This window comes from Cellulomonas sp. SG140, assembly GCF_025770785.1.
Taxonomy (GTDB): domain Bacteria; phylum Actinomycetota; class Actinomycetes; order Actinomycetales; family Cellulomonadaceae; genus Cellulomonas.
Genome location: NZ_JANZLA010000001.1, coordinates 457,405 through 513,773 on the forward strand (window position 1 = coordinate 457,405; position 56,369 = coordinate 513,773).

Sequence of the window (56,369 nt, forward strand, 5' to 3'; positions counted from 1 at the left end):
CTTCTCGCTGCCGCGCATGCTCGGTGCCGACCGTCCGCCCACGCAGGTGGACGACATGCTGCTGCCGCCCGAGGCGAACGGCGTGAAGGTGGTGTCGATCGGCCAGTTCGTCGCCCCCGGACAGCCGGTCGTGTGGCGCGGTCCGATGCTGCACCGAGCCCTGCAGCAGTTCCTCGCGGACGTGTTCTGGGGCGACCTCGACGTGCTGCTGCTCGACCTGCCGCCCGGGACGGGCGACATCGCCATCTCGGTGGCCCAGCTGCTCCCCGCCTCGGAGCTCGTGGTGGTCACCACCCCGCAGGTCGCCGCGGCCGAGGTCGCCGAGCGCGCCGGTGCCGTCGCTGTGCAGACGCGGCAGCGGGTGATCGGCGTCGTGGAGAACATGTCCTGGCTCGAGCAGCCGGACGGCACCCGGTTCGAGCTGTTCGGTGCCGGCGGGGGCGCTCGGGTCGCCGAGAGCCTGTCGCGGATCACCGGGACGGACGTGCCGCTGCTGGGTCAGGTGCCGCTCGACGTGTCGCTGCGCGAGGCGGGCGACGGCGGGACGCCCGTCGTGGCCGCCGACCCGGACGCACCGGCCGCGCGGGTGCTCGCCGACATCGCCAAGCGGCTCGCGGTCCGCCCGCGGGGGCTGGCCGGGCGCTCGCTCGGGCTCTCCCCCGTCGGCCGCTGACGGAGCCGATCCGAGCGCGGTACCACCCCATCGCGTCGGACCGGACGCGGTCCCGGACGGGGGCCCTCAAGCGTCGAACTCGACCACCAGCGGGGCGTGGTCGCTGAACCGCTCGGCGTACGACGGCGCGCGGTCCACCGTCGCCCCGATGGCCAGGGGAGCCAGCGGCCCCGACGCGAGCTGGTAGTCGATCCGCCACCCCGCGTCGTTGTCGAACGCCTTGCCCCGCCACGACCACCACGTGTACGGCCCGGGACCGTCGCCGCCCAGCTCGCGCCCCACGTCGTGCCAGCCGAGCTCGTCGAACCAGTGGTCCAGGTACGCCCGCTCCCGCGGCAGGAAGCCGGCGTTCGCCAGGTTGCCCTTCCAGTTCTTGATGTCCATCTCGCGGTGGGCGATGTTCAGGTCACCCCCCACCACGGCGAGCCCACCCGCCTGTGCCAGCTCCCGCAGCCGTGCACCGACGTGCTCGCAGAACGCGTACTTCTCGTCGAGCGACGGCGTTCCCACCGTCGCCGAGTGCAGGTACACCGACACGACCGTCAGCGTCCGACCGTCCGGCAGCGTGACGTCCGCCTCGACCCAGCGTCCGGCGTCGCCCGTCGCTCCGGTCCCCAGGCCGACGCGGACGGCCGTCATGGGCAACCGCGACGCGATCGCCACGCCGGCCCGCCCCTTCGCCGCCCCCGCCTCGTGCGCGAGGTCCCACTCGGCCGGGTCGAGGTGGTCGGCGAGGATCTCGTCCGACCCGCGGACCTCCTGCAGCAGCAGCACGTCCGGCTGACGCTTGTCCAGCCACTGGCCCATGCCGCGGCGGAAGGCGGCACGGATGCCGTTGACGTTGACGGTGGCGACGCTCAGCACCGGGACATGGTGCCCGACGCCACCGACATCCCGGCCGACCAGGTCAGCGACCGGCGTAGGCCGCCTCGAGCTGTGCCACCTCGAGCTTCGACATCGTGAGCATCACGGCCATCGCGCGTGCGACGCCGGCCGGGTCCGGCCCGCTCATCACGCGCGTCAGCCCGGCCGGCACCACCTGCCACGACAGGCCGAACCGGTCGACCAGCCACCCGCACCGACCCGGCTGCCCGCCGTCGGCGGTCAGCGCGTCCCAGTACCGGTCGACCTCCTCCTGGGTGTCCACCTGCAGCAGCACGGAGAAGGCCGCGTCCAGCCGGAGGGCGGGGCCGCCGTTCAGGAACGTGAACGGCACGCCGACCAGCTCGAGCTCGACGATGAACGGCGCACCGTCCGCCACCCCTGGCGTGCCGGCCGGCGCCTGCACCACCGAGGTGACCCTCGTGTCCGGCAGCAGTGCGGCGTAGTGCTGCGCCGCTGGCAGCGCCTGGTCGTCGAACCACAGGTGCGCGCGAACCGTCGTCATGACCGACCCCGTCCCCGGCGCCCCCTGCGGGCACCGTCAGCCGTACCGACCGCCCGCACCACGCGATCTCATCGCCGGGCGGACCGGCCCCGCGCCCCGGGGTGGCACGCGGCACCGGTCCGGCGCCGGCGACCCGCTCAGGCGAGGATGCGCTCCGCGGCCTCGACCACGTTGGTGAGCAGCATGGCCCGCGTCATCGGGCCGACGCCGCCCGGGTTGGGTGACACCCATGCCGCCACCTCGCGCACCGCCAGGTCGACGTCGCCCACCACGCGCGACCGGCCCGTCGCCGGGTCGGTCACCCGCGAGACCCCGACGTCCACGACGACGGCGCCAGGTCGCACCATGTCCGCCGTCACGATGCCCGGCACCCCGGCCGCAGCGATCACCACGTCGGCGTTGCGTGTGTGCGCCGCCAGGTCGGCCGTCCCGGTGTGGGTCAGCGTCACCGTGGCGTTGAGCTCTCGGCGCGTGAGCAGGAGCCCGATCGACCGTCCGACGGTCACGCCCCGTCCGACGACCACCACGTCCGCCCCGCGCAGGTCCACCCCGTGCCGGGTGAGCAGCTCGACGATGCCGCGCGGCGTGCACGGCAGCGGCGACGTCACCGGCTCGTTCACCCGCAGCACCAACCGGCCGAGGTTGGTCGGGTGCAGACCGTCGGCGTCCTTCGCCGGGTCGATCAGCTCCAGCACGCGGTGCGTGTCGATGCCCTTGGGCAGCGGCAGCTGCACGATGAAGCCCGTGCACTCCGGGTCCTCGTTCAGCCGGGTCACGGCAGCCTCGATCTGCTCCTGCGTGGCGTCCGCCGGCAGGTCCTCGCGGATCGACGCGATGCCGACCTGCGCGCAGTCGCGGTGCTTGCCCTCGACGTAGAGCCGCGAGCCGGGGTCGTCCCCCACCAGCAGCGTGCCGAGCCCGGGGCGCAGCCCCCGGGCCGCCAGCGCGGCGACCCGGGAGGTGAGCTCGTCCTTGATGGCAGCCGCCGTCGCGGTGCCGTCCAGCAGCCGTGCCGGCATCAGTACTGCTTCAGGCCGGCGTAGAGCGGGAACGCCTCGGTCAGCCTGGCGACCCGGGCGCGCAGCGCGTCGATGTCCGCGCCGGCGCCGTCCACCAGCGCGGTGGCGATCACGTCGGCGACCTCGGTGAACTCCGCCGCGCCGAAGCCCCGGGTGGCCAGGGCCGGCGTTCCGATCCGCAGGCCCGAGGTGACGCGCGGGGGGCGCGGGTCGAACGGCACGGCGTTGCGGTTCACCGTGATGCCCGCGTCGTGCAGCAGGTCCTCGGCCTGCTGGCCGTCCAGCGGGGAGTTGCGCAGGTCGACGAGCACCAGGTGCACGTCCGTGCCACCGGTGAGCACCGAGACCCCGGCGTCCCGCACGTCCGCCGCCGACAGGCGCTCGGCGATGATCTTGGCGCCCTCCAGGGTGCGGCGCTGCCGGTCGGCGAACTCCGGGGTGCCGGCGATCTTGAACGCCACGGCCTTGGCAGCCACCACGTGCATCAGCGGACCACCCTGCTGACCAGGGAAGACAGCCGAGTCGATCTTCTTGGCGTACTCCTCGCGCGACAGGATGAAGCCCGAGCGCGGACCGCCGATCGTCTTGTGCACGGTCGACGAGACGACGTCCGAGTACGGCACGGGCGAGGGGTGCAGGCCGGCGGCGACGAGGCCGGCGAAGTGCGCCATGTCGACCCAGAGCTTGGCGCCGACCTCGTCGGCGATCTCCCGGAAGGCCGCGAAGTCGAGGTGCCGCGGGTACGCCGACCAGCCGCCGATGATGACGGCCGGACGGTGCTTGAGCGCCGCCTCGCGCACCGCCTCGGGGGTGATCAGGAACGACTCGGGGTCCACCCCGTACGCCGCGACGTCGTACAGCCGGCCGGAGAAGTTGATCTTCATGCCGTGGGTCAGGTGACCGCCGTGCGCCAGCTGGAGGCCGAGGATCCGGTCGCCCGGGGTGGCCAGCGCGTGCAGCACGGCCGCGTTGGCGGTCGCACCCGAGTGCGGCTGCACGTTGGCGTGCTCGGCGCCGAACAGCGCTTTGGCGCGGTCGATCGCGATGGTCTCGGCGATGTCGACCTGCTCGCAGCCGCCGTAGTACCGCTTGCCCGGGTAGCCCTCGGCGTACTTGTTGGTCAGCACCGACCCCTGGGCCTGCAGCACCGCGCGGGGGACGAAGTTCTCGCTGGCGATCATCTCCAGCGTGCCCTGCTGCCGTGCGAGCTCACCGTCGAGGACGGCGGCGATGTCGGGGTCGAGCTCGGCGATGGACTGATCCATCAGATCGGTCATGGTGGCGCTCCGTTCGCAGTCAGCGGTTCCGGCGGCCGGCGACGGGCACCCGGCACCGTGGTGAGGGGTGACCGGGGGCCCAGGCGTCCGACCCGCTGGTCCTGCAGCTGCGTCGCTCCCCGGTGGTGACCCACCCGTTGCGCCAGTCGCGACGGGCCAAGACTACCAACGGGCCCGTCGCCTGCCGCCAGCCCGTCTCAGGACGACGGGCCCGTCTCACGACCACCGCACGCGGCGACGATCGGACCGGGGCCCGTCAGTCGTGCGCGGGCGGCTCCTCGAGCGCCGCCAGCCACACCCGCAGGATCTGCTCCAGCTGCCCGGCTTGCTCCTCGCCGATCATCGCCACCAGCCGGTGCTCGTTCGCGATGTGCTCCGTGTAGGCGGCGTCGATCACCTCGCGGCCCCGTGCGGTCAGCGCGACCACCCGACCGCGGCCGTCGTGCGCGTCGCGACGACGTTCGACGAGCCCGGCCCGCTCGAGGCGGTCGATCCGCTTCGTCATGCCGCCCGTGGTCACCAGGGTGTGCTCGGCGAGGTCGCCGGCGCTGCGCTCGAACGGCGCACCACCGCGCCGCAACGTGGCGAGCACGTCGAAGTCGCCCTCGCCCAGGCCGTGCCTCCGGTAGACCTCCACGAGCCGGTCGGTGAGGTGGTTGGCCACCCGGTGCAGGCGCGTGACGACTCCCTGGGGGCTCACGTCGAGGTCCGGCCGCTCCCGCTCCCACGCCGCCCGCAGCAGGTCGATGCGGTCCGGGCCCTGTACCCCGTCGTCCGTCATGCTCGCAGCGTATATCTTCCCAGTCAGGTACCATCCCTTCCATGGAAGGTAACTGGCGCGCCTCTGCCACCACCGCGATCGCCCCCGTCGCGTGGGGTGCCACCTACTTCGTCACGCGGCACGCCCTGCCGGCCCAGCTACCGCTGTGGGGCTCCGCGCTGCGTGCCCTCCCCGCCGGCCTCGTGCTGCTCCTCGTCGCCCGACGGCTGCCGCGCGGCCGCTGGTGGTGGCGCTCCGCCGTGCTGGGCCTGCTCAACACCAGCGTGTTCTTCGTGCTCGTGTACGTCGCCTCGCAGCGCCTGGAGACCAGCACCGCGTCGACCGTCATGGCGACGTCGCCCTTCGTCCTGATGCTGGTGGCCCGGCCGCTGCTCGGCCAGCACCCGACCCGCGCCGCGCTCGTCGGCGCCGCGCTCGGCGTGCTCGGCGTCGTCGCGATGCTGACGACGGGCGCTGCGCGCCCGGACCCGCTGGGCATCGCGGCCTCGGTCAGCGCGATGGTGATGTCGTCGGTCGGCTACGGGCTCGCGACACGCTGGCGCGACGACGTCGACGTGATCAGCTCGACGGCCTGGCAGCTGGTGGGCGGCGGTCTGCTGCTGACACCGGCAGCCCTGCTGGTGGAGGGTCCGCCGCCGCACCTCGGACCGGAAGCGCTCCTCGCCTTCGCCTACGTGACGCTGGTCGCCACTGCGGTCGCCTACCTGGCCTGGTTCTCCGGGCTGCGCCGACTGCCGGCCTCCGCCGTCGGCCTGCTCGGGCTGCTGAACCCGGTCACCGGGGTGACGCTCGGCCTGCTGCTCGGCGGCGAGCGGCTCGGCCCGCTCCAGGTGGTCGGCACGACCACCGTGCTGGTCGCCGTGCTGGTCGGTCAGCCGTCGACGGCCGCCGTCGTCGCACGCCTCCGGGACCAGCTGGTCCGGGGCGCTGCGCCCGTCCGGAGCTCAGCCGACGAGCCCGCGCGGCTCACCGAACCGTGCGGCGTCAGTCCTCGGTAGCGGCACCGTCGTCGACGGGCTCCAGCTCCTCGCCGGGGTCCCGGCCCAGGAACCGACGCAGGTAGGCGTAGGTGAGGTCCCCGGCCGTCCGGTCGTGCTGGTACTCGTAGCCCCGCCGCGTGTACATCGCGATGTTCTGCACCGAGTCCCGGGCGGTGAAGATCCACACCTCGCTGATGCCGTCCGGCAGGAAGGCCGCCACGGCGTCGAGCAGGTGGGTGCCCACACCCTTCCCCTGCTGGTCGGGCGCCACCGCGAACCGGCCGAGGGTCGCCTTCGACCCTTCGACCAGCACCCGGATCGAGCCCACCAGCCGGTGCTTCTGCCACATGCCGACGGTGATCACGCCGGGCGCGGACAGGTCCGTCCGCAGCTCCTTGAGCGTCTGCGTCAGCGGCGGGATGAAGGGGTCGTTGGCGAGCTGCGCCTCGGTCACGAACGCGGCCCGGCGCAGCGTCAGCAGCTCGCCGGCGTCCTCCGCGGTGACCAGGCGGATCTCGGTGTCGTCGGCCGTCATGCGGCCATCGTCCCAGGCCTCGCGCCGACCGCACTACTCTCGGGCCTCGTGTCCCCCACCACAGACACCGACGCCACCAACTGGGTGCTGACCCTGTCCTGCCCCGACCGCCCCGGCATCGTCGCCGCGGTCGCCGGGCTGCTGGCCGAGCACGGGGGGAACATCACCGAGTCGCAGCAGTTCGGGGACGCCGACTCGGGCCTGTTCTTCATGCGCGTGCAGGTCACGGCGGCGGCCTCGCGGGAGGCGCTGGAGACGGCGCTCACCGCGCTGACGCAGCGGTTCGATCTCACCTGGGAGCTCGACGTCGCCGGCCGACCGGTCCGGACCCTGGTGATGGTCTCCACCGCGGCGCACTGCCTGAACGACCTCGCGTTCCGCCAGCGGTCGGAGGGCCTGCCGATCGACATCGTGGCCGTCGTGTCCAACCACGAGGTGCTGCGCCCGCTGGCCGACTTCTACGACATCGCCTTCCACCACCTGCCGGTCAGCCCCGACACCAAGGCGCAGGCCGAGGCACGGTTGCTCGAGCTGGTCGACCAGCTCGACGTCGAGCTCGTGGTGCTCGCCCGCTACATGCAGGTGCTGTCCGACGACCTGTGCCGGCGCCTGCCCGGCCGGGTGATCAACATCCACCACTCGTTCCTGCCGTCGTTCAAGGGCGCCCGCCCGTACGCCCAGGCGCACGCCCGCGGGGTCAAGCTGATCGGCGCGACGGCGCACTACGTCACGGCGGCGCTCGACGAGGGCCCGATCATCGAGCAGGACGTCGAGCGGGTGGACCACAACCGCACCGTCACCGACATGGTGCGCCTCGGGCAGGACGTCGAGCGCCGCGCGCTGGCCCGTGCCGTCCGCTGGCACGCCGAGCACCGGGTGCTGCTGGACGGCGGCCGCACCATCGTCTTCCGCTGAGTCCTCCGCTCGCGCGAGCTGCTCAACCGGCTCGAGCTGCTTGCGCCGGCCTGACGCCCGGACACGCCGCGAGGGCCCCGCACCTTCCGGTGCGGGGCCCTCGTGCGTGCTGTGCTGACGGAACTACTTGGTCAGCGGGGCCAGCGTCGGGTCGTTCGCGTAGACCTGGGCCGCGTTGGCCTTGGTCACGATGACCGGGGTCAGCAGGTAGGCCGGGACGACCTTGACACCGTTGTTGTACGACTTGGTGTCGTTCACCTGCGGGTCCTTGCCGGCCTGCAGGTCCTTGATCGTCTGGACCGTCTGCTTCACCAGCTCGCGGGTGTCCTTGTAGATGGTGGAGTACTGCTCACCAGCCATGATGGACTTCACGGACTCGACCTCGGAGTCCTGACCGGTGACGACCGGCAGGTCCTTGCCGGCCTGCTTGACCGAGGTCATCGCAGCGCGGCCGAGGGTGTCGTTCGGGGACAGGATGCCGTCGAGCTTCTTGTCCGTGTAGGTGCCCGCGAGGATCGTGTCCATGCGCTTCTGGGCGTTCTCAGCCTTCCAGCCCTGGGTCGAGACCTGCTCGATCGTGGTCTGGCCGGAGGGCACGACGAGCGTGCCGTCCTTGATCTTCGGCTCGAGCACGGACATCGCACCGTTGAAGAACGGAGCGGAGTTCGCGTCGTCGGGAGAACCGGCGATGAGCTCGATGTTGTAGGGACCGTTGCCCTTGCGCGCCTTGAGGCCGTCCAGCAGGGCCTGGCCCTGCAGCTGGCCGACCTTGTAGTTGTCGAACGCGATGTACAGGTCCACGGCGTCCGTGTTCTTCAGCAGACGGTCGTACGCGATGACCGTCGCGCCGGAGGACTTGGCGTCCTTCAGCTGGCTGCCGAGCTGCGAACCGTCGATGGCACCGACGACGATGACCTTGGCCTTCTGCTCCACCATGGAGGAGATCTGGTTCTGCTGCTCGGTCACACCGCCGTTGGCGAACTGGACGAGCGGCTTGAAGCCGGCGGCCTTGAGGTCGTCGTTGAACAGGCTCTCGGCGAGGACCCAGTTCTCCGAGGTCTTCTGCGGCAGGGCGACACCGATGGTGGCGTCGGCAGCGAAGCCCTTGGCGGCGGCGCTGGAGCCGGCCGAGGAGGCCGCGGTGGAACGCGAGTTGGACGAGCAACCGGTGAGCACCAAGGCCCCGGCGGCGCCGACCGCGATGGCCGCGACTGCGAACTTCTTCATGGGATATCGCTTTCTTGTCGGGCACCCGTCATTGGGTGCGGGTGTAACAGCGGAAATCTGCGGGAGGACTAGCCGCGGGCTGCCGTCTCGCCGGCGCTGACCGGCACGGAGGGCTGCTCGCTGGTTCCGGGCGTGATGATGTCGTTGCGACGGTTCCGGAAGAGCGTGCCGATGATCGACGGGCGGCCCTGGATCTTGTTGTAGACGTCGAACGCCACGGCGGCGAGAAGCACCAGGCCCTTGATGATCTGGGTGCGGTCGGAGCCGACGCCCATCAGCTGCAGGCCGTTGTTCAGGACGGCCATGACAAGACCACCGATCATCGACCCGATCACGGTGCCGACACCGCCGGAGACCGCCGCACCACCGATGAACACGGCGGCGATCGCGTCGAGCTCCCAGCCGGTGCCGTCGAACGGGCCGGAGGCCGTCGAGCGACCGATGAACACGATGCCGGCCAGGGCGGACAGCAGGGACATGTTCATCATGACGACGAAGTTGGTCCGCTTGATGTTGACGCCGGACAGGGCCGCCGCCGCACGGTTGCCACCGACGGCGTACACGTGCCGACCGGTGATCGTCCGGGCCGAGACGAAGTGGTAGATGATCACGAGCACCACGAGGATCACGCCGGAGATCGGGAACGACGTGCCCGGGCGGCCGGAGCCGAACAGCCAGGTGACGTAGGCCAGCAGGCCGACGATCAGCACGGTGCGGATCACGGAGACGATGACGGGCAGCTGGGCACCGCCGAGCTTGGCGGCCTTGGCGCGGCGGCGGAACTCGACCCACACGGTGAAGACCATCGCGAGGATGCCGAGCAGCAGCGTCGAGTTGTTCAGGCCGGTGTTCGGGCCCCACTCCGGCAGGTAGCCGGCGCCGAGGTACTGGATCTGGTTGGGCACCGGGATGGTGTTCGACTTGCCGATGTACTGGTTGGCACCGCGGAACAGCATCATGCCGGCCAGCGTGGTGATGAAGCCGGGGATCCCGACGTAGGCGACCCACGCACCCTGCCAGGCACCGATCAGCGCTCCGACGGCCAGACCGAGCAGCACGCCGAGCCACCACGGGATGCCCCAGTCGCGGATCGCCAGCGCCACCACGATGCCGACCACGGCGGCGACCGAGCCGACCGACAGGTCGATGTGCCCGGCGATGATCACCAGCACCATGCCGATCGCCAGGATCAGCACGTAGGCGTTGCCGTTGATGATGTTCTGCGCGTTGGTCGGCGTCAGAACCTTGCTGTGGGTCGTGATCTGGAAGATCGCGATCAGCGCCACGAGGGCGAACACCATGCCGAACTGGCGGGCGCCACCGCTGAACAACTGCTTCAGAGACTTCATCGTCGAGATTCCTTCGTGCCCGAGAGGCTTCAGTGGGTGGCGGCCGAGGCCGCGCCGGTCATGAGGCGCATGAGGGACTCCTGCGTGGCGTCCGCCCTGTCGACGACGCCCGTGATGGCGCCCTCGAAGATCGTGTAGATGCGGTCGCACAGACCGAGCAGCTCAGGCAGCTCGGAGGAGATGACGACCACTCCCTTGCCGGCGTCGGCGAGGCGGTTGATCAGGCCGTAGATCTCGAACTTCGCGCCGACGTCGATGCCACGGGTCGGCTCGTCGAGGATCAGCAGGTCCGGCTCCGGGAACATCCACTTGCCGAGCAGCACCTTCTGCTGGTTGCCGCCGGAGAGCTTGACGACGCCCTCGTTGACCGAGTTGGCCTTGACGTTCAGCGCCTTGCGGTACCGGTCCGCCGCGAGGTACGCCGCGTCGGGGTCGATCACCGAGTGCTTGGAGATCCGTCGCAGGTCCGCCGCGACGACCGTGTCCTGGATGGTGTCGAGCAGGTTGAGCCCGAGCGCCTTGCGGTCCTCGGGGACGTAGGCGACCTTGTGGTCGATGGCCTGCTGGACCGTGTGGATCGACACGGGCCGGCCGTCGATGATGATCTGGCCGCCCAGGTACCGCCCGTAGGAACGACCGAAGAGCGAGCGGGCCAGCTCGGTGCGACCGGCACCCATGATGCCGGCGAACCCGACGATCTCGCCGCGACGGACGTGGAAGCTCGAGCCCTTGCACACGAGGCGGCCCGGCACCTGCGGGTGCTCGACGGTCCAGTCGCGCACCTCGAAGAACGTGGAGCCGATGTTCGGCGTGTGCTCGGGGAACCGGGCCTCGAGGGACCGGCCGACCATCCCCCGGATGATCCGGTCCTCGTCCACGCCGCCGGCGCCGACGTCCAGCGTCTCGACCGACTTGCCGTCGCGGATGATGGTGATCGAGTCGGCGATGGCGGCGATCTCGTTGAGCTTGTGGGAGATCATGATGCTGGTCAGGCCACGGGAGCGCAGGCCGCGCAGCAGGTCGAGCAGGTGCGCCGAGTCGTCCTCGTTCAGGGCGGACGTGGGCTCGTCCAGGATGAGCAGCTTCACGTTCTTGGAGAGCGCCTTGGCGATCTCGACGAGCTGCTGCTTGCCGACGCCGATGTTCTTGATCACCTCGTCGGGCGACTCGTCGAGGCCGACGCGCGCCAGCAGGTCGACCGCACGACGACGGGCCTCGGCCCAGTCGATCCCGAACGAACCCGTGACCTCGTTGCCGAGGAAGATGTTCTCCGTGATGGAGAGCTCGGGGATCAGCGCGAGCTCCTGGTGGATGATCACGATCCCCGCGTGCTCGCTGGACTTGATGTCCTTGAACCGCACCTCTTCGCCGAGGTAGTTGATCTCGCCCTCGTAGGTGCCGTACGGGTAGACACCCGACAGCACCTTCATCAGCGTCGACTTGCCCGCACCGTTCTCCCCGCAGATCGCGTGGATCTCACCGGCACGAACCTGCATGCTCACCCGGTCCAGCGCCCGGACTCCCGGGAACACCTTGGTGATCGACCGCATCTCCAGGATGACTGGGCCGTCCGTCATTTCACGCTCCTCGTGCCACACTGCACACCGCGACCCCGCGGGTCCGGACAGACACTAGGCAGGGCACCCCATCGCGTCAACTCATGAACGCAAGGCCGTGTCCTTACCCTCACCGCATCGTGACCTTGCCGTGACATTGGCGTCCGTTGCCATCCACGGGGTCTGAGTGTGCCCGGGTGCTCGCGTCCGGATCCGCCCGAGTTCAGGCACTGCGAGGCGTGCCGCAGTCCTTGTCATCACTTCTTGAACCCTAGATCGGTGCCCGTGAAGTTCACCCGGCCGCACCGCATGCGGCACGATCACGCCATGCGTCTGGAGATCCGCGTGCGGCCGGGCTCGTCACGGACGGGCGTCGGCGGGGAGCACGGCGGTCGGCTGGTCGTCAGCGTCCACGAGCGGGCGGTCGACGGGAAGGCGACCGACGCGGCGCTCGACGCCGTCGCCGAGGCGCTCGCAGTCCCCGCCCGTCGGGTCCGGCTGGTGCGCGGTGCCACCAGCCGCGACAAGCTCGTCGAGGTGGAGACGCGCGACGACGTCGAGGAGGCCGCGCTCGTCGCACGGCTCGAGCAGCTGCGCTCCTCCGGCTGACGACCGCAGACGACCGGTCGGCGCGCCTCAGATCACGGAGCGGAGGTGCGAGACCGGCCGGTTCGACGAGGCGCCGGTGATCGCCGCGATGATCGCCTCGTAGCTGGTGGTCGCCGTGTCGAACGAGCCGTTGTTGCGGCCGTGGCGGAGCACCTCGATCCGGTCCGAGACGGAACGGACGTCGTTCATGTTGTGGCTGATGAGCACCACGCCGAGCCCGAGGTCGCGCAGCCGCTCGATGTGGGTCAGCACCTCGGCGGTCTGCGCCACGGACAGCGCGGCGGTCGGCTCGTCGAGCACGACGAGCCGGGGCTGACCGACCAGCGTCCGCGCGATGGCGACGGCCTGGCGCTGGCCGCCCGACAGCGTGCGCAGCGGCGAGTGCACCGACGGGATGCCGGCGGTGATCTGCTGCAGGATGCGCCGAGCCGTCTGCTCCATGCGCTCCTCGGCCAGCCAGCCCCCGGACGCGCGCACCTCCTGGCCCAGGAAGATGTTGGCCGTCACGTCGAGGTTCTCGCACAGCGCGAGGTCCTGGAAGACGGTGGCGATCCCGAGCTCGCGGGCCGCCTTGGCCGAGGTGATGCTGGCCGGCTCGCCGTCGAGCTCGACCAGACCGGCGTCGGGACGCAGCACGCCGGCGATGACCTTCGCCAGGGTGGACTTGCCGGCGCCGTTGTCGCCGACGAGCGCGACGACCTCGTGCGCGCGCACCTCGAAGTCGACCCCGATCAGGGCCTCGACGGCACCGAACCGCTTGGTCACTCCCTGCATCGACAGCAGGGGTGGGCGGATGTCGGGCGTCGTCGCCGTCATGCTCTCCTGCTCCTCGTCGGTCATGGGTCCCGTCAGTGAATCGGTGCGGACGTCCACAGTCAACCAACCCCCCAGCGTCCGACCGGCTCGTCCTCGACCGCCCTCACCAACAGATCGGTCGACGACAGCACGAGCAGGAGGGCACCCATCACCTCGGCGTTGGCGCCGAGGTCCGCGGGGACCACCTCGAGGGGTGCGATCTGGTTCAGCAGCACACGGCGGCGGATCGCCTCGCGCATCGGTCCGAGCAGGATCTCCCCCGTCTCGGCCAGCTCGCCGCCGACCACGACGCACTGCGGGTTGACGGCCATGCCGAGGCCCGCGACGACCACACCGATGGTCGCACCGGCGTCGGCGACGATCTGGCGGCAGCCGGGGTCACCGGCGAGCGCCTGGGCGATCACGTCGCGGAGCGCCAGCGTGCCGTGGCTCGCGCGCAGCGGGGCGAGCAGCGCCTGCGCACCGACCACCGTGTTGAGGCACCCGCGGCTGCCGCACAGGCAGATGTCGCCGCCCGCGTCGACCTGCACGTGGCCGATCTCCCCCGCCGTCCCGGCGAACCCGCGGTGGACCTGACCGCCGATGACGATGCCGCCGCCGACGCCGTACGAGGCACGCACGTACACCGAGTCCTGGTAGCCGCGGGAGGCGCCGATGCGGCTCTCGGCCAGCGCGCCGAGGTTGGCGTCGTTGTCCACGAACACCGGTCGGTTCAGCCGCTTGGACATCACGTAGCCCACGGACACGTCGTCCCAGCCGCGCATGATGCCGGGCACCGAGATGGTGCCGGTGGCGACGTCGACCGGCGCGGGGAGGGCGATGCCGATGCCGAGCACCTCGTCCAGGGCGGACCCGACGCGCTCGAGCAGGTCGACGATCAGCAGAGCGGCGCGGTCCAGGCTCGTGTCCGCACGGTGCTCGGGCGGCAGCGGCAGCGTCTGGTCGGCCAGCACCTCGTGCGAGGCGTCGGCCAGCGAGATGCGCAGGTGCCGCAGGCCGATGTGCACGCCGACCGCCACCCCGGTGCGGTGCGCGAGCGTGACCAGCTGGGCGCGGCGACCGCTGCGGACCGTGGTGCGGACCTCGACGACCCCGGCGCCGAGCAGCTCCTTGACGATGTTGGACACCGTCGCGGCGGACAGGCCGGTGGTGCCGGCGAGCTCGACCTGGGTCAGACCGCCGAAACGACGGACGGCGTCGACGATCAGCGCGCGGTTCGCCCCTCGCAGGGCGGACTGCGACCCCGACATCGTCCTCGCCCTCCCGCCGCGCCACGCCGCGCCGGAGGCGGCGCCGCTTCATCGGCGCACCGGGCCTGCCCGGGCGGTTTCTGGGTGAATCAAACCACCGATCGTCAAGACCTCGCCCCGGCAGGCGCGGCGGCCGACCGGGGCGAGGTGGTGACGAGGACGGTGCGGATCAGACCAGGCCGAGGGCGCGGACCTGGGCCCGCTCCTCCTCCAGCTCGGCGACCGAGGCGGCGAGCCGCTCCCGCGAGAAGGCGTCGAGCTGCAGGTCGGGCACGATGGTGAAGCGCCCGTCGGCCGCCGTGACGGGGAACGAGGAGACCAGCCCCTCGGGGACGCCGTAGGAGCCGTCGGACACCACGCCGGCCGACGTCCAGTCCCCCGCCGGGGTGCCGTGCACCCAGGTGTGGACGTGGTCGATGGCGGCGTTGGCGGCCGACGCCGCCGACGAGGCGCCGCGCGCCTCGATGATCGCCGCACCGCGCTTGGCCACCGTCGGGATGAACGTCTCGCGGACCCACGTCTCGTCACCGACCACGTCGGCAGCCGGGCGACCGCCGATGGTCGCCTGCGTGATGTCCGGGTACTGGGTGGCGGAGTGGTTGCCCCAGATGGTGAGACGCGCGATGTCCGACACCGTGGCACCGGTGCGGGCCGCGAGCTGCGCGACCGCACGGTTGTGGTCCAGACGCGTCATCGCGGTGAAGCGGTCGGCCGGGACGTCGGGCGCGTGCTGCTGGGCGATGTAGGCGTTGGTGTTCGCGGGGTTGCCGACGACCAGGACCCGCACGTCGTCCGCGGCACCGGCGTTGATGGCCGCGCCCTGGGGGCCGAAGATCCCGCCGTTGGCGGTGAGCAGGTCGCCGCGCTCCATGCCGGCGGTGCGCGGGCGGGCCCCGACGAGCAGCGCCACCTGGACGCCGTCGAACGCCGCCGTCGCGTCGTCATGGATGTCCGTGCCCGCCAGAAGCGGGAACGCGCAGTCCTCCAGCTCGAGCGCGACGCCCTCGGCCGCCTTGACCGCCTGCGGGATCTCGAGCAGGTGCAGCCGGACGGGGGTGTCGGGGCCGAGCAGCTGGCCGGAGGCGATCCGGAACAGCAGCGCGTAGCCGATCTGGCCGGCCGCGCCGGTCACCGTCACGTGCACGGGGGTGGGTGCGGACACGTTCGTTCTCCTTCGAATCGATCGCGCGGCGGCCGGCCGCCGGGTGGTGCTGCTGTCGAGGTCAGGGCCTCAGGCGAGGCGCGCCGCGAGGTTCTCGTCGAGCTGGGCGAGGAACTCCTCCGTGGTGAGCCACGGCTGCTTCGGGCCCACGAGCGAGGCGAGGTCCTTGGTCATCGCGCCGGACTCGACCGTCTTGATGACGACGTCCTCGAGGGTCTCCGCGAAACGCGTCACCTCGGGCGTGCCGTCCAGCGTGCCGCGGTGCTTGAGGCCGCCGGTCCACGCGTAGATCGAGGCGATCGGGTTGGTGGACGTCGGCTTGCCGGCCTGGTGCTGGCGGTAGTGCCGCGTGACCGTGCCGTGAGCGGCCTCCGCCTCGACCGTCTTGCCGTCGGGGGTCATCAGCACGCTGGTCATCAGGCCGAGCGAGCCGAAGCCCTGCGCGACGGTGTCCGACTGCACGTCGCCGTCGTAGTTCTTGCAGGCCCAGACGTAGCCGCCCTCCCACTTGAGGGCGGAGGCGACCATGTCGTCGATCAGGCGGTGCTCGTAGGTGAGCCCCGCCGCGTCGAACTGCGCCTTGTACTCGGTCTCGAACACCTCGGCGAACAGGTCCTTGAACTGACCGTCGTACGCCTTGAGGATCGTGTTCTTGGTCGACAGGTACACCGGGTAGCCGCGCTGCAGCCCGTAGGCGAACGAGGCGCGCGCGAAGTCCTTGATCGACTCGGTGAAGTTGTACATGCCCATCGCCACGCCGCCGGCCTCGGGGTAGACCACGACGTCCTGGCTGATCGGCGCGGAACCGTCCGCCGGCGTGAAGGTCAGAGTCAGCGTGCCCGCGCCCGGGACGACGAAGTCGGTGGCGCGGTACTGGTCGCCGAAGGCGTGACGGCCGATGACGATCGGCTTGGTCCAGCCGGGGACCAGGCGCGGGATGTTGCTGATGATGATCGGCTCGCGGAAGACGACGCCGCCGAGGATGTTGCGGATGGTCCCGTTCGGGCTCTTCCACATCTTCTTCAGGCCGAACTCGGCGACGCGGGCCTCGTCGGGCGTGATCGTCGCGCACTTGACGCCGACGCCGTGCTCGGCGATCGCGTGCGCCGCGTCGATGGTCACCTGGTCGTCCGTGGCGTCCCGGTGCTGGATCGACAGGTCGTAGTAGAGGAGGTCGACGTCCAGGTACGGGTGGATCAGGCGGTCCTTGATGAACTGCCAGATGATCCGGGTCATCTCGTCGCCGTCGAGCTCGACGACCGGACCGACGACGCTGATCTTCGCCATGATGCGGGCTCTCCTGTGGGCCGGGGCCGGCACCGCTGGGTGCCGCGCGCCAGATTACTCGACATCGAGAGACTTTGCGGCGTGCGTCCGGCCGGACCGGCCTGACGCACCACAGGACCGGCTGGCATGCTGGGGGCCGATCCCCCGATCTCCACCCGTACTCAGACAGGACGGCCATGTCCCAGCAGAAGCCCGACCCCGCCGACATCACGGCGGCGACCGCGTCCGACGTGCCCGTCGAGACCGAGGCCGTCCCGGCCGGCACCCGCCCCGAGGCGGTGTCGGAGCCCGAGGAGCTGGCCGACGTCACCGCCGAGGGCGAGCTGGTGCTCGACGAGGACGTCGAGACCTACGTCGAGGGGCCGTCGCTGGCGGCCAAGCTGGGCGTCGAGGCCCTCGGCACGTTCGTGCTCGTGTTCGCCGGTGTGGGCGTCGCCCTGTACTCCGCGTTCAGCGGCGTCGGCGGCACCCTGGCGGTCGCGCTGGCCTTCGGCATCGCCGTGCTGGCGGGCATCATCGCGTTCGGCCGGGTCTCCGGCGGGCACTTCAACCCCGCGGTGACCCTGGGCGCGGCGGTGGCCGGCCGCGCCCGCTGGGCCGACGTGCTGCCCTACTGGCTGGCCCAGGTGGTCGGCGGCGCGCTCGGTGCGGCCGTGCTGTTCCTGACGGTGCCGAGCGGTCTGCCGCAGATCCTCGGTCACCAGTCCGGTGGCGTCCGCGCGCTGTTCAGCACCGTGTCCACCGGCTACGGCACCCACTCGCCGCTGGCGCACGTGCTGGCGCAGAACCAGATCACGTCCGACGTCACGTTCGGCGTCGGTGCCGCCCTGCTGGCCGAGGCTGTCGGCACGGCGATCTTCGTCGCGGTGATCCTCGGCGCAACCGACCGTCGCGCCAACCTGCAGCACGTCCCGTTCGCGGTCGGCCTCACGCTGTCCGCCGTGATCCTGGTGCTGCTGCCGATCACCAACGCGTCGGTGAACCCGGCCCGGTCGCTCGCGACGGCGATCTTCTCCGAGAGCTGGGCGCTCAAGCAGGTCTGGCTGTTCTGGGTGGCACCGCTGCTCGGCGCCGCCGTGTCCGGCCTGCTGTACCGGGCCTTCGCACGCGAGCCGGTCGAGGACGACCTGTTCGGCGAGGAGGAGGCCGAGGTCGTCGTCGTGCCCTGAGGCAACGCCCGCACCGCGCGACGCCCGTCGCCTGCCTCCCCGCGAGGTCAGGCGGCGGGCGTCCTGCTGAGCAGGGTGCGCAGCGGGACGTCGGGGTCAGCAGCTGCCGCGGCGTCGACCCGCGGCAGCTCGGCGCCGCCGAACGCGCGCCGGGCCGGACCGACCTCCCGGTGCCGGTCGACGACCAGGACCGCCGTGACACGGTCACCGGCGAGCCAGAGGACGCTCCAGCCGGCGGACGCCGTGGGGTCGCCGCGGACGACGACCTCGTCGGCGGCGCCGGGCTGGCCGAGCAGCACCAGGTCGTGGCCCAGCTGGGTGGAGAACACCTCCGGCGCGGGGTCGCCCAGCGCGGGGTCGGTCAGCGCCGGGTCGTCCGGCGAGGGCTCGTCCGCACGGTGGCCGCCGCTGCCCACGCCTGCCCCGTCCAGTGCGACCAGATGGCGCGCCAGTGCCTCGGGCCCCCGCAGCGCCGCCTCCCAGTGGCCGCCCGGGACCCAGCCGTGCCGGGCCGACCGACGCACCGCCACGTCGCCGACGGCCCAGAGGCCGGGGACCGGCCGATGATCCGCCAGCACCCGGTACCGCTCGTCGACCCGCACGGCCCCGGACGCGTCCCGCGGCAGCGTGTCCCCCAGCCAGCCGGTCGCCGGCCGGGCACCCACCGCGGCCAGCACCGTGGCCGCAGGCAGCCGTCGGCCGTCGGCCAGCCGGACGCCGCCGTCCTCCACGGCGGCGACGGACGCGCCGGTCAGCAGCTCGACGCCGGCCGCCGCGTACCAGGGTGCGGTCAGCGCACCGACCCGGGTGCCCAGGGCGGCGCTCAGCGGGGCGTCCGCGGCCTCCACGACGGTCACCGGGCTGCCGCTCGCGGCGACCACGCCGGCCACCTCGGCACCGATCCAGCCGGCGCCGATCACCACCAGCGGCCCGCCGTCCGCGAGCGCGGCACGCAGCTGGTCGGCGTCGCCCGCCGTGTGCAGCGTGCGGGCGGAGCCCCAGGCGGGAGGCCGGACGGCATGCGCACCGGTCGCGAGCACGACGTGGTCGGCGTGCACCGGGCCGGTGTCCGTGTCGACGCCGGGTCGTCCCGGCTCGTCGAGCAGCAGGGCGCGCGCGGGTCGGTCCAGCTCGACGCGGTCGGCGAGAGCCGCGACGTCCACCCCGAGCTCGTCGGTCAGCCAGGCGGGTGCGGTGCGGTCGAGGAGGTGCTTGGAAAGCGGCGGGCGGTCGTACGGCGGCACGCCCTCGGCACCGAGCACGTGGATGCTCCCGTCGAACCCGGCGGTGCGCAGCTCGGCCACGGTGCGCGTGGCGGCGAGCCCGGCACCGACCACCAGGACCTCACGGGCGGCCGGGTTGCTGCGCACCGGGCCACGGTAGTCTGCCAAGAGGGAGGCACGGATGGGCGCTGAGCATGCGGTCGGTCGTGCGCCGACAGGCGCACCGACCTCCGGTGGCGCACCCCGCACACCCTCCGCCACCGCGTCCACGTGGCCACGGATCGATGCGGGCGGCCCCTCGACGAGCAACCTCGGCGCGGTGGCACCGATGGCCACGCCCTCCCCGTCGCCCGCATCGGGAGCCGTCCCGCTGGTGGTGCGCCGCCGGCCGCGCCTGCCGCGTTCGGTCCTGCTGGTGGTGGTCGGTGTCGCGCTCGTGGTGGTCGCTGCCCTGGTGCTCGGCACCCGTGCGGCGGCGGGTCTGCTCGCGCTGCAGCTGCTCGTGTGCGCCGTCGTGCGGGCCGTCCGGCCGGCCCCCGGACCGAACGCGTTGGCGGTGCGCTCACGCGCTCTCGACGTGCTCACGCTGACGACGTTCGCCCTGGTCCTCGGCGTGCTCGCGGCGATCGTCCCCGGCGCGCGCTGACCGCTGCCGCGGCAACAACCGGCACGGGACCGGCTCGTCCGGGACCGCCGTCTGCGCGGTCCCGGACGGCGCCCGCTCAGTGGGCGAAGTGCCGCGTCCCGGTCAGGTAGAGGGTGACGCCGGCCGCCTTCGCCGCCTCGATCACCTCCGGGTCCCGCACGGAGCCGCCCGGCTGCACGACGGCGCGCACCCCGGCGTCCAGCAGCACCTGGAGGCCGTCGGCGAACGGGAAGAAGGCGTCCGACGCGGCGACCGAACCGCGCGCCCGCGCCTGACCGTCCGCGTCGGCGCGCTCGACGGCCAGCCGGCACGAGTCGACGCGGTTGACCTGCCCCATCCCGACCCCGACCGAGGCGCCGTCCGCAGCGAGCAGGATCGCGTTCGACTTCACCGCCCGGACGGCGCGCCAGGCGAAGGCGAGATCGGCCAGCGTGGCGTCGTCGGCGGCCTCGCCCGCAGCGAGCGTCCACGTGGTCGGGTCGTCGCCGGCGGCGTCGATCCGGTCCGCCTGCTGCACGAGGAGGCCACCGCTGATCGACCGCTGCTCGAGGCGGGCGGCGGGCGGGGCGTCCACGACCAGGAGGCGGACGTTCTTCTTCTGGGACAGCAGCTCGAGGGCGTCGTCGTCGAAGGCCGGCGCCAGGACCACCTCGGTGAACACCGGCGCGATCTGCCGGGCCGCCGCGAGGGTGATGGGCACGTTGGCCGCGATCACGCCACCGAACGCCGACACCGGGTCGCAGGCGTGGGCCTTGGCGTGGGCGTCCGCCACGTCCGTGCCGACGGCGATGCCGCAGGGGTTGGCGTGCTTGATGATCGCGACTGTCGGCTGGTCGCCGTGGTCGTGAGCCGCACGCCAGGCCGCGTCGGCGTCGACGTAGTTGTTGTAGCTCATCGCCTTGCCGTGCAGCTGGGTCGCCTGGGCCAGCCCCCGCGCACCGTCGCCTGCGGTGTACAGCGCCGCGGCCTGGTGCGGGTTCTCGCCGTACCGGAGCACCGCCGAGCGCGTCCACGTGCCACCGACCCACGCGGGGAAGCCGGTGTGCTCGCCCTCGACCTCGTCGGTGCTGGTGGCGACGTTGCCCATCCAGGAGGCGACGGCCACGTCGTAGGTCGCCGTGTGCACGAACGCCTCCGCCGCCAGCCGGGTGCGCTGGGCGAGCGTGAAACCGCCCGCCGCGACGGCCTCGACCACCGCCGGGTAGCCGGACGGGTCGACGACGACGGCGACGCTCGGGTGGTTCTTCGCGGCGGCCCGGACCATCGAGGGGCCGCCGATGTCGATCTGCTCGACGCACTCGTCGACCGAGGCGCCGGAGGCCACCGTCGCGGTGAACGGGTACAGGTTGACGACCACCAGCTCGAACGGCGCCACGCCGAGGTCCTCGAGCTGGGCCAGGTGCTCCGGCCGGCGGGTGTCGGCGAGGATCCCGGCGTGCACCCGGGGGTGCAGGGTCTTCACACGGCCGTCGAGGCACTCGGGGAAGCCGGTCAGCTCCTCGACGCGGGTCACCGGGACGCCCGCGCCGGCGATCGTCGCGGCCGTCGAGCCGGTGGACACCAGCTCGACGCCGGCCGCGTGCAGCGCGGTGGCGAGCTCGACGAGACCCGTCTTGTCGTAGACGGAGACGAGCGCGCGGCGGACCGGACGGCGACCGTCGCCGGTCGGGGTTGCGGCGGACTGGCTGGGCTGCTGGGACATCGAGCACTCTCCCGGGTCAGGGCGCCGCGGTCACGGCGCGGGGCGGACCCGGGCACCCAGGCGGACGGTGCACGGACGACGGTGGTGCGGCCGCTCCCCGGTGGTGATCCACCTCGGTTCGCCAGTCACGGCCGAGGCCATGCTATCCGGCGACCGGGGCACCGCCGAGCCGGACGTGACGGCCGTCGACGCTGAGCCCCTCCCGGACCACCCGTCCGACGACGTCGACCAGCAGCTCCCGCTCGACGGTCTTGATGCGCTCGTGCAGCGTCGCCTCGTCGTCCCCGTCGAGCACCGGTACCGCCGACTGCGCGACGATCGGGCCGGAGTCGACGCCCTCGTCGACCACGATCACCGAGCAGCCGCTGACCTTGACGCCGTGCGCGAGGGCGTCCCGGACGGCGTGCGCACCGGGGAAGGCCGGAAGCAGCGCGGGGTGCGTGTTGAGCGTGCGGCCACCGTGCTCGGCGAGGAACGCCCGGCCGACCAGACGCATGAACCCGGCGAGGACCACCAGGTCCGGGGTGAACACCCGGACCGCGTCGGCGAGCGCCCGGTCCCACGCCGCGCGGTCGGGGAAGTCCGCCGGGGCTACGACGGCGGTGGCCACGCCGGCCTGCCGCGCGCGCTCGAGCGCCCTGACGCCGTGCCGGTCGGACACGACGGCCACGATGCGCGCGCCGTACGCCGGGTCGGCGTGGGCGGCCAGCAGGGCGTCGAGCGTCGAGCCCGTGCCGGAGACCAGCACGACGACCCGCCCCGCGGTGCTCGTGGACGGTGCGGGCGGGGTCGGGCCGGGAGCGGTGGGGCCGGGAGCGGCGGTCACGGGGGAACCCTAACCGGGCGCCGGCGGACGCCCGACGCCCCCGTCCGCGCCCGCGGGGGACAATGAGGTGTGAGCAACCCGTACGCCCCGCCGGACGACCGGCCCCGCGGCGACGAGGCGCCGGCGGACCGTGGCGCGCCCGACGGGCAGCACGGGGTGACCGGCCCCGGGCACGGTCCCTCCAGCGGGCCCTTCCACGGTCCCGACGGGCAGGCACCGGCGCCGTGGCCGGGGGTCCGTCCCGCCGACCGCGCCGGTGTCCCGCAGGGCCCCGGTCAGCAGGAGGTGCCACCGCCGGTCAGCCCTGCGCAGCTGTCGCGGATCGCCGCGGGCATGCGCTTCGGCGCCGCCCTGGTGCTCGCGGCGCTCCTGGTCCAGCTGCTGCCGCTGCCCTGGGGGCTGCTCGCGCTGCCGTTCGCGCTGCTCGGCACGGGCGTGGTGGGACGGACCATGCTGCTGATGTCCAGGGCACGGGTGCGGGGACCCGCCTCGGTGCTGACCACCCTGCTGCTGGTGGTGGGCGTCGGGAGCGTCGCGGTCTCGCTGATGCTGGCCGCCTACTGGACCGCCGGTGCCGACTCGTACCGGTGCGAGCAGTCCGCGCTCACCGTGCAGGCCCGGTACTCGTGCGCGGCGCTCCTGCCGCAGCAGGGCTCGGTGCACCTCCCCTGACGGCCGACGGCCGAGCGCGAGCGCTTAGACCCCGCCGAGCTCGGCGTCGTCCGGCACCCACGGGTCGGCCGACCGTCTGCGCACCAGGTGCCGCACGGCGGCGCGGACCACAGGGGCGCTCAGCGTCGTCGTGACAGCGGCACCGGCCCACACCCAGAGCCCGACCCGCAGGCCGACCAGCCAGCCCTCCGCTCCGACGATGGCCATCCGCCCCGGGCCCGCCGGCCCGCTCGCGGCGGTCACGACGAGCGCGACCAGCAGCGCGACCACGCCCGCGAGGAGCCCTGCGGCCGCGGCCGGATGCCACCACCGCGTCGCGACCCACCGGCGGTGCAGCACCAGTCCGGCCAGCACGCCGACCAGGACCAGCACCAGCGGCAGCACCGCGGCCGCGATGCCGTGCACCGTCTCGGCGGGCAGCATGCCGAGCAGCGGTACGGCCGGGAGCGATCCGGGCACGACGGCGTCGGGCGCGAACCGGGACCCCGCGCCGACGGAGAAGCCGACCCCGGAGACCCACGTCAGCGCCCAGACCACCAGGTTCGGCAGGTACCCGAGCTGGACCACGGCGAGCACGACGCCACCGATCACGTCGAGGTTCAGCCCGCCGACGACCGACGCCACCTGAGCCCGGCCGTCCAGCAGCCAGCCGCACGTCACCAGGCTGGACACCACCGCGAGCAGCGCCACCGTGAGGAGCCCCGTGCCGAGCGCCGCGCGCAGCACGGGTGGCAGTCGACGCGTCAGCGGCTGAGCGAGCCGCGCCCACGTCGGCGCGTCGGCCTTGCGCATCACGCCCGTGCCGAGCCCGAGCAGCGCGACCACCGCACCACCGAGCAGCGCCCGGGGCACGCCGCCGCGCGCCGCGGGGGTCAGCGCCGCCATCCCGGCCACCACCAGCACGTACGTCGCCATCCCGGACAGCGTCGAGGACCAGCTCGCCGCTCCGGACCGCCGGGCCGAGGCGTGGCAGGTGTAGATCGCCAGCGCCGTGACACCCAGGGGGACGAGGCCGACGGTCACGGCGCCGACGCTGACCGTCACGCCGTGCCCCAGCAGCCACACGGCGGTGCCGACCCCGACGGCTCGCACCCACGGCACACCGTCGTTCGCCGGGTCGGCGGAGGTCGCCACGAACGCGGCGACCGACGGGACGACGATGACCAGCCACGACAGCAGGGCGCCCTGCAGGGCGGCGAGCACGCCGGCGACCCACCGCGGGGCACCGTCGAGGGCGCTGCCGAGATCGACGGCCAGCGCCAGGTCACCGGCACGGCCGCGGGTAGTCCGCGGGGCGCGGCGGCGGGTGGCGGGGTCGGTGCGCAGGCTCACGCGCCCATGGTCGGCCGACCGCCGCGTGCCGTCCGGCAGGCACGTCCGGCGAGTCGCTCACGGGGCGACCCGGTCCCGTCGCGCCGGCCGCAGCCCGCGCGACGGGTCCGAGGACTCAGGACAGCAGCGCGCGCACGAGCGCGGCGGTCTCCGACGGCGTCTTGCCGACCTTGACCCCGGCGGCCTCGAGGGCCTCCTTCTTGGCCTGCGCGGTACCCGACGAGCCGGAGACGATCGCACCGGCGTGGCCCATCGTGCGGCCCTCCGGGGCGGTGAACCCGGCGACGTATCCGACCACCGGCTTGGTCACGTGGTCGCGGATGTACGCGGCGGCCCGCTCCTCGGCGTCGCCGCCGATCTCGCCGATCATCACGATCGCCTCGGTGTCCGGGTCCTCCTCGAACGCCGCGAGCGCGTCAATGTGCGTGGTGCCGATGATCGGGTCGCCGCCGATGCCGATCGCGGTGGAGAAGCCCAGGTCACGCAGCTCGTACATCATCTGGTACGTCAGCGTGCCGGACTTGGAGACCAGCCCGATGCGGCCCGGTCCGGTGATGTCCGCCGGGATGATGCCGACGTTCGACTGCCCGGGGCTGATCAGGCCCGGGCAGTTGGGGCCGATGATCCGCACGCCGTTGTCCTGGGCGTAGGCGAAGAACGCGGCCGTGTCGGCCACCGGGACGCCCTCGGTGATGACGACGACGAGCGGCACGTGCGCGTCGACCGCCTCGATCACGGCGTCCTTGGTGAACGCGGGCGGCACGAAGACGACGGACACGTCCGCACCCGTCTGCGCGACGGCCTCCGCGACCGTGCCGAACACGGGGACGTCCCCGGTCGGGAACGTCACGCTGGTGCCGGCCTTGCGCGGGTTCACGCCGCCGACGACCTTGGTGCCGGACGCCAGCATCCGGGTGGTGTGCTTGGTCCCCTCGGACCCGGTCATGCCCTGCACGATCACCCGCGACGCAGCGGTGAGGAAGATGGCCATGGCTGTTCGTCTCTCTCGTCGTCGGGTGGCTCAGGCGGCCGTCGAGGCCAGGCGGGCCGCGTCGTCCGCGCCGCCGTCCATCGTGTCGGCCAGGGTCACCAGCGGGTGCGCCGCCTCGGTGAGGATCCGGCGGCCCTCCGCGACGTTGTTGCCGTCGAGGCGGACCACCAGCGGCTTGGACGCCTCGTCGCCGAGGATGCCGAGCGCCGCGACGATGCCGCGAGCGACCTCGTCGCACGCGGTGATGCCGCCGAACACGTTGACGAACACGGCCTTGACCTGCGGGTCGGACAGGATGATGTCCAGCCCGTCGGCCATCACCTGCGCCGAGGCGCCGCCCCCGATGTCGAGGAAGTTGGCGGGCTTGACGCCGCCGTGGCCCTCACCGGCGTAGGCGACCACGTCGAGCGTGCTCATCACCAGGCCGGCGCCGTTGCCGATGATGCCGACCTGCCCGTCGAGCTTGACGTAGTTCAGGCCCTTCTCCTTGGCCCGTGCCTCGAGCGGGTCGGCCGCGGCCTTGTCCTCCAGCTCGGCGTGCTCCGGGTGGCGGAAGTCGGCGTTGGCGTCGAGCGACACCTTGCCGTCGAGCGCGATCACCGCGCCGTCCTCGGTCAGCACCAGCGGGTTGACCTCGACCAGCGTCGCGTCCTCGTCGCGGTAGACCGCCCACAGGCGCTCCAGCACGTCCACGACCTGACCGGCGACCTGCTGGTCGAAGTCGGCGGCCCGGACGATCTCCTCCGCCTTGGTGCGGTCGATGCCCGTGCGCGGGTCGACGGCCACCCGGGCGAGGGCCTGCGGGCGCTCGACGGCGAGCTGCTCGATCTCCATGCCGCCCTCGACCGACGCCATCGCCAGGTAGCGGCGGTGCGCCCGGTCGAGCAGCAGCGACACGTAGTACTCGCTGGCGATGCGGGCGCCCGCGGCCACCATCACGCGGCGCACGGTGTGCCCCTTGATGTCCATGCCGAGGATCTGGCCGGCCACCTGCTCGGCCTCGTCGGCCGACCGGGCGAGCTTGACGCCGCCGGCCTTGCCGCGGCCACCCACCTTCACCTGGGCCTTCACGACCACGACGCCGCCGCTCTCGCCGAGCAGCCGCTCGGCAGCGGCCCGCGCGTCCGCGGGGGTCGTCGCGACGATGCCCGGCAGGACCGGTACCCCGTGCTTCTCGAACAGGTCCCGTGCCTGGTACTCGAACAGGTCCACGCCGGCGCGTCCTCTCGCTCGTCCCGCACGTCGGTGTAGGCGACGTGCGCACCGGTGGCGACTCTAGCCGGGGACCGGCGATTTCTCGACATCGAGAGATTCGGTCGAGCGGCCGGCGGAGCGGCGGTGGCGGCCGAGCGGGATCCGACCCGCGTGGCGTCAAGTCGTCTTGACAGCCTTGCGTGCGTCAATCTACCTTGACAGCCATGACCGACACGTTGCTCGACAGGGCGACCTCCGACGACCCGGCGAGCGGCCTGGCCGCCGTCGGGGCGCTGCGCGAGCTCGCCGACCGCCTCGAGGCGCTGCAGGTGGAGCGCGCACGGCGGCTCGGCTGGTCGTGGCAGCAGGTCGCCGCCGCCCTGGGCGTGTCCCGGCAGGCCGTCCACCAGAAGTACGGGAAGAGGTTGGGCTGATGTTCGAGAGGTTCACGCAGGACGCCCGCACCGCCGTGGTGCTGGCGCAGGAGCTCGCGCGCGAGCTGCACGCCGACCGGATCGGCAGCGAGCACGTGCTGGCCGGCGCGGTGCGGACCGAGGGGTCGGCCGCGTCCCGGGCGCTGGCCTCGCTGGGCATCCGGCCGGCCGAGGTCGAGGCCGCGGTACGACGCCGCAGCAGCACCGGGCTCGACGCCGAGGCGCTCGCCGCGCTCGGCATCGACCTCGAGGCCGTCCGTGCCCGGGCCGAGCGACTGTTCGGCGTCGGTGCGCTCGACCGGCCGGCGCCGGGCCGGGGTGGCCGACGGGGCACGCACGTCCCGTTCGACACCACGGCCAAGAAGCTGCTCGAGACCACCCTGCGCGAGGCCGTCGCGGCCGGGCACCGGCGCATCGACACCGGCCACCTGCTGCTCGCGGCCGTGCGTCTCGACGACGCGCCGGCGCACCAGGTGCTGCTCGGCCTCGGGCTGGCACCCGAGGAGGTCCGACGGGCGGTCCGGCGGGCGTGGGCCGAGCCCGACGACGGCCCGGCCGGCGTCCTGGTCGGCTGAGGCCCCGGCGTCAGAGGCTCAGCCGGACCACGTTCCAGGACACAGGCGGGACGGTCAAGCTGAGCCTTCCGTCCTCGACGGTGGCGGTCGCGTTGGGGCGGGGCGCCACGCTGCTGTCGTCGTCCACCGTCGCCTGCCAGGTGTGGTCCGGGTTCGAGAGCGTGCTCGCGGAGGTGAGCCGCAGCCCCGGGACCGAGCGCAGGTCCACCTCGAGGCGCGCCGCCTGGGTGGTCGACCGGTTGACGGCGAACAGCGCCACGGCGCCGGTCTCGGGATCGTGGGTCGCGACCGCATCGACCAGGGGCGCGTCACCGAACCTGGCCGTCTCGTACGTCGGCACGTCGATCGCCACCTGCAGCACGTCGCCGACGGCGGCCGAGGACGCCTGCGCGAAGGGGTGGAAGATCGTCTGCTTCCACGACCGGCCGCCCGGCTCGGTCATGATCGGCGCGATCACGTTCACCAGCTGGGCCAGGCTCGCCGCGGCGACGCGGTCGGTGTGCCGCAGCAGGCTGATCAGCAGGCTGCCGACCACCACGGCGTCCGCCACGTTGTAGCGGTCCTCCAGCAGGACGGGCGCCACCGGCCAGTCGTCGCCCGTGGGCGGCTGCGACTCGGCCCTGTGCTGGTACCAGACGTTCCACTCGTCGAACGAGATGGCGATGCGCTTGGACAGCTTCTTGTGCGCCCGGACGGCGTCGGCGGTCGCCGCGACCGACGTGATGAAGTGGTCCATGTCGAGGGCCGACGCGAGGAACGAGCCGAGGTCGCCGTCCTGCTCGCAGTAGTAGGCGTGCGCCGAGATCATGTCGACCTGCTCGTAGGCCTCGGTGAGCACGGTCTGCTCCCACTCGCCGAACGTCGGCATGGAGACGCCTGACGACCCGCTGGCCACCAGCTCGAGGTCGGGGTCGATCATCCGCATCGCGCGTGCGGTCTCCGCCGCCAGCCGGCCGTACTCGTGCGCGGTCTTGTGCCCGATCTGCCAGGGACCGTCCATCTCGTTGCCCAGGCACCACATCCGCACCTTGTAGGGCGCCTGCGCGCCGTTGGCCCGGCGCAGGTCCGACAGCGCCGTGCCGCCGGGGACGTTGCAGTACTCCAGCAGGTCGAGCGCTTCCTGCACGCCACGCGTGCCGAGGTTGACGGCCATCATCGGCTCGACGTCGGCCGCGGCGGCCCACCGCATGAACTCGTCGACGCCGACGAGGTTCGGCTCGGTGGAGTGCCACGCGAGGTCGAGCCGGCGCGGCCGCTGCTCCACCGGGCCGACGCCGTCCTCCCACCGGTACCCGGACACGAAGTTGCCACCCGGGTAGCGGACGGTGGAGACGCCCAGCTCACGGGTCAGCTCGATGACGTCCTTGCGGAAGCCGTCCGCGTCGGCGGTCGGGTGGGACGGGTCGTGGATCCCGGTGTAGACGCAGCGACCGAGGTGCTCGACGAACGAGCCGAAGGTGCGACGGCGGACGGGGCCGACGCGGAACGCGGGGTCGAGGGTGAGGGTCGCGGTGAACATGGCGAGCTCCTGGTGTGCGGGCGGCGCTGCTCGGACGGTTGCGGCTCCCGAGCGCGCGGCGCGCCGCTGGGCGACCGTCGTTCTGGAACGTTGTAGTACAACGATAGAGAACGATCGCCCGACCTGACAAGCGGGCCTGCCGAGGCGACGTGGCGAGCGGTCCTGGCGAGCGGTGGTGACGCGGCGACCTGACGAGCAGGGCGCTCGACGGACGCGGCACTACGACGTCGCCGTCGACTCCCGCGCCACCACCGTGAACTCGGCCACCACGGTGCGCGGTGGCCCGGCGGCGTCCCCGCGGTCGATCCGCTCGCGCAGCAGCCGGACCGCCGTCTGGGCGATCTGGTCCCGTCCGGGCGAGATCGACGACAGGGTCGGCGCCGAGTACTGCGCCTCCTCGATGTCGTCGAAGCCGATCACCGCCACCTGCTCCGGCACCGCCACGCCGCGGCGGTGCAGCGCGTGCAGCACGCCGAGGGCCAGCGCGTCGTTCATCGCGAACACCGCGTCCACGCCGACCCCGGAGTCCAGCAGCCGGTCCATCGCGGCGGCGCCGGCGGCCCGGTTCCAGAACCAGGCCTCCGCCACGAGCGCAGGCTCGAACGGCAGACCGGCCGCCTCCAGAGCCTCCCGATAGCCCTGGAGCCGCAGCACCGCCGAACCGGACAGCTCCCCCGGATGGGCGCCGACGGCCGCGACCCGACGCCGTCCCCGTGCCAGCAGGTGCTCCGTCGCGGCGCGCGCCGCGTCGACGTTCGCCATCGTCACGTGGTCCGCGTCCGCACCGAAGATGCGCTCCCCGAGCAGCACCATCGGGAAGTCGAGCCGCAACGACGTCAGGTCGGCGAGGTCGAGCGCCAGCGGCGAGTAGAGCAGCCCGTCGGTCAGCTGCCGCTGGGCGCTGGTCAGCACGGCGAGCTCCCGGCCGCGCTCGGCCCCCGTCTGCTCGATCAGCACCGTGAGGCCCTCGCGCTCGGCCGCGCCGATCACGGAGTCGGCGAGCTCGGCGAAGTACGGCAGACGCAGCTCGGGGACGGCGAGGCCGATGATGCCCGTCGAGCCGCGGCGCAGGTTCCGGGCGCTGAGGTTGACCTGGTAGCCGAGCTCGGCGATCGCCTGCTCGACCCGCTCGCGCGTAGCCGGGCGGATGTACGGGTACGCGTTGAGGACGTTGGAGACCGTCTTGATCGACACGCCGGCCCGCGCGGCGACGTCGTGCATCGTCACACCGCCCGTGCGACCTGCACGGCTCATCCCGTCACCCTCTCCCGTCGCCGCACCGCCCGTCAGCGCCACAGCGTGGCAGACGGCGCGCGCGCCCCGCCGCAAGCGCCCGCGTCGCCGGAGCATACATCGTTGTACGTCGCCCCGATCAGGCCCTCTGCACGAGGGAACGGCACCCTGCGGCGCGCTCTCGACGTCGACTGACGCCAGCGGGACGCTGGAGTCATGACGACCGAGGAGATCGTGCGCGAGGTGCGCGCGGAGCAGCAGGTGGCGGTGGTGCGCGGGCGGATGGCGACCGAGCAGCTGCCGGGGTTCCTGGGTGGTGCGTTCGGCGAGGTGATGGCGACGGTCGCGGCGCAGGGCCGGCACGTCACCGGCATGCCGTTCGGCCGGTACGTCCCCGTCGGCGACGGGACGTTCGACGTCGAGGCCGGCTTCCCGGTGGACGCGCCGGTGGTGGCGCAGGGCCGGGTGGCGCCGAGCACGCTGCCCGGCGGACCGGCGGTGAGCGTGGTGCACCGCGGCAGCTACGACACGGTCGCCGCGGCGTACGAGCTGCTGCTGCGGTCGGTGGGCGAGGCCGGTGCCGAACCCGCGGGAGCGCCGTGGGAGTCCTACCTCGACGAGCCGGGGGTGCCCGAGCCGCGGACCGAGGTGGTGCTGCCGTACACCGAGCAGGCAGCCGGCGCCTGACCGCTACAGCTTGGTGACGGGCGAGAACCGCAGCAGCAGCCGCTTGGTGCCGGCCGAGCCGAAGTCGACCTTGACCACCGCGTTGGGACCGGCACCCTCGAGCGCCACGACGGAGCCGAGGCCGTAGGCGTCGTGCGTCACGCGGTCGCCGACGGCCAGCGTCGGGATCGCGCCCTCTGGACGGGGCTTGGCGGAGCCGAACGTGGCACCCGTCGACGGCAGGGGCGCCCGCTCGGTCCGCGACCCGCCTCCGCCGCCGGACGACCCACGCGACCCGTCGTTCCAGGACGACCCGCGCCCCCCGCCGCTGCCGAACCCGGACCCCCAGCCGCCGCGGATCCGCGACGTCGACGACTCGCGCCGCCGCCAGTCGATCAGCTCGTCCGGCAGGTCCTCGAGGAACCGGCTGGGCGGGAACTCGTTCGGCACGCCCCACGCCGTGCGGACCGCGGCGCGCGAGATGTACAGCCGCTGCCGGGCGCGCGTCAGCCCCACGTACGCGAGCCGCCGCTCCTCCGCGAGCTGGTCCGGGTCGGACAGCGACCGCAGGTGCGGGAACGTCCCGTCCTCCAGGCCCGTGAGGAACACCACGGGGAACTCCAGGCCCTTGGCGGTGTGCAGCGTCATCAGGGTGACCACGCCCTGGTCGGGGCCGGTGCCCTCGTCCCCGCCGTCCGGCGTGGGGATCTGGTCGGAGTCCGCCACCAGGGACACCCGCTCGAGGAAGTCGGCGAGGTCACCGTCGGGGTCGCCCTGCTCGAACTCGGTGGCCACGGCGTGCAGCTCGGCGAGGTTGTCGACGCGGGAGCCGTCCTGCGGGTCGTCGGACGCGCGCAGCTCCGCCAGGTAGCCGCTGCGGTCCAGCACCGCACCGAGCACCGTCGCCGGACCGGCGTCGGCCGCCAGCTCACGCAGGCCGCCCAGCAGCTCCCGGAACGCGGCGAGCGCCGTCACCGCGCGGGTGCCGAGCCCCGGCACCTCGTCGAGCCGCTCGAGCGCCGCGCCGAAGCTGATCCGCTCCCGCTCCGCGAAGGCCGCCACCATCGCCTCGGACCGCTCCCCCAGCCCGCGCTTGGGCACGTTGAGGATGCGGCGGGTGTTCACGTCGTCGTCCGGGTTGGCGATGGCACGCAGGTACGCGATCGCGTCCTTGATCTCGCGGCGCTCGTAGAACCGCGTGCCGCCGACCACCTTGTAGGGCAGGCCGACGCGGACCAGCACCTCCTCGATCGCACGGGACTGCGCGTTGGCCCGGTAGAAGACGGCGACGTCACCGGGCCGCACGTCGGCGGTGTCGCCGAGGCGGTCGATCTCCTCGGCGACGAACCGGGCCTCCTCGCGCTCGTCGTCGGCGACGTACGCGACGATCTGCGGGCCGGCACCGGCGTCCGTCCACAGCCGCTTGGGCTTGCGGCCCGGGTTGCGGGAGATCACCGCGTTCGCCGCCGACAGGATGGTCTGCGTGGAGCGGTAGTTCTGCTCGAGCAGGATGGTGCTCGCGTCCGGGTAGTCCGCCTCGAACTCGAGGATGTTGCGGATGTTGGCGCCGCGGAAGGCGTAGATCGACTGGTCGGCGTCGCCCACCACCGTCAGCTCGCCGCGCGGGACGCCGTCGGAGCCGTCGCCCACCAGCTCCTTCACCAGCACGTACTGCGCGTGGTTGGTGTCCTGGTACTCGTCCACCAGCACGTGCCGGAACCGGCGGCGGTAGTGCTCGGCGACCGCCGGGAACGCCTGCAGCAGGTTCACGGTGGTCATGATCAGGTCGTCGAAGTCGAGCGCGCTGGCCTGCCGAAGCCGCTGCTGGTAGCGGCTGTAGACCTGCGCGAGCGCGGTGTCGAAGTCGTTCGCGGCACCCTGGCCGCTGGTCGCCGCGAACGTCTCCGGGTCGACCAGCTCGTCCTTGAGGTTGCTGATCTTGGCCGCGAGCGCCTTGGCCGGGTACCGCTTCGGGTCGAGGTCCAGCTCGCGGGCGACGAGGGTCAGCAGGCGCTGCGAGTCCGCCGAGTCGTAGATGGAGAACGAGGAGCGCAGGCCGAGCGTGGTCGCCTCGCGGCGCAGGATGCGCACGCACGCCGAGTGGAAGGTGGACACCCACATCCGCTGCGCCGACGGGCCGACCAGGGCCTCGACGCGCTCCCGCATCTCGGCGGCGGCCTTGTTGGTGAAGGTGATCGCGAGGATCTCCCCCGGGCGGGCGCGGTGCGTGGCCAGCAGATAGGCGATCCGGTGGGTCAGCACCCGCGTCTTGCCGGAGCCGGCACCGGCGACGATCAGCAGCGGGCCGCCCTCGTGCAGCACAGCGGCACGCTGCTGCGGGTTCAGCCCCTCGAGCAGCTCGTGCGCGCGGGCCTCGTCGCGCGCCTGCGCCTCCTCCCGCGCACGCGCACGGTCGTCGTCCCGGACGTCGGACGCCCCCGCGCGCTCGTCCTCCCGGGGCGGCAGCACCACCGGCAGGCCCGAGGACTCCCCGACGTGCGTGGGCCGGACGGCGCCGGGCGCGGGGGTGCCGCCGACCGACCCGGGGAGGGGCAGGGACAGGTTCTCGAACAGCGACGTCATGGCCCTACCAGGGTAGGCGAGCGGACCCACACCCCTGGGCGCGGCGGGCCTGCTCAGCGCGTGACCAGCGCCACCACCCAGACGCCGGCGACGAGCAGTGCCGCCGTCAGCTCCACCAGCACGGTCAGCCCGGCCGCGCGCAGCGCGACGCCGGTCGCGCGCCAGGCCGCCGCGTGCGACCGCAGCCGCACCCGCTCCGCCAGGTAGACGCCGAGCAGGAACCCGAGCACCACCCCGACGACGGGGACGACGACGAAGCCGACCACGCCGAGCGCGCCGCCCCACACGAGGGCCGATCGCGGCACTCCGCCGCGCTGCAGCCGCCGCCCCGCGAGGAGGTACTTCAGCACCTGTCCGGCCGCGGTGAGCAGCACCGCGACCACGGCGACCGTCCAGCCGCGCGGCCCTCCGGTCAGCACGCCCCATCCGGCGACCGACGCACCGACCAGCACGGCGCCGGGCAGCACCTGCACGACGGTGCCGACCAGTCCGACCGCGACCAGAGCACCGACGAGCCAGGTCAGCTCCCCGGCCGCGCCGATCGTCATGCCGGCCGGACTACTGCCAGAGGACCGCCACCGCGACGTTGAACGCCGTCAGGCCGCCGATGGTGAGCACCAGCCAGCGCGGCACGCCCTCGTCCTTGCGCCGCCCGCCCCATGCCACCAGCCCGGTGACGATCAGGGCGACGACGAGCTTCACGCCGAGCTTGGCGTTGCTGACGTGCTCGTCCGGCTTCCACGCGCCGGACGTCAGCAGGAACGCGAGGATCAGACCGGTGACCAGGGCGGTCAGCGCGCCGTGCAGCATCCCGGTGGGGATGCGCGGCGGCCGGAGGCTCACCAGGGCGCCGCCGAGCACGATGGCCCAGCCGATCAGGTGCAGCACGACGAGGACACCAGCGACGACGGTCATGCGGCGACCCTACGAGACCGCCCCGTGCGGCGCGTCTCAGAGCAGCCGACGCGCCGCCGCCCACCGGGTCAGCTCGTAACGGCTGGACAGCTGGAGCTTGCGCAGCACCGCCGAGACGTGGGTCTCGACCGTCTTCACCGAGATGAACAGCTCCCCGGCCACCTCGCGGTAGGAGTAGCCGCGCGCGATCAGCCGCATCACCTCGCGCTCGCGCGCGGACAGGCGGTCGAGCTCGTCGTCGCCCGTGGCCACGTCGCCCGCCGCGGTGCCGAACGCGTCGAGCACGAAGCCGGCCAGCCGCGGGGAGAAGACGGCGTCGCCCCCGGCCACGCGCAGCACGGCATCGGTCAGGTCCGGGCCGCTGATCGCCTTGGTGACGTAGCCCCGGGCGCCGACGCGGATGACACCGACGACGTCCTCGGCGGCGTCGGACACCGACAGCGCGAGGAAGCGCGTGCCGGCGAGCAGGTCCGCGCACCGGCGGATCACCTCGGCGCCTCCACCGCCGTCGCCCCCCGGCAGGTGCACGTCGAGCAGCACGACGGGCGGCCGCAGCCGGTGGATCACCTCGACCGCCTCGTCGACGCAGTCGGCCTCGCCCACCACGTCGACACGCTCGTCCAGGGACGCACGCACGCCGGTGCGGAACATGTGGTGGTCGTCCACCAGCACCACGTCCACCGGTGGGCGCACCGCGCTCGTCGTCATCGGGCCATCTCCGTCCTCTCCGCCCGTCCGTCGCCGTCCGTCGCCGGCCGCGGCACCGCGGGTGGCACGACCGCCGCACCGACCGGGAGCAGCAGGTGCACCTCCGTGCCGCGGTCCGGCCGGCTGGTCACCGTCGCCTTGCCGCCGCGCCGGTGCACGCGCCCCATGATGGACTCCCGCACCCCGAACCGGTCGGGACCGATCGCGTCGACGTCGAAGCCGTCGCCGTGGTCCCGGACGAACACCTCGACCTCGTCCGGACGGACCTCGAGGTAGAGCGAGACCGGCGGGCGGCCGTGCACCACGGCGTTGACCAGGGCCTCCCGGCTCGCGGCGAGCAGGGCGTCGGTCCCCTCGTCGGGCACGCGGTCGCCGACCACGACGGTGTCGACCGCGACGGGTTCGCCACCCGGACCCGAGCGGGAGTCCTCCACCTCGGCGACCACCGCGCGCAGCGCCGCCGCCAGCGACGTACCGGGCGCCGGCCGGTCGTCGTACAGCCACTCGCGCAGCTCCCGCTCCTGGGCGCGGGCCATGCGGGCGACCTCCCCGGGCTCGTCCGACCGGGCTCGGATCAGCGCGAGGGTCTGCAGCACGGAGTCGTGCAGGTGCGCGGCCATGTCCGCCCGCTCGGCCTCGCGGGCCCGGGCGGCGCGCTCGTCCCCCAGCTCCCGCCACAGCCGCAACCACCACGGCGCCAGGACCAGCACCACGCCGGCCAGCACCGCGACCGCCGCGACCACCGCCTGCAGCAGCACGGCGGGCGCGATGCCCTGCCCCGTGGCGCCGCCCACCAGCAGCAGCACCCCGACGCCGGCCAGCACCACGCCGCCGACCAGTCGCAGCACGCTGACGGGCACGCGGCCACCGGCGCGCTCGCGCAGCCGTCCGCGCTGCACGGCGTCCAGCTGGCTCCACGCGAGCACCAGACCGGCGGCGACGAGCATCGCCGGCAGCACCCACTGCAGCCCCAGCGAGCCCTGCTGCCGGGCGAGCAGCAGGGCTGCCGCGCCCGCCATCAGCAGCACGCCGACGGCCACGTCCGTCACCGGGAGGCGGCTGGGCGTGCCGTCCGTGCCCTGCCGGCGGGCCAGCCGGGTGAACGCGGCGGGCCGCGCCGCCTCGGCCGCCTCGGCGGGGTCACCCTCCGGGACGGTCAGCCACCAGAACCCGTAGAGCAGCGGCCCGATGCCGAGCACCGGCGTCAGCACCACGAAGAGGACCCGCACCAGGCGGACCGAGATGCCGAGGTGGACGGCCAGCCCGATGGCCACCCCCGCCAGCCGGCGGCCCTGGGCCGGGCGCCGCCACGGCAGGCGCGGCGGCGCGACAGGCGGCACGGGAGCGGTCCACACAGGTCGATCGTGACACGTCCGGGTGCAGGTGAGGGCAGCCGCCGGGGCAGGATCAGGGGCGGTTCAGGGTGCGCTCAGGGGGTCACCCGATGGTGGCGGCGGGAGCCCCCGGCGGACGATCAGGACATGGACAACCCGACCTCCCCGACGCCGGCACCCGGGCCGGCGCCCGCCCCGCAGGCGGGGTTCTTCGCGGCGATCCGCCGTACCGGGCTCTACCGTTCCGACGACCGCTGGATCGGCGGTGTCTGCGGCGGCCTTGCCGCCCGGTTCGGCGTCGACCCACTGCTGGTACGCGGGATCGTCGCCGTCACCGTGCTGCTGGGCGGCTTCGGCCTGGTGCTCTACGCCATCGGCTGGGCCCTCCTGCCGGAGCAGCGGGACGGCCGGATCCACCTCGAGGGCCTGACCCTGGGGCACCCGGACATCGCACTGCTCGGCGCACTGGTGATGCTGCTCGTCGGGCTGGGACGCGGCTCCTACTTCGGCTTCGACGGCCACGTGCCCGGCTGGATCCAGGGGCTGTTCTGGGTGGCCGCCGTGGTGGGCGCCGTCGTGCTGGTCGCGACCGCCGCATCCCACCGGAGCACCACCCCGCGCCCGCCGACGCCCTACGGCCCGTTCCCGGGCGGCCCGGTGCCGCCCGGAGCGCCCGTGCCCCCGGCGCCCGGCACGGCGTCGAGCACCTCTGCGGCCGCAGCCGGCTACCGTCCGGCCGCGCAGCAGACGACGCCAGCACCCGCTGCCTACGGCGCCGCGCCCCAGCCCGGGGCGACGACCTCCGGCCAGCCCGGCGGCCCTGGCGCCTACCCACCGCCCGGCCCCTACGGGCCGTACCCCGGCTCCGCGGCACCGTCCAGCCGTCCCGGCTACCCGCCGCAGGCTCCGTACGCGACGGGGCCCGTCCCGCCGCGCCCCGTCGCGACGGCCACGCCCGTGTACCCCTCACCGGTCCGGCGCTCCGCCGGCCTGCCGTGGGTGGGCAGCGTGGTGGCGCTCGGCCTGCTGACGCTCGCCGGCCTGCTGATCGCGCAGCGCACCACCGACTTCACGGGACCTGTCGTCGCCACCGCTGCGGGGATCACCGTGGTGCTCGCCGGCCTGGCGACCATCGCGGTCGGCCTCCGGGGACGTCGTAGCGGCGGGCTGACCGCCGTCGCGATCATCGCGGTCCTGATCGCCGGACCCGCCGCGCTCGGCGAGCGCAGCGACTGGACCTCCCCGGGGCTGTCGCACGCGCAGCAGGTCAACGGGTCGACCACCGTCACGCTGTCCGACCGCGCCGAGGCCGCGCGCGGCGTGCGCGCCGGCGTCGGGAACACGCGCATCGACCTGAGCGCGGTGCCGATGGACGCCAGCACCCTCGAGGTGCCGCTGTGGCTCGCGGTGGGCAACTACACCGTGGTGGTGCCGCGCGGCACGGCCGTCACGGCGACGGTCGACCTCGGCGCCGGCTCCGTCAGCTGGCGGCTCGACGGCGGCACCGACCAGGCGAACGGCGTCGGCATCTCCCAGCGCACCTTCGCCAACCAGGCCGCGTCCAGCGGCACGTCGCAGCTGCACCTGCGGATCAGCATGGGCACCGGCGACCTGACCATCGAGGAGCAGTGATGAGCACCGACGACACCCGCCCGCTGCCCGCGGCGGACGACGAGACCCCCACCCGGGCGATCGAGCCGGTCGCGGCGGACGAGGCCGAGCCGGCGGCCGACACCGCGGCCCTGGAGCAGGACGCCGCAGGCACGACCCGGCCGATGCCGGTCGCGGAGGGAACGGCCGAGACGGCCCGCGAGGGCGCTGACGCACCCCGGCCGCCCGCTGCGGCACAGCCGACGGCGGTGCCGCAGCCGACCGCGGCACCCGCACCGGCGGCTGCACACGCACCGGCACCCGCACCCGCCCCGGCAGCTGCACACGCACCGGCACCCGCACCTGCCACACCGGCCGGGCCGGAGCTGCGGGTCGGGACGGTGGTGTGGGGCCTGGTGGTGGCGGTCGTCGGCATCGGGATCGTCTCGTTCGCCTGGGGCGCTCGGATCGACGGCGGGCTCGCGCTGATCGTGCTGCTCGCCGGTGCCGGGGTGGCGCTGCTGGTCGGCTCGCTCGTCGTGGCGATCCGCCGGCCGCACCGGCGGGACGGGCGGGGCTGACCCGGCGCCAGGAGGGGCGCCGCGGACGTGCACCCGCGAGGCGGTCGGGTCGGCCCGGAGGGCCGGTGACGGTGGGCCGACCCGGCCGAGCAGCAGGTCAGAGGGTGATGAGGGACGAAAGAACGAGGGACGGTCGACCGGGTGGTCGACCGTCCCTCGTTCTGTGGGACCGTGCTGGGAGCAGGTCAGACGGTGACGGGCTCGCGAGCCGCCGCCGGGGCCACCGCGGCCGCCTTCGACAGCTTCATGAGGGTCCAGCCGATCAGGGCGAACACGACGCCCACGCCGACCGCGAAGAGCGCGACGCCGAACGCGATCACCGAGGTGAAGAGCGAGGCGCGGAGGAACGAGCCGTTCATCACGGTGGTGCGCTGGCCCTGCAGCTTGACGACGTCCGCGTCCTTGGCGATCTGGTCGGCCGACTCGCCGGAGGCCTTCAGCTGGTTCTGCTTGTCGGTGATCATGGCGCCGAGCTCGGCGTACGTCTTGTCGTTGCTGGCCGTCAGGGCGTGGTGGCGGATGATCATCGCCTGCGAGAACGCCGTCCACGGCGAGTTGACGTCCTGGCCACCGAAGGCGGAGGCGTCGGGCGAGACGGTGATCTTCTCGTCGGCCAGGTTGCTCGACACGGCGCCCCACGTGACGCCGCCGGCGACGATGAAGATGGCGCCGAAGATGAGAACGATGAGGCCCAGGACCCTGGCGGTCCCGGTGCGCTCGCTGAGGGTGGTGGACATGGTCTCCCCGATTCCTTCGTGAATCTCTGCAGCTGGCGAGGCCCGGCGAGATCCGGCCCTCGGTGAGCGTCTGTGCTCGAGAGAAAGCGTCGCTGCTGGTGGAGGCACCTGGCTGGGACCCAGGTCCCGCGGAATGTAGCGCCGCAGGTCAGGGCACCCTTTGTCGACAGATCTCGTCCCATGACCCCCCTTGTGCAGGGGTCGGCGAGCCCCGCGGGCGGAGGGCGGAGAGGTCAGCGCGCGCCGACGAGGGAACGCGCGCGCTCGTACTCCACCTCGGCGGCGCGCAGCACCCGCTGCCACCCGAAGTCGGGTCGCCGGGAACGGTTGTGCGCCGCCATCCGGTCCAGGAGAGCGCCGTCCCGGGCGAGCCGGACGATGGCCATCGCCATGTCGTCGTCGTCCTCCACCAGCAGCCCGTCCACGCCGTCGACGACGAACTCCGCGATCCCCGTCCCGCGGCGCGCCACCACCACCAGGCCGGCGGCCCGCGCCTCGAGCGCCGCGATGCCGAACGCCTCGAGCTGGGCGGGGGCGAGGAACACGTCCGCGTCCTCGTACGTCGCCCGCACCTGCTCCCGCGGCACCTGTCCGCGCAGGTCCACCAGGTGCTCCAGACCGCTGTCCTCGACGGCGGCCTGCACGGCACCGCGGGCCGGTCCCGAGCCCAGGATGGTGAGTCGCAGCCGGTCCGGCGGCAGCCGTCGTGCGGCCTCCGCCACGGCTCTGACCAGGGGGACCGCACGTTTGCGCGGTGCGAGCCGCATGGTGGCGACCAGGCGCAGCGGCCCGCGCTCCCCCGGTCGGTCGGCCCGGTCGGGGTCGCCCCGCGGCGCCCACCGGTCGAGGTCGACACCGTTGGGCAGCACGTCGACGGGCTGTCCCTCGAACACCGCCGAGACGCGCTCGGCGGCCGCCGAGCTCACCGCGGAGAGGGCCGCCGGCACCCCACGCCAGTGGGACAGCTGCACGGCACGGTGCAGCACGGGTGCGATGCCGTCGAGCATGCAGTGCCACGTGATCGCCGTCGGCAGACCGGCGGCGACCGCCAGGCGCGCACCGTCGTACGCGAACGGGGACACCACGCCCGCGTGCACGTGCACCACGTCCGGCTGCACCGCGCGCAGCGCCTGCGTGATCAGGTGCGGTCCGCGCGGGTTCACCGGCAGCTCGAACGGCATGCGAGCACCCAGGCGATGCACCTGCACGCCGTGGACCTCCTGCAGCGCGCCGCCCCGCTCACCCTCGGGGCCCAACGTCCCGGTCAGCACGTGGACCTCGTGCCCCGCGGCGACCTGGTAGGTCGCGAGGTCGCTGACCTGGGTCTCGATGCCACCCGTCCGGGGCGGGAAGCAGTCGGAGATGTGGACGATCCGCACGCGGGCCCGCTAACCGCGAGGAGCCCGACGGCCTGCCGCGCTCACCGGCGGCCGAGCGTCGCCAGACGCTCCTGACCGTCGGCGTGCACCCGCCGCTCGAGGACGAAGGACATCACCGGCACCACGCCGGCAGCCGCCATGGTGACGAACCGGCCCAGCTTCCAGCGCATCACCGACCACAGGTCGAACACGGTGACCAGGTACACGATGTAGACGAAGCCGTGCAGCCGCGGCACCCAGTCCAGCGCGTAGACGTGCAGCGCGTACTTGAGCACCATCTCCAGGCACAGCACCAGCAGCATCGAGCCCGTCACGTAGGCCATCACCCGGTACCGGCGCAGCGCACCGGACGCCCGGCGCACCCGAGGGTCCTCTGTCGGCGCAGCCGTCGGCTCCGGGGTGCCGCCCGCGCGGGGCCCGGTCGAGTCCGTCGTCCCTGTCACCGTCTCACTCCCACTCGATCGTGCCCGGCGGCTTGCTCGTCACGTCCAGCACCACGCGGTTGACCTCCGGGACCTCGTTGGTGATCCGGGTGGAGATCGTCGCGAGCACCTCGTAGGGCAGCCGCGTCCAGTCCGCCGTCATCGCGTCCTCGCTGGAGACCGGCCGCAGCACGATCGGGTGACCGTACGTGCGCCCGTCGCCCTGCACGCCGACCGAGCGGACGTCGGCCAGCAGCACCACGGGGCACTGCCAGATGTCGCGGTCGAGGCCCGCGCGGGTCAGCTCCTCGCGGGCGATCGCGTCGGCGGCGCGGAGCACGTCGAGCCGCTCGGCCGTGACCTCGCCGACGATGCGGATGCCGAGGCCGGGGCCCGGGAAGGGCTGGCGCCAGACGATCGCCTCGGGCACGCCCAGCTCCAGGCCGACGGCCCGCACCTCGTCCTTGAACAGCGTGCGCAGCGGCTCGACCAGCTCGAACTGCAGGTCGTCCGGCAGGCCGCCGACGTTGTGGTGGCTCTTGATGTTCGCGGCACCCTCGCCGCCGCCGGACTCGACGACGTCGGGGTACAGGGTCCCCTGGACCAGGAACCGGACCTGCTCGCCGGACTCGCCGGCCTCCTCGACCACCTCGCGCGCGGCGTCCTCGAAGACGCGGATGAACTCGCGGCCGATGATCTTGCGCTTGGTCTCCGGGTCGGACACCCCCGCGAGCGCCGTCAGGAACCGCTCGCGCGCGTCGACCACCTTCAGCCGCACGCCCGTGGCCGCGACGAAGTCCTTCTCGACCTGCTCGGCCTCGCCGGAGCGCAGCAGCCCGTGGTCGACGAACACGCAGGTCAGCTGGTCACCGACGGCCTTCTGCACCAGCGCCGCGGCCACCGAGGAGTCCACGCCGCCGGACAGTCCGCAGATCACGCGCGCGTCGCCGACCTGGGCCCGGATCGCGGCGACCTGCTCGGTGACCACGTTCTCGGGGTTCCAGTCGGCGGCGAGGCCGGCACCGCGGTACAGGAAGTTCTCCAGCGTCGACTGGCCGAGGGGGGTGTGGTGCACCTCCGGGTGCCACTGCACGCCGAACAGCCGACGGTCCGTGTCCTCGAACGCGGCGACGGGTGCGGCTGCGGTGCTGGCCAGCACGCGGAAGCCGGCCGGCGGGGCCTGCACCGCGACGCCGTGGCTCATCCACACCCGCTGCTCGTCGGGCGAGCCGTCCAGCAGGACGCCGTCGTCGGACACGTCGGCCCGCGTCTGGCCGTACTCGCCCGTCGCGCCCGCGTCGACCGTCCCGCCGAGGGCGTGGGCCATCGCCTGGAAGCCGTAGCAGATGCCCAGCACGGGCACGCCGGCCTCGAAGAGCGCGGGGTCGACGGACGGGGCACCCGGCTCGTACACGGAGGCGGGACCTCCGGACAGGATGATCGCCGCCGGGTGCTTGGCCAGCATCGCCTCGACCGATGCCGTGTGGGGCACGATCTCGGAGTACACGTGCGCCTCACGGACGCGGCGCGCGATGAGCTGGGCGTACTGGGCACCGAAGTCGACGACGAGGACCGGGCGCTGCGCGGAGGCCGGGGGCTGCGTCACCCGACCAGGATAGGTGCGCGTCGCGTCCGTCCAGGCCCGGCGAGCGCTGCGAGACCCGCTCGCCCGGTCCGCAGCGCCCCGCGGCCACCGTCCGGACGAGCGAAAACACCGTGAGCCGTGTCGGTACCTGTCCGTAACGTGGACGCCCGTGCGCTCGCTGCCCCTCGCCGATCCCGGCACCCCGCCCACCGGTGGCCCGTGGCCGCTGCTGGGCTGGCTGGCGCGCAAGCAGGCGGGCCCGCTGACGGTCGCCGTGCTGCTCGGCGTCCTGATGTTCGCCTGCCAGGCGGTGCTGCCCTGGCTGACCGGACGGGCGGTGGACGGCGGGCTGACGCACGGGTTCGGGCCGGACCTGTTCCGCGCGGTGTCGGGCCTGGTCGCGCTCGGCCTGGTCAGCGCGGCGTCCAGCGCGATCGGCCACCGGTTCGACGTGACGTGCTGGATGCGGGCGGCGTTCACCTCCTCCGAGCTCGTCGGCCGCACCGCGGCGCGCTCGGGCCACGCGATCACGGCCGAGCTCCCCACCGGTGAGGTGGTCTCCGCGGTGGCGAACGACTCGCTGCGGATCGGCGAGATGTACGCGAACGCCGGGCGGTTCGTCGGGAGCCTGGTGGCGTACGCGGTCGTGGCGGTGCTCATGCTCCGCGTGTCGGTCCCGCTCGGGCTGGTGGTGGTCCTCGGCCTGCCGACGGTCGCCGCGGTGCTCGGGCTGCTCGTCAAGCCGCTGCAGCGCAAGCAGGCTGCGCAGCGCGAGGCGTCCGGCCGGCTGACCACGCTGGGTGCCGACACGGTGTCCGGTCTGCGCATCCTGCGGGGCATCGGCGGCGAGCACGTGTTCACCGCGCGGTACCGCGAGCAGTCCCAGAAGGTCCGTGCCGCCGGTGCAGACGTCGCGGGGACGCAGTCCTGGCTCGACGGGCTGCAGGTGCTGCTCCCCGGGGCGTTCGTGGTGGCGCTCGTGTGGCTCGGCGCGCACCTGGCGCTGACGGGCACGGTCACGCCCGGCCAGCTGGTGTCGACCTACGGCTTCGCGGCCTTCCTCGCGTGGCCGGTGCAGAACGCGACGATGATGCTGCAGGCCGCGACCCGGGCGCACGTGGGTGCCACCAAGGTGGTCGCGGTGCTCCGCGTGGTGCCGGCCTCCGGCGCCCGGCCTGCGAGCGCGACCGCCCCGGCGCCGGGCGCGGCGCTGGTGGACGAGACGAGCGGCGTGCGGGTGGACGCCGGCCGGGTGGTCGCCCTGGTCAGCGCGGACCCGGACGAGTCGGCGGCGATCGCGACGCGGATGGGCCGGTTCGACGACGAGGCGGAGGCGACGACGCCGGTGCTGCTGGGCGGTGTCGCGCTGGCCGACCTGTCCAAGGAGGAGGTGCGCCGTCGGATCGTCGTCGCCGAGGCGACGCCCCACCTGTTCTCCGGACCGCTGGTCGACGAGCTGGACGTGCGAGGGGTCGCCGACCGGACGCACGTGAGCCACGCTCTCACGCTCGCCGACGCCCACGACGTGCTGGAGTCGCTGCCCGGCGGGCTGGACGGCGAGCTGACCGAGCGCGGCCGGTCGCTGTCCGGCGGGCAGCGGCAGCGGGTCGCCCTGGCGCGCGCCCTGCTCACCGACCCCGAGTTCCTTGTGCTGGTCGAGCCGACCTCGGCGGTCGACGCCCACACGGAGGCGCGGATCGCGGCACGGCTGGCGGAGGCCCGGCGGGGGCGGTCCACCCTGGTCGTCAGCGCCAGCCCCGTGGTCCTCGAGCACGTCGACGAGGTGCAGCTGGTCCAGGACGGCCGGCTGGTCGCCCGCGGACGGCACGACGACCTGCTCGCGGGTGCCGCCGGCGCCGAGGTCGCCGACCGGTACGGGCGGATCGTCGGCCGCCGGTTGGACGAGGAAGGCGCCACCGCCGCCGGCGGTGCGGAGCGGACGGGAGGTGCGTCGTGAGGCTGCCCATCGCCGACGGGCCGACGGTGCGCGCGTACGCGCTGGGGCTGCTGCGGGCCCACCGCTCCGCACTGACGCGGATCGCGGTGCTGCACGGCCTGGCCGCGACGGCCGGACTCGCCGGACCGTGGCTGCTCGGGCGGGTGGTCGACGGCATCACGCACGGCACCACCGGCGGGTTCATCGACCGGATGGTCGCCGTCGGTCTGGTCGCCGTGCTGACCCAGGCAGGCCTGACCCGGTACGCCACCCGCGCCTCGATCGTGTTCGGCGAGCAGGTGTTCGCGCAGCTCCGCGAGGAGTTCGTCGAGACGGTGACCACGTTGCCGTTGTCGACGGTGGAGCGGGCTGGCACCGGCGACCTGGTCGCCCGGACCACCAACGACGTCAACCGCCTGCAGCACGCGGTCCGGTTCGGGGTGCCGCGCGTGATCGTCGCGGTCGTCTCGATCGCCCTGACCGTGGTCGCCTGCGTCCTCGTGTCGCCCCTGGTGGCGCTCGCGCTCTTCGTCGGCGTGCCGGGGATGGTCACCGTGGTGCGCTGGTACCTGCGCCGCGCGACACCGGCCTACGTCCGGGAGGCCGCGGCCTACGCCACGCTCAACGGCACCATCACCGAGTCGGTCGAGGGCGCCCGGACGGTCGACGCCCTGAGCCTGGGACCCCGTCGGCACCGTCGGGTCCGCTCCGACCTGCACGAGGCGTTCCGTGCGGAGCGCGCGACGCTGAACCTGCGCACCGTGCTCTTCCCCGGCGTCGACCTCGCCTTCGTGCTTGCACCTGCCGCCGTGCTGCTGTGGGGCGGTTGGCTCGCCGCGGACGGCCGGGTCAGCCTCGGCGCCGTCACGTCGATCGTCCTGTACGGCTACCAGATGGCCGGGCCCGTGTGGGAGCTGATCTTCTGGGTGGACGAGATCCAGGTGGCGATGACGGCCCTCGCCCGGATCGTCGGCGTGCAGCTGGTGGCGCCGGACCGGGCCGCCGGCACGGATCGGCCGGTGGACGAGCGCATCGCCGCCGAGGGCCTGCGGTACGCGTACCGCGAGGGGCACGACGTGCTGCACGGGATCGACCTCGACCTGGTGCCGGGCGAACGGCTCGCCGTCGTCGGCCCCTCCGGCGCCGGCAAGTCGACCCTGGGACGCCTGCTCGCCGGCATCCACCCGCCGACGGGCGGACGGGTGACCGTAGGTGGCGTGCCCCTCGTCGACCTCCCGCTCGACGACCTCAGGGGCCACGTCGCGCTGGTCACCCAGGAGCACCACGTCTTCGTCGGGTCGGTCGCCGACAACCTCCGGCTGGCCGCCGAGCACGCCGACGACCACGCGCTGGAGCACGCGCTGCGGGCGGTCGACGCGTGGGACTGGGTCCAGGCCCTCCCCGAGGGTCTCGGCACCGCTGTCGGCTCCGGCGGGGCGGCGCTGACCCCGGCCCAGGCGCAGCAGCTCGCCCTGGCGCGGCTCGTGCTGCTCGACCCGCACACCCTGGTGCTCGACGAGGCCACGTCGCTGCTGGACCCGAGGGCCGCACGGCACCTGGAGCGGTCGCTGTCCGCCGTCCTCGCCGGGCGGACGGTCGTGGCGATCGCGCACCGCCTGCACACCGCCCACGACGCGGACCGGGTCGCGGTGGTGCAGGACGGGATGGTCAGCGAGATCGGCGCCCACGACGACCTGGTCGCAGCCGGCGGCGACTACGCCGCGCTGTGGCGCTCGTGGCAGCACGAGGCCTGACCGACGCGTCCTAGTCGAACGGGTTGCCGCGCGCCTCGTCCCGCACCATGCGCCACCACAGCAGCAGCGCGAACCCCGCGAAGATCCACCACTGCGCGGCGTAGGACAGGTTCTGCAGGTTCAGCCCGGTTCCGCGTCTGGTCGGCGGTGGCAGCACCGAGGGCGGGTCACCCTGCGCGGGGTCGGACGAGGCGAGCACCACGTAGCCGGTCCAGGTGGGGCCGCCCCACACCCCGACGAGCTCGGCCGGGCTGATCGCCTCGGTGCGCCCGTCGGCCACCCCCGCGCCCGGAGCCTCCCCCGCCTGCAGGTACCCGACCACGGAGACGGCACCGCCGGGTGCGGCAGGCAGCGGCTCACCGTCCGGCACGAAACCCCGGACGACGGCGAGCACGGCGGCGCCCTGCGGGGTGCTGACGTGCAGCGGCGTGAGCACCAGCGACCCGTGCCGGCCACCGACCACCCGTCCGGTCACCTGCAGCTGCCCCGCGGGGTCGTAGGTGCCCGACACCTGCACCTTCCGCCCCACCATGCCGCCCGTGAACGGCTGCTGCGGTGCGATCACCTGGTCGAGCGGGACGGGCGCCGCCGTGGTCAGCTCCGTCTGGTGCCGCTGCTCGGCGGCCGCCCCCCGGACCTGCGCCCGGTCCAGCTGCCACACCCCGAGCCGGGCGCACACCGCCGCCGCCACGAGCAGCAGTGCGAGCATCCCGAGCATCCGCGGTGTCACCGCGGCTCGGAACCAGCGGGCCGCCCCGCCGGACGGTGCCGGGACGTCGGCCCCCACCGCGTGTGGGACCTGAGTCCCAGTCGGCTCCGTGACCGGTGCGGACGCGTCCCCGGAGGCCTCGTCGGCACGCCCCGGACCACGGTCCGACGACGGGCCTGGCGGCGCGCTCGGCAGGGGGCTCATGGGCACGTGCCACGGTACCTCGACACTCGGCGGCAGCACCGTGACCAGGGCAGACGTGCGCTCGGCGGTAGCCGGGGAACCGATCCGGCCCGCACCGGTGCGCTGCCCGCCCCCATGGGGTTGTATGGCGCTATGAGCCTTGTCACAGCGCTCCCTGGGCCTCATGTCCCGGATTCGGAGCCGCGGCTCACGCAAGGCTAGGGTCCGGGACCGGCCCAGACCGGCCGTCGACGAGGGGAAGACACCGATGAGCACGACGACGGAGAAGCCTGCGGCCTGGCGCCGCGGGGCGGGCGCCCAGATCGAGGCATCGACCCTCGAGCGGATCGACCAGTGGTGGCGCGCCGCCAACTACCTGTCGGTCGGCCAGATCTACCTGCTGAACAACCCGCTGCTGCGCGAGCCGCTCAGCCGGGACGACGTCAAGCCGCGCCTGCTGGGCCACTGGGGCACCACGCCGGGCCTGAACTTCCTGTACGCGCACCTGAACCGCGCCATCGCCGAGCGGTCGCAGTCGACGATCTACGTCACGGGCCCCGGTCACGGCGGCCCGGGCCTCGTCGCCAGCGCCTACCTGGACGGCACGTACTCCGAGATCTACACGAACATCACCGAGGACGAGGACGGCCTGCGCAAGCTGTTCCGCCAGTTCTCCTTCCCGGGTGGCATCCCGTCGCACGTCGCCCCGGAGACACCGGGCTCGATCCACGAGGGCGGCGAGCTCGGCTACGCGCTGTCCCACGCGTACGGCGCCGCGTTCGACAACCCGGACCTGCTGGTCGCCGCGGTCGTCGGCGACGGCGAGGCGGAGACCGGCCCGCTCGCCACCAGCTGGCACTCGAACAAGTTCGTCAACCCGGCGCAGGACGGTGTCGTGCTGCCGATCCTGCACCTCAACGGGTACAAGATCGCCAACCCGACCGTGCTGGCCCGCATCAGCGACGACGAACTGCACGACCTGATGGTCGGCTACGGCCACCACCCGTACGTGTTCACCGGCGGGTACGACGACGAGCCGATGGTGGACGTGCACCGCCGCTTCGCCGTCCTGCTGGACGAGGTGCTCGACGAGATCGCCGACATCAAGGCGCGGGCCGCCGCCGGCGACACCAGCCGCCCGATGTGGCCGATGATCGTCTTCCGCACCCCCAAGGGCTGGACGGGCCCGGCGGAGATCGACGGCAAGAAGACCACCGGCTCGTGGCGGGCCCACCAGGTGCCGCTCGCCAGCGCCCGGGACACCCCGGAGCACCTGCAGGTGCTCGAGGAGTGGCTGAAGTCGTACCGCGCCGAGGAGCTGTTCGACGCGACCGGCCGCCTCGAGGCGAACATCCGCGCGCTGGCCCCCCAGGGTGACCTGCGGATGAGCGCGAACCCGAACGCCAACGGCGGGGTGCTGCTCAAGGACCTGCGCCTCCCGGACTTCCGGGACTTCGGGGTGGACGTCCCGCGGCCGGCCTCGACCATCGCGGAGGCGCCTCGCGTGCTCGGCGACTACCTCACCGAGGTGATCCGCCGGAACCCGGACAACTTCCGGATCTTCGGCCCGGACGAGACGGCGTCCAACCGACTGCAGTCGGTGTTCGGCGTGACGGACAAGCAGTGGAACGCCGAGTACCTCTCCCCCGCGGTGGACGAGCACATGGCGCGCGCCGGCCGCGTGATGGAGATGCTCAGCGAGCACCAGTGCCAGGGGTGGCTCGAGGGCTACCTCCTGACCGGGCGCCACGGCCTGTTCACCTCCTACGAGGCGTTCATCCACATCGTCGACTCGATGTTCAACCAGCACGCGAAGTGGCTGAAGGTCACCAACGACATCCCGTGGCGCCGGCCGATCGCCAGCCTGAACTACCTGCTGTCCAGCCACGTGTGGCGGCAGGACCACAACGGCTTCTCCCACCAGGACCCCGGCTTCATCGACCACGTGGTCAACAAGAAGGCGGAGGTCGTCCGCGTCTACCTGCCGCCGGACGCGAACACGCTGCTGTCGACCTACGACCACTGCCTGCGCAGCCGGCAGTACGTCAACGTGGTGGTGTCCGGCAAGCAGCCCGCGCCGAACTTCCTCACGATGCAGGAGGCGATCGAGCACACCACCCGGGGCCTGGGCATCTGGGAGTGGGCCGGGACCGAGGTCGCCGGTGAGGAGCCGGACGTCGTGCTGGCCTGCGCCGGCGACGTGCCGACCCTGGAGGTGCTGGCCGCGGCGGACATCCTGCGCCGCGAGCTGCCGGTGCTGAAGGTGCGCGTGGTCAACGTCGTCGACCTCATGCGCCTGCAGGACGAGCGGGAGCACCCGCACGGACTGTCCGACCGGGACTTCGACACGCTGTTCACGGCGGACCGGCCGGTCGTCTTCGCCTACCACGGGTACCCGTGGCTGATCCACCGCCTGACGTACCGCCGCAACGGGCACGCCAACATCCACGTGCGCGGGTACAAGGAGGAGGGCACCACCACCACGCCCTTCGACATGGTGATGCTGAACGACCTGGACCGTTACCACCTGGTGATCGACGTGATCGACCAGGTGCACTGGCTGCGCGCGTCGCAGGCCGGCCTGCGCCAGCGCATGGTCGACGCCCGCCTGCGCGCCCGCCAGTACACCCGGGAGCACGGCGAGGACATCCCGGAGGTCCGGGACTGGGTGTGGCCGGATGCCGGCGACGCCGCCGCCGAGGGCGAGGTCGCCGCGACCTTGTCCACGGGCGGCGACAACGAGTAGTCGGTGAGGGGGCCGGAGCGGGTGACCGCTCCGGCCCCCTCGTCGCATGACGAACCGCAAGAAACAGGAGACGCCCACCGTGGCCCGCAGCATCTACATCGCCTCACCCGAGGGTGACACCGGAAAATCCACGGTGGCTCTCGGCCTCGTCGACCTGCTCACGCGAACCGTGCAGCGGGTGGGCGTGTTCCGTCCGGTCGCCCGGTCCACCGAGGAGCGGGACTACGTGCTCGAGCTGCTGCTCGAGCACGACGGCATCGACCTGGCGTACGACGACGCGATCGGCGTCACGTACGAGCAGGTGCTCGACGACGCCGAGGGCGCTCTGGCCAAGATCGTGCAGCGGTACCACGACGTGGAGCGCCGCTGCGACGCCGTCGTCGTCGTCGGCACGGACTACACCGACGTCGCGGGCCCGACGGAGCTGGCGTACAACGCCCGCATCGCCGCCAACCTCGGCGCACCGGCGGTTCTGGTGGTCAGCGGCAAGAACCGGGCGCCGGACGCGATCCACCAGATCGCGGAGGTGGCGATCGCCGAGATGAAGGCGAACCACGCCCAGGTGGTCGCCGTAGTGGCCAACCGGTGCGCGGCCACGTGCGTGGACGGCGTGCGGGCGGAGTTCAAGGACGAGCTGCCGATCTGGGCGATCCCGGACGACCCGATGCTGACGGCCCCGACGCTGCGCGAGCTGGTGGACGCGGTCGGCGGCTCGCTGATCCGCGGCGACGAGGAGCTGCTGTCCCGCGAGGTGCTGGACCTGCTGGTCGGCGCGATGAGCGTGGAGCACCTGCTCGACCGGCTGCAGCCGAGTGCCGTGGTGATCACCTCCGGCGACCGCCACGACGTGCTGCTGGGCCTGCAGCTGGCGCACCAGGCGGACGGCTTCCCCAACCTGGCCGGCATCGTGCTGACCGGCGGCCTCACCCCGGCACCGGTGATCTCCCGGCTGCTGGACGGCCTGAACTCCCGCCTGCCGATCATCAGCACCGACCTGGGCACGTTCCGGTCCGCCTCCGCGGCAGCGGCCACCCGTGGACGCCTCAGCCGCGACTCCCAGCGGAAGGTCGACTCCGCCCTGGCGCTGTTCGAGCAGCACGTCGACGGCGCGGCCCTGCTCGCGGCTCTGGACGTGCCGCGCGTCGCCGTGGTCACCCCGCTGATGTTCGAGTACGAGCTGCTGGACCGGGCGCGGTCCGACCGCCGGCACATCGTGCTCCCGGAGGGCAACGACGACCGCATCCTGCGCGCCGCGTCCACGCTGCTGCAGCGCGGGGTGGCGGACCTGACGATCCTCGGCGACGAGCAGTCCATCCGGACGCGCGCCACTGAGCTCGGCCTGGTCCTCGACGCCGCCCAGGTGATCGACCCGAAGGACGGGGAGCTGCTCGAGCGGTTCGCCGCGGAGTACACGCAGCTGCGCAAGCACAAGGGCATGACGGTGGAGCGCGCCCGCGAGATCGTCTCCTCGGTGTCCTACTTCGGCACGATGATGGTCAAGCTGGGCCTGGCCGACGGCATGGTGTCCGGCGCGATCCACACGACGGCGCACACCATCAAGCCGTCGTTCGAGATCATCAAGACGGCGCCGGGCGTCAGCAACGTGTCCAGCTGCTTCCTCATGTGCCTCGAGGACCGCGTGCTGGTGTACGCCGACTGCGCGGTGATCCCGGACCCGACCGCCGAGCAGCTGGCGGACATCGCGATCTCCTCGGCGGCGACCGCCGAGCAGTTCGGCATCGAGCCGCGCATCGCGATGCTGTCCTACTCGACCGGCGAGTCCGGCACCGGGGCGGACGTGGACAAGGTCCGCACCGCCACCGCGCTGGTCCGCGAGCGCCGCCCCGACCTGTCGGTGGAGGGCCCCATCCAGTACGACGCCGCCGTGGACGCGTCGGTGGCCAAGACGAAGCTGCCCGACTCGGCCGTGGCCGGCCGGGCGACGGTGTTCGTCTTCCCCGACCTGAACACCGGCAACAACACGTACAAGGCCGTGCAGCGCTCGGCCGGCGCCGTGGCTATCGGCCCGGTGCTGCAGGGTCTGCGCGCCCCGGTCAACGACCTGTCCCGCGGCGCCCTGGTCCAGGACATCGTCAACACCGTCGCGATCACCGCGATCCAGGCCCAGGCGCTCGCCGGGGCCACCACCCGCACCGAGCTGCCCGCGGCAGCCGACCCCGTGGAGGCAGCAACCCGATGAGCACCCGCACAGTCCTGGTGGTCAACTCCGGCTCGTCGTCGATCAAGTACCAGCTGGTCGACCCCGACGCCGGCACCGCGATCGCCTCCGGCCTCGTCGAGCGGATCGGCGAGAGCTCCGGCAACGTCAAGCACACCTACGGCGAGCAGACGGTCAAGCGCGAGCTGCCCGTGCCGGACCACGCGGTCGGCATGCGGATCGTCCTCGACCTGTTCGAGGAGGTCGGGCCCTCGATCCACACGTCCAACGTGGTGGCCGTCGGCCACCGCGTGGTGCAGGGCGGCTCGGTGTTCGACGCGCCGGCCCTGATCGACGACGACGTGGTGGAGAAGATCGACGCCCTGTCCCCGCTGGCGCCCCTGCACAACCCGGCGCACATCACCGGGATCAAGGTCGCCCGGCAGCTGCTGCCGGACGAACCGCAGGTCGCGGTGTTCGACACGGCGTTCTTCGAGAAGCTGCCGGCCGAGGCCGCCACGTACGCGATCGACAAGAAGGTCGCCGCCGCGCACCAGGTGCGCCGCTACGGCGCCCACGGCACGTCGCACCAGTACGTGTCGCAGGAGGTGGCCCGGTACCTCGACCGCCCGGTCGGCGAGCTGAACCAGATCGTGCTGCACCTGGGCAACGGCGCGTCGGCGTCGGCGGTCAAGGGCGGCCACGCGGTGGACACCTCGATGGGCCTGACGCCGCTCGAGGGCCTGGTGATGGGCACGCGCTCCGGCGACATCGACCCGGCCGTCGTCTTCCACCTGTACCGGAACGCCGGCATGTCGATCGACGACATCGACGACCTGCTGAACCGACGCTCCGGCATCAAGGGGCTGTCCGGGGAGAACGACTTCCGGGCGCTGCACGACCTGATCGCCGCGGGGAACGCCGATGCGGCGCTCGCCCTGGACGTGTACGTGCACCGGCTGAAGAAGTACGTCGGCGCCTACTACGCGATCCTCGGCCGGCTCGACGTGCTGACCTTCACCGCGGGCGTCGGCGAGAACGACGATGTGGTGCGCGCGCGGGTGTGCGAGGGGCTCGAGCCGCTCGGTATCGTGCTCGACCCGGAGCGCAACGCCGGCCGCGGTGGCCCGAAGGTGATCTCGGCGGAGGGTTCGCCGGTCACCGTGCTGGTGATCCCGACCAACGAGGAGCTGGCGATCGCCCGCCAGTCGCTGGCGGTGGTCGAGGGCCGCTGAGGCCTTCTGCTCACCGGTGCCCCGGTCCGCTCGTCGGGCCGGGGCACCGCTGCGTCCGGCACCCGCCGGTCAGGGCAGCCGAACCGTCCGCATGGCCCGCAGCGCCTGCGTGTAGACGACCGGCCAGAGCTCGTGCCCCAGCCCGAACAGCCGCTCCAGCCCCACCGTCGGCCCGCCCCACGGACCCAGCACGCCGTGGGTGCCCCGCTGCACCGCGATCGTCTGCTGCCGGGTGTGCAGCCACAACCCTTCGGGCCCGTGCCGACCCCCGAGCCCGGACGGTCCCCAGCCGGACTGCGGCGCCCCCATCGACGCCCAGCTGGCGACGTACCCCTCGTTGACGTTCACCGACCCGGCGCGGACGCGCCGGGCGAGTGCGGCCCCGCGTCGCGCCGACGCCGTCCAGATGCTCGCGTTCAGGCCGTACTCGCTGTCGTTCATCGCGGCGACGGCCTCGTCGTCCGACGACACCGGGCTCAGCGCCACCACCGGACCGAAGGTCTCCTCGCGGCACAGCAGGGCCGTGGCCGGGACGTCGGTCAGCACCGTCGGCTCGTAGAAGTACGGACCGAGGTCAGGTCGCTCGTGCCCGCCGGTCAGCACCCGCGCACCCTGGCCGACGGCGTCCTCGACGTGCTCGACCACCCGCGCGAGCTGGCCCGCCGACGTCAGCGACCCGACGTCCGAGCGGTAGTCCAGCCCCGCACCCAGCCGTAGCGCACGCGTCCGGGCGACGAAGGCCGGCACGAACTCGTCCCACACGGCGCGGTGCACGTACACGCGCTCGACGGTCACGCAGATCTGCCCTGCGCCGGCGAACGCTGCCCGCACCACCCCGGCGGCCGTGACGTCCACGTGCACGTCCTCGGCGACGTAGAGGGCGTTCTTGCCGCCCAGCTCGAGCGTCGCGGGCACCAACCGCCGTCCGGCCTGCGCGGCGACCGTGCGACCGGCGCCCGTGGAGCCGGTGAAGACGACGGCGTCGGCCGCGTCGACCACTGCCGAGCCGATGTCCGGCCCGCCGGTGACCACCTGCAGCACGCCGACCGGCAGACCCGCGTCCTCGAGCAGCTCCGCGGCCCACAGGGCCGTCAGCGTCGTCTGCGGGTCGGGGCGCAGCACCACGGCGTTGCCCGCCACCAGGGCCGGCAGCGCATCGCCGAGGGCCATGGTCAGCGGCACGTTCCACGGCGCCACCACGCCGACCACCCCGATCGGGTGCCGCACCACCCGGGTGGACGTCAGCCCGGGCAGCAGCCCGGCGGCGTGCCGGGTGGCCAGGTACGAGCGGGCGCGGACGGCGTAGTGCCGCGCCACGTTGGCGACGTCCGCGACCTCCTCGAACGCATGGGTCCGGGCCTTGCCCGTCTCCACCTGGATGAGGTCGAGCACGTCGCTCTGCCGTTCGAGCAGCAGGTCGTGCAGCCGCAGCAGCACGGCCGTCCGCTCCCGCAGCGGGGCGGCGGACCACAGCCGCTGGGCGGCACGCGCGGTCCGGACGGCGTGCACCACGTCCTCCGGCCGGGACAGCGGGACGGCGGCGATCGGTGCACCGGTGAACGGCGCGTGCGCGACGTGGACGGCATGGCCGGGGCCGGCGACCACCCTGGCCAGCAGCGTGCGCAGGTCGTCCGGCTCGAGCACGTAGGTGGCGAGCGGGTCCGTCTCCGGGTCGTGCAGCTGGGCGTGTGCCGGGTCCGGCTGCCCTGCGTCGTGCGCCATCGCGTCAGGGTACGTCCGCCGCCTGTCGGAGCCACTTCGGAGCCACGTCGGAGCCACGTCGGAGCCACGTCTGGGCGCAGTCGGGCGCCGTGGGGCGCACCCGGTCGAACGCAGTCGGGCGCAGCAAGTGGGTGGGGCGCCCGCCGTCCGGCGGCTGCCCCACCCACGTCGTGCACTCAGCCCAGCGTCGCGCGCACCTCGTCGACCAGCAGCCCGACCACGGCCGCCCGAGCCTCGGCCGCCGACCGCGCGGCCAGCGCCGCCGCCGCCATCTCGCGGCACCGCTCGAGGGTGTGGTGCCGCACGGCGTACCGCACCGCCGGCACGGCGCCCGCCGACATCGACAGGCTGGTCACCCCGAGGCCCACCAGGACCAGCGCCATCAACGGGTCGGCCGCCGACTCGCCGCACACCCCGACCGGCTTGCCGAGCGTCACCCCGGCGCGAGCCGTGACGGCGACGAGGTCGAGCACCGCCGGCTGCCACGGGTCGAGCAGGTCGGCCAGCTCACCACGCAGCCGGTCGGTCGCCATCGTGTACTGCGCGAGGTCGTTGGTGCCGAGGGAGACGAAGTCCACCTCCGCGAGCAGCTGCTCGGCGCGCAGCGCGGCCGAGGGCACCTCCACCATCACCCCGACGGTGGCGACCCCCGCGGCTCGGGCCCGGGCCGCGAACTCCCGGGCCTCGTCCACCGTGGCGATCATCGGAGCCATCACCCAGGGCGTGGTACCCGTCTCCCGCTGCGCGTCGGCGAGCGCCGCCAGCTGGGTGTCGAGCAGCTCCGGGTGGGTGCGCACCTGGCGGTAGCCCCGCACGCCGAGCGCCGGGTTCTCCTCGTCGGGCTGCGTGGCGAAGGTCAGCGGCTTGTCCGCGCCTGCGTCGAGCGTGCGGACCACCACCTTGCGCTCACCGAGCGACCGGAGGACGACGGCGTAGGTCTCCGCCTGCTCCTTGCGGGTCGGTGCCGTGGACCGCTCGAGGAAGAGCACCTCGGTGCGGAACAGGCCGACGCCCTGCACCGGCTGCGGCGCCACGCGCTGGGCGTCCTCGGCCGTGCCGATGTTCGCGAGCAGCTGGACGGGGTGGC

Annotated in this window: 50 protein-coding genes and 2 riboswitches (2 of these 52 only partly in view); of the genes, 17 read left to right on the top strand and 33 right to left on the bottom strand. The window is 73.3% G+C overall.

Annotated elements, in window-relative coordinates; all coding sequences use genetic code 11:
- Window positions 1-673, top strand: the 3' portion of a protein-coding gene (locus N0B34_RS02110) for an Mrp/NBP35 family ATP-binding protein (protein WP_263729557.1). The gene continues 494 nt to the left of window position 1, outside the view; the window shows 673 of its 1,167 coding nt (coding positions 495-1,167); its start codon lies off the left edge, out of view; its stop codon occupies window positions 671-673.
- Between the two features lie 66 nt (window positions 674-739).
- Here the strand turns inward: N0B34_RS02110 and N0B34_RS02115 are convergent, their stop codons facing one another.
- The 5 genes from N0B34_RS02115 to N0B34_RS02135 all read right to left on the bottom strand — a co-directional run bounded on the left by N0B34_RS02115 (window position 740) and on the right by N0B34_RS02135 (window position 5,137).
- The gene (locus tag N0B34_RS02115) at window positions 740-1,537 is read right to left on the bottom strand and encodes an exodeoxyribonuclease III (protein ID WP_263729558.1); all 798 of its coding nucleotides are present in this window, start codon (window positions 1,535-1,537) and stop codon (window positions 740-742) included.
- A 43-nt stretch (window positions 1,538-1,580) separates the two neighbouring features.
- Window positions 1,581-2,060, bottom strand: a complete 480-nt coding sequence (locus tag N0B34_RS02120) for a VOC family protein (protein WP_263729559.1) — start codon at window positions 2,058-2,060, stop codon at window positions 1,581-1,583.
- 137 nt (window positions 2,061-2,197) lie between these two features.
- Window positions 2,198-3,079, bottom strand: coding sequence for a bifunctional methylenetetrahydrofolate dehydrogenase/methenyltetrahydrofolate cyclohydrolase (locus N0B34_RS02125; protein WP_263729561.1), 882 nt, complete (start codon window positions 3,077-3,079; stop codon window positions 2,198-2,200).
- Complete coding sequence (gene glyA, locus N0B34_RS02130; RefSeq protein ID WP_318529955.1) at window positions 3,079-4,356, bottom strand: serine hydroxymethyltransferase; 1,278 nt, start codon at window positions 4,354-4,356, stop codon at window positions 3,079-3,081. The genes N0B34_RS02125 and glyA overlap by 1 nt, the downstream gene beginning before the upstream one ends.
- A 70-nt stretch (window positions 4,357-4,426) precedes the next feature.
- Window positions 4,427-4,516: riboswitch (ZMP/ZTP riboswitch) on the bottom strand.
- 96 nt (window positions 4,517-4,612) lie between these two features.
- Window positions 4,613-5,137, bottom strand: coding sequence for a MarR family winged helix-turn-helix transcriptional regulator (locus N0B34_RS02135; RefSeq protein ID WP_263729562.1), 525 nt, complete (start codon window positions 5,135-5,137; stop codon window positions 4,613-4,615).
- 41 nt (window positions 5,138-5,178) lie between these two features.
- Between N0B34_RS02135 and N0B34_RS02140 the strand changes: the two genes are divergently transcribed.
- Window positions 5,179-6,135 (top strand): DMT family transporter, encoded by a 957-nt coding sequence (locus N0B34_RS02140; RefSeq protein ID WP_263729563.1) that lies wholly within the window; start codon window positions 5,179-5,181, stop codon window positions 6,133-6,135.
- Here N0B34_RS02140 and N0B34_RS02145 read toward each other — a convergent pair.
- Complete coding sequence (locus N0B34_RS02145; RefSeq protein ID WP_263729565.1) at window positions 6,122-6,652, bottom strand: GNAT family N-acetyltransferase; 531 nt, start codon at window positions 6,650-6,652, stop codon at window positions 6,122-6,124. The genes N0B34_RS02140 and N0B34_RS02145 overlap by 14 nt on opposite strands.
- Window positions 6,653-6,700: 48 nt before the next feature.
- Here N0B34_RS02145 and purU point away from each other — a divergent pair, with 48 nt between their 5' ends.
- Window positions 6,701-7,567 carry a formyltetrahydrofolate deformylase gene (gene purU / locus N0B34_RS02150; protein WP_263729567.1) on the top strand — a complete coding sequence of 289 codons (867 nt, stop codon included), beginning with the start codon at window positions 6,701-6,703 and terminating at the stop codon, window positions 7,565-7,567.
- Between the two features lie 123 nt (window positions 7,568-7,690).
- On the opposite strand, the gene N0B34_RS02155 is transcribed toward purU, so the two are convergent.
- The 3 genes from N0B34_RS02155 to mmsA form a co-directional block, all read right to left on the bottom strand.
- Entirely contained in the window at window positions 7,691-8,794 is a 1,104-nt protein-coding gene (locus N0B34_RS02155) for a sugar-binding protein (RefSeq protein WP_263729568.1), read from the bottom strand.
- A gap of 68 nt (window positions 8,795-8,862) precedes the next feature.
- The gene (mmsB, locus tag N0B34_RS02160) at window positions 8,863-10,143 is read right to left on the bottom strand and encodes a multiple monosaccharide ABC transporter permease (protein ID WP_263729569.1); all 1,281 of its coding nucleotides are present in this window, start codon (window positions 10,141-10,143) and stop codon (window positions 8,863-8,865) included.
- A gap of 29 nt (window positions 10,144-10,172) precedes the next feature.
- Window positions 10,173-11,720 carry a multiple monosaccharide ABC transporter ATP-binding protein gene (mmsA, locus tag N0B34_RS02165; RefSeq protein WP_263729570.1) on the bottom strand — a complete coding sequence of 516 codons (1,548 nt, stop codon included), beginning with the start codon at window positions 11,718-11,720 and terminating at the stop codon, window positions 10,173-10,175.
- A 306-nt stretch (window positions 11,721-12,026) separates the two neighbouring features.
- Here mmsA and N0B34_RS02170 point away from each other — a divergent pair, with 306 nt between their 5' ends.
- Window positions 12,027-12,308, top strand: coding sequence for a DUF167 domain-containing protein (locus tag N0B34_RS02170; RefSeq protein ID WP_263729571.1), 282 nt, complete (start codon window positions 12,027-12,029; stop codon window positions 12,306-12,308).
- A gap of 27 nt (window positions 12,309-12,335) precedes the next feature.
- Here N0B34_RS02170 and N0B34_RS02175 read toward each other — a convergent pair whose 3' ends face one another.
- From N0B34_RS02175 to N0B34_RS02190, 4 genes are all read right to left on the bottom strand, one after another.
- Complete coding sequence (locus N0B34_RS02175; protein WP_263729572.1) at window positions 12,336-13,148, bottom strand: ATP-binding cassette domain-containing protein; 813 nt, start codon at window positions 13,146-13,148, stop codon at window positions 12,336-12,338.
- A gap of 35 nt (window positions 13,149-13,183) precedes the next feature.
- Window positions 13,184-14,374, bottom strand: coding sequence for an ROK family transcriptional regulator (locus tag N0B34_RS02180; RefSeq protein ID WP_263729573.1), 1,191 nt, complete (start codon window positions 14,372-14,374; stop codon window positions 13,184-13,186).
- Between the two features lie 169 nt (window positions 14,375-14,543).
- The gene (locus N0B34_RS02185) at window positions 14,544-15,536 is read right to left on the bottom strand and encodes a malate dehydrogenase (protein ID WP_263729575.1); all 993 of its coding nucleotides are present in this window, start codon (window positions 15,534-15,536) and stop codon (window positions 14,544-14,546) included.
- A 69-nt stretch (window positions 15,537-15,605) separates the two neighbouring features.
- Window positions 15,606-16,823, bottom strand: a complete 1,218-nt coding sequence (locus N0B34_RS02190; RefSeq protein WP_263729576.1) for an NADP-dependent isocitrate dehydrogenase — start codon at window positions 16,821-16,823, stop codon at window positions 15,606-15,608.
- Window positions 16,824-16,999: 176 nt separating this feature from the next.
- On the opposite strand from N0B34_RS02190, the gene N0B34_RS02195 reads away from it, so the two are divergent.
- The gene (locus tag N0B34_RS02195) at window positions 17,000-17,992 is read left to right on the top strand and encodes an aquaporin (protein ID WP_263729577.1); all 993 of its coding nucleotides are present in this window, start codon (window positions 17,000-17,002) and stop codon (window positions 17,990-17,992) included.
- Window positions 17,993-18,039: 47 nt separating this feature from the next.
- Here N0B34_RS02195 and N0B34_RS02200 read toward each other — a convergent pair whose 3' ends face one another.
- Window positions 18,040-19,362, bottom strand: coding sequence for an NAD(P)/FAD-dependent oxidoreductase (locus tag N0B34_RS02200; RefSeq protein ID WP_263729578.1), 1,323 nt, complete (start codon window positions 19,360-19,362; stop codon window positions 18,040-18,042).
- Window positions 19,363-19,543: 181 nt separating this feature from the next.
- On the opposite strand from N0B34_RS02200, the gene N0B34_RS02205 reads away from it, so the two are divergent.
- Complete coding sequence (locus N0B34_RS02205) at window positions 19,544-19,861, top strand: DUF3017 domain-containing protein (protein WP_263729579.1); 318 nt, start codon at window positions 19,544-19,546, stop codon at window positions 19,859-19,861.
- Window positions 19,862-19,937: 76 nt separating this feature from the next.
- On the opposite strand, the gene purH is transcribed toward N0B34_RS02205, so the two are convergent.
- Both purH and purN read right to left on the bottom strand, forming a co-directional pair.
- On the bottom strand, window positions 19,938-21,563 hold the full coding sequence (purH, locus tag N0B34_RS02210; protein WP_263729581.1) for a bifunctional phosphoribosylaminoimidazolecarboxamide formyltransferase/IMP cyclohydrolase: 1,626 nt from the start codon (window positions 21,561-21,563) through the stop codon (window positions 19,938-19,940).
- 47 nt (window positions 21,564-21,610) lie between these two features.
- A riboswitch (ZMP/ZTP riboswitch) is annotated at window positions 21,611-21,702 on the bottom strand.
- 3 nt (window positions 21,703-21,705) lie between these two features.
- Window positions 21,706-22,389: a phosphoribosylglycinamide formyltransferase gene (purN, locus tag N0B34_RS02215; protein WP_263729582.1), complete on the bottom strand. Its 684-nt coding sequence runs from the start codon at window positions 22,387-22,389 to the stop codon at window positions 21,706-21,708.
- 69 nt (window positions 22,390-22,458) lie between these two features.
- Between purN and N0B34_RS02220 the strand changes: the two genes are divergently transcribed.
- The gene (locus N0B34_RS02220; RefSeq protein ID WP_263729583.1) at window positions 22,459-23,061 is read left to right on the top strand and encodes a hypothetical protein; all 603 of its coding nucleotides are present in this window, start codon (window positions 22,459-22,461) and stop codon (window positions 23,059-23,061) included.
- A gap of 24 nt (window positions 23,062-23,085) precedes the next feature.
- Here N0B34_RS02220 and N0B34_RS02225 read toward each other — a convergent pair whose 3' ends face one another.
- The 3 genes from N0B34_RS02225 to sucC all read right to left on the bottom strand — a co-directional run bounded on the left by N0B34_RS02225 (window position 23,086) and on the right by sucC (window position 26,596).
- Entirely contained in the window at window positions 23,086-24,393 is a 1,308-nt protein-coding gene (locus N0B34_RS02225) for a DUF6350 family protein (RefSeq protein ID WP_263729584.1), read from the bottom strand.
- A gap of 115 nt (window positions 24,394-24,508) precedes the next feature.
- Window positions 24,509-25,384: a succinate--CoA ligase subunit alpha gene (sucD, locus tag N0B34_RS02230; RefSeq protein WP_263729585.1), complete on the bottom strand. Its 876-nt coding sequence runs from the start codon at window positions 25,382-25,384 to the stop codon at window positions 24,509-24,511.
- 30 nt (window positions 25,385-25,414) lie between these two features.
- On the bottom strand, window positions 25,415-26,596 hold the full coding sequence (sucC, locus tag N0B34_RS02235; RefSeq protein ID WP_263729586.1) for an ADP-forming succinate--CoA ligase subunit beta: 1,182 nt from the start codon (window positions 26,594-26,596) through the stop codon (window positions 25,415-25,417).
- A gap of 197 nt (window positions 26,597-26,793) precedes the next feature.
- On the opposite strand from sucC, the gene N0B34_RS02240 reads away from it, so the two are divergent.
- Both N0B34_RS02240 and N0B34_RS02245 read left to right on the top strand, forming a co-directional pair.
- Complete coding sequence (locus tag N0B34_RS02240) at window positions 26,794-27,012, top strand: helix-turn-helix domain-containing protein (RefSeq protein ID WP_263729588.1); 219 nt, start codon at window positions 26,794-26,796, stop codon at window positions 27,010-27,012.
- Complete coding sequence (locus tag N0B34_RS02245; protein ID WP_263729590.1) at window positions 27,012-27,587, top strand: Clp protease N-terminal domain-containing protein; 576 nt, start codon at window positions 27,012-27,014, stop codon at window positions 27,585-27,587. Before N0B34_RS02240 ends, N0B34_RS02245 begins: the two co-directional genes overlap by 1 nt.
- 10 nt (window positions 27,588-27,597) lie before the next feature.
- On the opposite strand, the gene N0B34_RS02250 is transcribed toward N0B34_RS02245, so the two are convergent.
- Both N0B34_RS02250 and N0B34_RS02255 read right to left on the bottom strand, forming a co-directional pair.
- On the bottom strand, window positions 27,598-29,106 hold the full coding sequence (locus N0B34_RS02250) for an alpha-N-arabinofuranosidase (RefSeq protein ID WP_263729592.1): 1,509 nt from the start codon (window positions 29,104-29,106) through the stop codon (window positions 27,598-27,600).
- 219 nt (window positions 29,107-29,325) lie between these two features.
- Entirely contained in the window at window positions 29,326-30,360 is a 1,035-nt protein-coding gene (locus N0B34_RS02255; RefSeq protein ID WP_263729594.1) for a LacI family DNA-binding transcriptional regulator, read from the bottom strand.
- Window positions 30,361-30,555: 195 nt separating this feature from the next.
- Here N0B34_RS02255 and N0B34_RS02260 point away from each other — a divergent pair, with 195 nt between their 5' ends.
- On the top strand, window positions 30,556-31,026 hold the full coding sequence (locus N0B34_RS02260; protein ID WP_263729595.1) for a GyrI-like domain-containing protein: 471 nt from the start codon (window positions 30,556-30,558) through the stop codon (window positions 31,024-31,026).
- 3 nt (window positions 31,027-31,029) lie between these two features.
- Here the strand turns inward: N0B34_RS02260 and pcrA are convergent, their stop codons facing one another.
- Genes pcrA through N0B34_RS02285 form a run of 5 tightly spaced genes read right to left on the bottom strand, consistent with a single transcriptional unit; the run spans window position 31,030 to window position 36,566 of the window.
- Window positions 31,030-33,588, bottom strand: a complete 2,559-nt coding sequence (gene pcrA, locus N0B34_RS02265; RefSeq protein WP_263729596.1) for a DNA helicase PcrA — start codon at window positions 33,586-33,588, stop codon at window positions 31,030-31,032.
- Between the two features lie 53 nt (window positions 33,589-33,641).
- On the bottom strand, window positions 33,642-34,136 hold the full coding sequence (locus N0B34_RS02270; RefSeq protein ID WP_263729597.1) for a DUF456 domain-containing protein: 495 nt from the start codon (window positions 34,134-34,136) through the stop codon (window positions 33,642-33,644).
- Window positions 34,137-34,146: 10 nt separating this feature from the next.
- Entirely contained in the window at window positions 34,147-34,503 is a 357-nt protein-coding gene (locus tag N0B34_RS02275) for a hypothetical protein (RefSeq protein ID WP_263729598.1), read from the bottom strand.
- Window positions 34,504-34,539: 36 nt separating this feature from the next.
- Window positions 34,540-35,211: a LuxR C-terminal-related transcriptional regulator gene (locus tag N0B34_RS02280; RefSeq protein ID WP_263729599.1), complete on the bottom strand. Its 672-nt coding sequence runs from the start codon at window positions 35,209-35,211 to the stop codon at window positions 34,540-34,542.
- Complete coding sequence (locus N0B34_RS02285; RefSeq protein ID WP_263729600.1) at window positions 35,208-36,566, bottom strand: ATP-binding protein; 1,359 nt, start codon at window positions 36,564-36,566, stop codon at window positions 35,208-35,210. Before N0B34_RS02285 ends, N0B34_RS02280 begins: the two co-directional genes overlap by 4 nt.
- A 126-nt stretch (window positions 36,567-36,692) precedes the next feature.
- Between N0B34_RS02285 and N0B34_RS02290 the strand changes: the two genes are divergently transcribed.
- On the top strand, window positions 36,693-38,177 hold the full coding sequence (locus tag N0B34_RS02290; RefSeq protein WP_263729601.1) for a PspC domain-containing protein: 1,485 nt from the start codon (window positions 36,693-36,695) through the stop codon (window positions 38,175-38,177).
- Window positions 38,177-38,716 carry a hypothetical protein gene (locus N0B34_RS02295; protein ID WP_263729603.1) on the top strand — a complete coding sequence of 180 codons (540 nt, stop codon included), beginning with the start codon at window positions 38,177-38,179 and terminating at the stop codon, window positions 38,714-38,716. The genes N0B34_RS02290 and N0B34_RS02295 overlap by 1 nt, the downstream gene beginning before the upstream one ends.
- A 185-nt stretch (window positions 38,717-38,901) precedes the next feature.
- On the opposite strand, the gene N0B34_RS02300 is transcribed toward N0B34_RS02295, so the two are convergent.
- The 4 genes from N0B34_RS02300 to guaA form a co-directional block, all read right to left on the bottom strand.
- Window positions 38,902-39,453, bottom strand: a complete 552-nt coding sequence (locus N0B34_RS02300; RefSeq protein WP_263729604.1) for an aromatic ring-opening dioxygenase LigA — start codon at window positions 39,451-39,453, stop codon at window positions 38,902-38,904.
- A 233-nt stretch (window positions 39,454-39,686) separates the two neighbouring features.
- Window positions 39,687-40,832 carry a glycosyltransferase family 4 protein gene (locus N0B34_RS02305; RefSeq protein ID WP_263729605.1) on the bottom strand — a complete coding sequence of 382 codons (1,146 nt, stop codon included), beginning with the start codon at window positions 40,830-40,832 and terminating at the stop codon, window positions 39,687-39,689.
- Window positions 40,833-40,873: 41 nt separating this feature from the next.
- Entirely contained in the window at window positions 40,874-41,194 is a 321-nt protein-coding gene (locus N0B34_RS02310; RefSeq protein WP_263729607.1) for a DUF3817 domain-containing protein, read from the bottom strand.
- Window positions 41,195-41,279: 85 nt separating this feature from the next.
- Window positions 41,280-42,860, bottom strand: a complete 1,581-nt coding sequence (guaA, locus tag N0B34_RS02315) for a glutamine-hydrolyzing GMP synthase (protein ID WP_263729608.1) — start codon at window positions 42,858-42,860, stop codon at window positions 41,280-41,282.
- A gap of 148 nt (window positions 42,861-43,008) precedes the next feature.
- Between guaA and N0B34_RS02320 the strand changes: the two genes are divergently transcribed.
- Both N0B34_RS02320 and N0B34_RS02325 read left to right on the top strand, forming a co-directional pair.
- On the top strand, window positions 43,009-44,796 hold the full coding sequence (locus N0B34_RS02320) for an ABC transporter ATP-binding protein (RefSeq protein WP_263729610.1): 1,788 nt from the start codon (window positions 43,009-43,011) through the stop codon (window positions 44,794-44,796).
- Complete coding sequence (locus tag N0B34_RS02325) at window positions 44,793-46,529, top strand: ABC transporter ATP-binding protein (RefSeq protein WP_263729611.1); 1,737 nt, start codon at window positions 44,793-44,795, stop codon at window positions 46,527-46,529. Before N0B34_RS02320 ends, N0B34_RS02325 begins: the two co-directional genes overlap by 4 nt.
- Before the next feature lie 10 nt (window positions 46,530-46,539).
- Here the strand turns inward: N0B34_RS02325 and N0B34_RS02330 are convergent, their stop codons facing one another.
- Window positions 46,540-47,238: an SURF1 family protein gene (locus N0B34_RS02330; RefSeq protein WP_263729612.1), complete on the bottom strand. Its 699-nt coding sequence runs from the start codon at window positions 47,236-47,238 to the stop codon at window positions 46,540-46,542.
- A gap of 451 nt (window positions 47,239-47,689) precedes the next feature.
- On the opposite strand from N0B34_RS02330, the gene N0B34_RS02335 reads away from it, so the two are divergent.
- Genes N0B34_RS02335 through N0B34_RS02345 form a run of 3 tightly spaced genes read left to right on the top strand, consistent with a single transcriptional unit; the run spans window position 47,690 to window position 53,560 of the window.
- Window positions 47,690-50,167 carry a phosphoketolase gene (locus N0B34_RS02335; RefSeq protein ID WP_263729613.1) on the top strand — a complete coding sequence of 826 codons (2,478 nt, stop codon included), beginning with the start codon at window positions 47,690-47,692 and terminating at the stop codon, window positions 50,165-50,167.
- A 46-nt stretch (window positions 50,168-50,213) separates the two neighbouring features.
- The gene (gene pta / locus N0B34_RS02340) at window positions 50,214-52,367 is read left to right on the top strand and encodes a phosphate acetyltransferase (RefSeq protein ID WP_263729615.1); all 2,154 of its coding nucleotides are present in this window, start codon (window positions 50,214-50,216) and stop codon (window positions 52,365-52,367) included.
- Entirely contained in the window at window positions 52,364-53,560 is a 1,197-nt protein-coding gene (locus tag N0B34_RS02345; protein WP_263729617.1) for an acetate/propionate family kinase, read from the top strand. Before pta ends, N0B34_RS02345 begins: the two co-directional genes overlap by 4 nt.
- Window positions 53,561-53,629: 69 nt before the next feature.
- Here N0B34_RS02345 and N0B34_RS02350 read toward each other — a convergent pair whose 3' ends face one another.
- Both N0B34_RS02350 and ptsP read right to left on the bottom strand, forming a co-directional pair.
- Complete coding sequence (locus N0B34_RS02350) at window positions 53,630-55,282, bottom strand: succinic semialdehyde dehydrogenase (protein WP_263729618.1); 1,653 nt, start codon at window positions 55,280-55,282, stop codon at window positions 53,630-53,632.
- A gap of 176 nt (window positions 55,283-55,458) precedes the next feature.
- Window positions 55,459-56,369, bottom strand: the 3' portion of a protein-coding gene (gene ptsP, locus N0B34_RS02355) for a phosphoenolpyruvate--protein phosphotransferase (RefSeq protein WP_263729619.1). Its footprint extends 805 nt past the window's final position; 911 of the gene's 1,716 nt are visible here — the last part of the coding sequence; its start codon lies beyond the right edge, outside the window; its stop codon occupies window positions 55,459-55,461.

Excerpts from the sequence above, each read along its gene's own strand:
- N0B34_RS02120 (WP_263729559.1), bottom strand. The coding sequence starts at position 2,060 with ATGACGACGGTTCGCGCGCACCTGTGGTTCGACGACCAGGCGCTGCCA.
- N0B34_RS02125 (WP_263729561.1), bottom strand. The coding sequence starts at position 3,079 with ATGCCGGCACGGCTGCTGGACGGCACCGCGACGGCGGCTGCCATCAAG.
- glyA (WP_318529955.1), bottom strand. The coding sequence starts at position 4,356 with ATGACCGATCTGATGGATCAGTCCATCGCCGAGCTCGACCCCGACATC.
- N0B34_RS02135 (WP_263729562.1), bottom strand. The coding sequence starts at position 5,137 with ATGACGGACGACGGGGTACAGGGCCCGGACCGCATCGACCTGCTGCGG.
- N0B34_RS02140 (WP_263729563.1), top strand. The coding sequence starts at position 5,179 with ATGGAAGGTAACTGGCGCGCCTCTGCCACCACCGCGATCGCCCCCGTC.
- N0B34_RS02145 (WP_263729565.1), bottom strand. The coding sequence starts at position 6,652 with ATGACGGCCGACGACACCGAGATCCGCCTGGTCACCGCGGAGGACGCC.
- N0B34_RS02155 (WP_263729568.1), bottom strand. The coding sequence starts at position 8,794 with ATGAAGAAGTTCGCAGTCGCGGCCATCGCGGTCGGCGCCGCCGGGGCC.
- mmsB (WP_263729569.1), bottom strand. The coding sequence starts at position 10,143 with ATGAAGTCTCTGAAGCAGTTGTTCAGCGGTGGCGCCCGCCAGTTCGGC.
- mmsA (WP_263729570.1), bottom strand. The coding sequence starts at position 11,720 with ATGACGGACGGCCCAGTCATCCTGGAGATGCGGTCGATCACCAAGGTG.
- N0B34_RS02170 (WP_263729571.1), top strand. The coding sequence starts at position 12,027 with ATGCGTCTGGAGATCCGCGTGCGGCCGGGCTCGTCACGGACGGGCGTC.
- N0B34_RS02175 (WP_263729572.1), bottom strand. The coding sequence starts at position 13,148 with ATGACCGACGAGGAGCAGGAGAGCATGACGGCGACGACGCCCGACATC.
- N0B34_RS02180 (WP_263729573.1), bottom strand. The coding sequence starts at position 14,374 with ATGTCGGGGTCGCAGTCCGCCCTGCGAGGGGCGAACCGCGCGCTGATC.
- N0B34_RS02190 (WP_263729576.1), bottom strand. The coding sequence starts at position 16,823 with ATGGCGAAGATCAGCGTCGTCGGTCCGGTCGTCGAGCTCGACGGCGAC.
- N0B34_RS02195 (WP_263729577.1), top strand. The coding sequence starts at position 17,000 with ATGTCCCAGCAGAAGCCCGACCCCGCCGACATCACGGCGGCGACCGCG.
- N0B34_RS02205 (WP_263729579.1), top strand. The coding sequence starts at position 19,544 with ATGGCCACGCCCTCCCCGTCGCCCGCATCGGGAGCCGTCCCGCTGGTG.
- purH (WP_263729581.1), bottom strand. The coding sequence starts at position 21,563 with ATGTCCCAGCAGCCCAGCCAGTCCGCCGCAACCCCGACCGGCGACGGT.
- sucD (WP_263729585.1), bottom strand. The coding sequence starts at position 25,384 with ATGGCCATCTTCCTCACCGCTGCGTCGCGGGTGATCGTGCAGGGCATG.
- N0B34_RS02245 (WP_263729590.1), top strand. The coding sequence starts at position 27,012 with ATGTTCGAGAGGTTCACGCAGGACGCCCGCACCGCCGTGGTGCTGGCG.
- N0B34_RS02250 (WP_263729592.1), bottom strand. The coding sequence starts at position 29,106 with ATGTTCACCGCGACCCTCACCCTCGACCCCGCGTTCCGCGTCGGCCCC.
- N0B34_RS02255 (WP_263729594.1), bottom strand. The coding sequence starts at position 30,360 with ATGAGCCGTGCAGGTCGCACGGGCGGTGTGACGATGCACGACGTCGCC.
- N0B34_RS02260 (WP_263729595.1), top strand. The coding sequence starts at position 30,556 with ATGACGACCGAGGAGATCGTGCGCGAGGTGCGCGCGGAGCAGCAGGTG.
- pcrA (WP_263729596.1), bottom strand. The coding sequence starts at position 33,588 with ATGACGTCGCTGTTCGAGAACCTGTCCCTGCCCCTCCCCGGGTCGGTC.
- N0B34_RS02270 (WP_263729597.1), bottom strand. The coding sequence starts at position 34,136 with ATGACGATCGGCGCGGCCGGGGAGCTGACCTGGCTCGTCGGTGCTCTG.
- N0B34_RS02275 (WP_263729598.1), bottom strand. The coding sequence starts at position 34,503 with ATGACCGTCGTCGCTGGTGTCCTCGTCGTGCTGCACCTGATCGGCTGG.
- N0B34_RS02280 (WP_263729599.1), bottom strand. The coding sequence starts at position 35,211 with ATGACGACGAGCGCGGTGCGCCCACCGGTGGACGTGGTGCTGGTGGAC.
- N0B34_RS02290 (WP_263729601.1), top strand. The coding sequence starts at position 36,693 with ATGGACAACCCGACCTCCCCGACGCCGGCACCCGGGCCGGCGCCCGCC.
- N0B34_RS02295 (WP_263729603.1), top strand. The coding sequence starts at position 38,177 with ATGAGCACCGACGACACCCGCCCGCTGCCCGCGGCGGACGACGAGACC.
- N0B34_RS02300 (WP_263729604.1), bottom strand. The coding sequence starts at position 39,453 with ATGTCCACCACCCTCAGCGAGCGCACCGGGACCGCCAGGGTCCTGGGC.
- N0B34_RS02330 (WP_263729612.1), bottom strand. The coding sequence starts at position 47,238 with ATGCTCGCACTGCTGCTCGTGGCGGCGGCGGTGTGCGCCCGGCTCGGG.
- N0B34_RS02335 (WP_263729613.1), top strand. The coding sequence starts at position 47,690 with ATGAGCACGACGACGGAGAAGCCTGCGGCCTGGCGCCGCGGGGCGGGC.
- pta (WP_263729615.1), top strand. The coding sequence starts at position 50,214 with ATGACGAACCGCAAGAAACAGGAGACGCCCACCGTGGCCCGCAGCATC.
- N0B34_RS02345 (WP_263729617.1), top strand. The coding sequence starts at position 52,364 with ATGAGCACCCGCACAGTCCTGGTGGTCAACTCCGGCTCGTCGTCGATC.
- N0B34_RS02350 (WP_263729618.1), bottom strand. The coding sequence starts at position 55,282 with ATGGCGCACGACGCAGGGCAGCCGGACCCGGCACACGCCCAGCTGCAC.